Origin of the sequence: Pseudomonas sp. B1-22, assembly GCF_050474425.1 — a bacterium.
Taxonomy (GTDB): Bacteria; Pseudomonadota; Gammaproteobacteria; order Pseudomonadales; family Pseudomonadaceae; genus Pseudomonas.
In genome coordinates this window covers 398,208-454,335 of sequence record NZ_JBCHVH010000005.1, presented here as the reverse complement: position 1 = coordinate 454,335, position 56,128 = coordinate 398,208, and the positions used below count along the sequence as shown (strand labels likewise).

The 56,128-nt window shown below is 65.9% G+C and carries 50 protein-coding genes (2 of these 50 only partly in view); 20 read left to right on the top strand and 30 right to left on the bottom strand.

Translation table 11 applies throughout. The annotated features are described in order from the left end of the window. From dnaQ to nudC, 7 genes are all read left to right on the top strand, one after another. Positions 1-513, top strand: partial view of a DNA polymerase III subunit epsilon gene (gene dnaQ, locus ACQ5BL_RS20955; protein ID WP_207885684.1) — the 3' portion only. 225 nt of this gene lie to the left of the window's left edge; only the last 513 of its 738 coding nucleotides appear in the window; the start codon falls outside the window, past its left edge; it ends in the stop codon at positions 511-513. Positions 514-1,236: 723 nt separating this feature from the next. Next, positions 1,237-3,489 (top strand): arginine/lysine/ornithine decarboxylase, encoded by a 2,253-nt coding sequence (locus ACQ5BL_RS20950; protein ID WP_243806939.1) that lies wholly within the window; start codon positions 1,237-1,239, stop codon positions 3,487-3,489. Positions 3,490-3,589: 100 nt separating this feature from the next. Further along, entirely contained in the window at positions 3,590-5,776 is a 2,187-nt protein-coding gene (locus tag ACQ5BL_RS20945) for a putative bifunctional diguanylate cyclase/phosphodiesterase (protein WP_243806938.1), read from the top strand. A 217-nt stretch (positions 5,777-5,993) separates the two neighbouring features. After that, positions 5,994-7,337: an amino acid permease gene (locus tag ACQ5BL_RS20940; RefSeq protein ID WP_207885681.1), complete on the top strand. Its 1,344-nt coding sequence runs from the start codon at positions 5,994-5,996 to the stop codon at positions 7,335-7,337. Positions 7,338-7,572: 235 nt separating this feature from the next. Beyond that, positions 7,573-8,385, top strand: coding sequence for a crotonase/enoyl-CoA hydratase family protein (locus ACQ5BL_RS20935; RefSeq protein WP_207885680.1), 813 nt, complete (start codon positions 7,573-7,575; stop codon positions 8,383-8,385). A 42-nt stretch (positions 8,386-8,427) separates the two neighbouring features. Next, positions 8,428-10,101 carry a ferrous iron transporter B gene (locus ACQ5BL_RS20930; protein ID WP_243806937.1) on the top strand — a complete coding sequence of 558 codons (1,674 nt, stop codon included), beginning with the start codon at positions 8,428-8,430 and terminating at the stop codon, positions 10,099-10,101. Then, positions 10,101-10,937, top strand: coding sequence for an NAD(+) diphosphatase (gene nudC, locus ACQ5BL_RS20925; protein WP_207885678.1), 837 nt, complete (start codon positions 10,101-10,103; stop codon positions 10,935-10,937). The genes ACQ5BL_RS20930 and nudC overlap by 1 nt, the downstream gene beginning before the upstream one ends. 4 nt (positions 10,938-10,941) lie before the next feature. Here nudC and ACQ5BL_RS20920 read toward each other — a convergent pair whose 3' ends face one another. Next, the gene (locus tag ACQ5BL_RS20920) at positions 10,942-11,724 is read right to left on the bottom strand and encodes a TSUP family transporter (RefSeq protein WP_207885677.1); all 783 of its coding nucleotides are present in this window, start codon (positions 11,722-11,724) and stop codon (positions 10,942-10,944) included. A gap of 159 nt (positions 11,725-11,883) precedes the next feature. On the opposite strand from ACQ5BL_RS20920, the gene ACQ5BL_RS20915 reads away from it, so the two are divergent. Then, positions 11,884-12,528 (top strand): hypothetical protein, encoded by a 645-nt coding sequence (locus ACQ5BL_RS20915; RefSeq protein WP_243806936.1) that lies wholly within the window; start codon positions 11,884-11,886, stop codon positions 12,526-12,528. Between the two features lie 147 nt (positions 12,529-12,675). On the opposite strand, the gene ACQ5BL_RS20910 is transcribed toward ACQ5BL_RS20915, so the two are convergent. From ACQ5BL_RS20910 to ACQ5BL_RS20895, 4 genes are all read right to left on the bottom strand, one after another. Then, positions 12,676-13,443, bottom strand: coding sequence for an SDR family oxidoreductase (locus ACQ5BL_RS20910; protein ID WP_207885675.1), 768 nt, complete (start codon positions 13,441-13,443; stop codon positions 12,676-12,678). 27 nt (positions 13,444-13,470) lie between these two features. Then, positions 13,471-14,538 (bottom strand): phosphotransferase family protein, encoded by a 1,068-nt coding sequence (locus ACQ5BL_RS20905; RefSeq protein WP_243806935.1) that lies wholly within the window; start codon positions 14,536-14,538, stop codon positions 13,471-13,473. Between the two features lie 292 nt (positions 14,539-14,830). Next, positions 14,831-15,142 (bottom strand): SCP2 sterol-binding domain-containing protein, encoded by a 312-nt coding sequence (locus tag ACQ5BL_RS20900; RefSeq protein WP_207885673.1) that lies wholly within the window; start codon positions 15,140-15,142, stop codon positions 14,831-14,833. 59 nt (positions 15,143-15,201) lie between these two features. After that, a complete protein-coding gene (locus ACQ5BL_RS20895; RefSeq protein WP_207885672.1) occupies positions 15,202-15,912 on the bottom strand; it encodes a histidine phosphatase family protein in 711 nt (236 codons plus the stop codon). 211 nt (positions 15,913-16,123) lie between these two features. Between ACQ5BL_RS20895 and sohB the strand changes: the two genes are divergently transcribed. Both sohB and ACQ5BL_RS20885 read left to right on the top strand, forming a co-directional pair. Further along, complete coding sequence (gene sohB / locus ACQ5BL_RS20890) at positions 16,124-17,152, top strand: protease SohB (RefSeq protein ID WP_243806934.1); 1,029 nt, start codon at positions 16,124-16,126, stop codon at positions 17,150-17,152. A gap of 62 nt (positions 17,153-17,214) precedes the next feature. Next, on the top strand, positions 17,215-18,207 hold the full coding sequence (locus ACQ5BL_RS20885) for a YhdH/YhfP family quinone oxidoreductase (RefSeq protein ID WP_243806933.1): 993 nt from the start codon (positions 17,215-17,217) through the stop codon (positions 18,205-18,207). Between the two features lie 33 nt (positions 18,208-18,240). Here the strand turns inward: ACQ5BL_RS20885 and ACQ5BL_RS20880 are convergent, their stop codons facing one another. Together ACQ5BL_RS20880 and ACQ5BL_RS20875 are read right to left on the bottom strand one after the other, a co-directional pair. Further along, positions 18,241-19,095, bottom strand: coding sequence for an alpha/beta hydrolase family protein (locus tag ACQ5BL_RS20880; protein WP_243806932.1), 855 nt, complete (start codon positions 19,093-19,095; stop codon positions 18,241-18,243). 11 nt (positions 19,096-19,106) lie between these two features. Next, positions 19,107-19,544 (bottom strand): hotdog fold domain-containing protein, encoded by a 438-nt coding sequence (locus ACQ5BL_RS20875; protein ID WP_207885668.1) that lies wholly within the window; start codon positions 19,542-19,544, stop codon positions 19,107-19,109. A gap of 124 nt (positions 19,545-19,668) precedes the next feature. On the opposite strand from ACQ5BL_RS20875, the gene ACQ5BL_RS20870 reads away from it, so the two are divergent. Then, positions 19,669-20,247 carry a TetR/AcrR family transcriptional regulator gene (locus ACQ5BL_RS20870; protein WP_243806931.1) on the top strand — a complete coding sequence of 193 codons (579 nt, stop codon included), beginning with the start codon at positions 19,669-19,671 and terminating at the stop codon, positions 20,245-20,247. A 259-nt stretch (positions 20,248-20,506) separates the two neighbouring features. Here ACQ5BL_RS20870 and ACQ5BL_RS20865 read toward each other — a convergent pair whose 3' ends face one another. The 7 genes from ACQ5BL_RS20865 to metH all read right to left on the bottom strand — a co-directional run bounded on the left by ACQ5BL_RS20865 (position 20,507) and on the right by metH (position 29,966). Beyond that, a complete protein-coding gene (locus ACQ5BL_RS20865; protein ID WP_243806930.1) occupies positions 20,507-21,010 on the bottom strand; it encodes a DUF934 domain-containing protein in 504 nt (167 codons plus the stop codon). Next, positions 20,994-22,652, bottom strand: a complete 1,659-nt coding sequence (locus ACQ5BL_RS20860) for a nitrite/sulfite reductase (protein ID WP_243806929.1) — start codon at positions 22,650-22,652, stop codon at positions 20,994-20,996. Before ACQ5BL_RS20860 ends, ACQ5BL_RS20865 begins: the two co-directional genes overlap by 17 nt. Positions 22,653-22,901: 249 nt before the next feature. Next, entirely contained in the window at positions 22,902-23,396 is a 495-nt protein-coding gene (locus ACQ5BL_RS20855) for a PaaI family thioesterase (protein ID WP_243806928.1), read from the bottom strand. Between the two features lie 327 nt (positions 23,397-23,723). Next, on the bottom strand, positions 23,724-23,939 hold the full coding sequence (locus ACQ5BL_RS20850; protein ID WP_207885628.1) for a DUF2970 domain-containing protein: 216 nt from the start codon (positions 23,937-23,939) through the stop codon (positions 23,724-23,726). 92 nt (positions 23,940-24,031) lie between these two features. After that, on the bottom strand, positions 24,032-25,357 hold the full coding sequence (locus ACQ5BL_RS20845) for an MATE family efflux transporter (protein ID WP_243806927.1): 1,326 nt from the start codon (positions 25,355-25,357) through the stop codon (positions 24,032-24,034). 302 nt (positions 25,358-25,659) lie between these two features. Then, entirely contained in the window at positions 25,660-26,010 is a 351-nt protein-coding gene (locus tag ACQ5BL_RS20840) for a 50S ribosome-binding protein YggL (protein WP_207885626.1), read from the bottom strand. Between the two features lie 263 nt (positions 26,011-26,273). Further along, a complete protein-coding gene (gene metH / locus ACQ5BL_RS20835; protein ID WP_243806926.1) occupies positions 26,274-29,966 on the bottom strand; it encodes a methionine synthase in 3,693 nt (1,230 codons plus the stop codon). A gap of 172 nt (positions 29,967-30,138) precedes the next feature. On the opposite strand from metH, the gene ACQ5BL_RS20830 reads away from it, so the two are divergent. Together ACQ5BL_RS20830 and nfuA are read left to right on the top strand one after the other, a co-directional pair. Beyond that, positions 30,139-32,427, top strand: a complete 2,289-nt coding sequence (locus ACQ5BL_RS20830) for a fatty acid cis/trans isomerase (RefSeq protein ID WP_430293232.1) — start codon at positions 30,139-30,141, stop codon at positions 32,425-32,427. Between the two features lie 171 nt (positions 32,428-32,598). Then, positions 32,599-33,183 (top strand): Fe-S biogenesis protein NfuA, encoded by a 585-nt coding sequence (gene nfuA / locus ACQ5BL_RS20825; RefSeq protein ID WP_207885623.1) that lies wholly within the window; start codon positions 32,599-32,601, stop codon positions 33,181-33,183. A 181-nt stretch (positions 33,184-33,364) separates the two neighbouring features. Here the strand turns inward: nfuA and ACQ5BL_RS20820 are convergent, their stop codons facing one another. From ACQ5BL_RS20820 to ACQ5BL_RS20785, 8 genes are all read right to left on the bottom strand, one after another. Beyond that, positions 33,365-34,534 (bottom strand): MFS transporter, encoded by a 1,170-nt coding sequence (locus tag ACQ5BL_RS20820; RefSeq protein WP_243806924.1) that lies wholly within the window; start codon positions 34,532-34,534, stop codon positions 33,365-33,367. Between the two features lie 9 nt (positions 34,535-34,543). After that, positions 34,544-34,786 (bottom strand): DUF1272 domain-containing protein, encoded by a 243-nt coding sequence (locus ACQ5BL_RS20815; RefSeq protein ID WP_207885621.1) that lies wholly within the window; start codon positions 34,784-34,786, stop codon positions 34,544-34,546. A 25-nt stretch (positions 34,787-34,811) separates the two neighbouring features. After that, a complete protein-coding gene (locus ACQ5BL_RS20810) occupies positions 34,812-35,816 on the bottom strand; it encodes a GlxA family transcriptional regulator (RefSeq protein WP_243806923.1) in 1,005 nt (334 codons plus the stop codon). A gap of 92 nt (positions 35,817-35,908) precedes the next feature. Continuing rightward, on the bottom strand, positions 35,909-37,078 hold the full coding sequence (locus ACQ5BL_RS20805) for an MFS transporter (protein ID WP_243806922.1): 1,170 nt from the start codon (positions 37,076-37,078) through the stop codon (positions 35,909-35,911). Positions 37,079-37,203: 125 nt separating this feature from the next. Further along, positions 37,204-37,344: a hypothetical protein gene (locus ACQ5BL_RS20800; RefSeq protein ID WP_243806921.1), complete on the bottom strand. Its 141-nt coding sequence runs from the start codon at positions 37,342-37,344 to the stop codon at positions 37,204-37,206. Between the two features lie 514 nt (positions 37,345-37,858). Continuing rightward, positions 37,859-39,652: an N-acyl-D-amino-acid deacylase family protein gene (locus tag ACQ5BL_RS20795; RefSeq protein WP_243806920.1), complete on the bottom strand. Its 1,794-nt coding sequence runs from the start codon at positions 39,650-39,652 to the stop codon at positions 37,859-37,861. Beyond that, entirely contained in the window at positions 39,649-40,392 is a 744-nt protein-coding gene (locus ACQ5BL_RS20790; RefSeq protein ID WP_243806919.1) for a sulfite exporter TauE/SafE family protein, read from the bottom strand. Before ACQ5BL_RS20790 ends, ACQ5BL_RS20795 begins: the two co-directional genes overlap by 4 nt. Beyond that, positions 40,389-41,315, bottom strand: coding sequence for a bile acid:sodium symporter family protein (locus tag ACQ5BL_RS20785; RefSeq protein WP_430293231.1), 927 nt, complete (start codon positions 41,313-41,315; stop codon positions 40,389-40,391). Before ACQ5BL_RS20785 ends, ACQ5BL_RS20790 begins: the two co-directional genes overlap by 4 nt. 181 nt (positions 41,316-41,496) lie before the next feature. Between ACQ5BL_RS20785 and ACQ5BL_RS20780 the strand changes: the two genes are divergently transcribed. Then, a complete protein-coding gene (locus ACQ5BL_RS20780) occupies positions 41,497-42,450 on the top strand; it encodes an AraC family transcriptional regulator (protein WP_243806917.1) in 954 nt (317 codons plus the stop codon). Positions 42,451-42,461: 11 nt separating this feature from the next. Here the strand turns inward: ACQ5BL_RS20780 and ACQ5BL_RS20775 are convergent, their stop codons facing one another. Together ACQ5BL_RS20775 and mltA are read right to left on the bottom strand one after the other, a co-directional pair. Then, positions 42,462-42,701: a hypothetical protein gene (locus ACQ5BL_RS20775; RefSeq protein WP_243806916.1), complete on the bottom strand. Its 240-nt coding sequence runs from the start codon at positions 42,699-42,701 to the stop codon at positions 42,462-42,464. Positions 42,702-43,111: 410 nt separating this feature from the next. Continuing rightward, complete coding sequence (mltA, locus tag ACQ5BL_RS20770) at positions 43,112-44,263, bottom strand: murein transglycosylase A (RefSeq protein ID WP_243806915.1); 1,152 nt, start codon at positions 44,261-44,263, stop codon at positions 43,112-43,114. Positions 44,264-44,413: 150 nt separating this feature from the next. Between mltA and ACQ5BL_RS20765 the strand changes: the two genes are divergently transcribed. Next, positions 44,414-46,774, top strand: coding sequence for a DNA polymerase II (locus ACQ5BL_RS20765; RefSeq protein ID WP_243806914.1), 2,361 nt, complete (start codon positions 44,414-44,416; stop codon positions 46,772-46,774). Between the two features lie 108 nt (positions 46,775-46,882). Here ACQ5BL_RS20765 and ACQ5BL_RS20760 read toward each other — a convergent pair whose 3' ends face one another. Then, on the bottom strand, positions 46,883-47,320 hold the full coding sequence (locus tag ACQ5BL_RS20760; protein WP_243806913.1) for an Lrp/AsnC family transcriptional regulator: 438 nt from the start codon (positions 47,318-47,320) through the stop codon (positions 46,883-46,885). Positions 47,321-47,450: 130 nt separating this feature from the next. Here ACQ5BL_RS20760 and ACQ5BL_RS20755 point away from each other — a divergent pair, with 130 nt between their 5' ends. After that, positions 47,451-48,359, top strand: coding sequence for a DMT family transporter (locus ACQ5BL_RS20755; protein WP_243806912.1), 909 nt, complete (start codon positions 47,451-47,453; stop codon positions 48,357-48,359). Positions 48,360-48,442: 83 nt separating this feature from the next. Then, positions 48,443-49,588: a DUF1615 domain-containing protein gene (locus tag ACQ5BL_RS20750; RefSeq protein WP_430293230.1), complete on the top strand. Its 1,146-nt coding sequence runs from the start codon at positions 48,443-48,445 to the stop codon at positions 49,586-49,588. A 1-nt stretch (position 49,589) separates the two neighbouring features. Here the strand turns inward: ACQ5BL_RS20750 and ACQ5BL_RS20745 are convergent, their stop codons facing one another. Further along, entirely contained in the window at positions 49,590-49,913 is a 324-nt protein-coding gene (locus tag ACQ5BL_RS20745; protein ID WP_243806911.1) for a hypothetical protein, read from the bottom strand. A 222-nt stretch (positions 49,914-50,135) separates the two neighbouring features. Between ACQ5BL_RS20745 and ACQ5BL_RS20740 the strand changes: the two genes are divergently transcribed. The 3 genes from ACQ5BL_RS20740 to ACQ5BL_RS20730 all read left to right on the top strand — a co-directional run bounded on the left by ACQ5BL_RS20740 (position 50,136) and on the right by ACQ5BL_RS20730 (position 52,419). Further along, entirely contained in the window at positions 50,136-50,630 is a 495-nt protein-coding gene (locus tag ACQ5BL_RS20740; RefSeq protein ID WP_243806910.1) for a DUF1543 domain-containing protein, read from the top strand. A 100-nt stretch (positions 50,631-50,730) separates the two neighbouring features. Then, positions 50,731-51,144 (top strand): arsenate reductase ArsC, encoded by a 414-nt coding sequence (locus ACQ5BL_RS20735; RefSeq protein ID WP_243806909.1) that lies wholly within the window; start codon positions 50,731-50,733, stop codon positions 51,142-51,144. 279 nt (positions 51,145-51,423) lie between these two features. Then, entirely contained in the window at positions 51,424-52,419 is a 996-nt protein-coding gene (locus ACQ5BL_RS20730; RefSeq protein ID WP_243806908.1) for an LLM class flavin-dependent oxidoreductase, read from the top strand. A 240-nt stretch (positions 52,420-52,659) separates the two neighbouring features. Here ACQ5BL_RS20730 and ACQ5BL_RS20725 read toward each other — a convergent pair whose 3' ends face one another. From ACQ5BL_RS20725 to ACQ5BL_RS20710, 4 genes are all read right to left on the bottom strand, one after another. After that, positions 52,660-53,028, bottom strand: coding sequence for a YajD family HNH nuclease (locus ACQ5BL_RS20725; RefSeq protein WP_207885604.1), 369 nt, complete (start codon positions 53,026-53,028; stop codon positions 52,660-52,662). Between the two features lie 57 nt (positions 53,029-53,085). Then, complete coding sequence (locus ACQ5BL_RS20720) at positions 53,086-53,502, bottom strand: YbaN family protein (protein ID WP_243806907.1); 417 nt, start codon at positions 53,500-53,502, stop codon at positions 53,086-53,088. Then, complete coding sequence (locus ACQ5BL_RS20715; RefSeq protein WP_243806906.1) at positions 53,483-54,082, bottom strand: biliverdin-producing heme oxygenase; 600 nt, start codon at positions 54,080-54,082, stop codon at positions 53,483-53,485. Before ACQ5BL_RS20715 ends, ACQ5BL_RS20720 begins: the two co-directional genes overlap by 20 nt. Before the next feature lie 152 nt (positions 54,083-54,234). Further along, positions 54,235-56,128: the 3' portion of a TonB-dependent receptor gene (locus ACQ5BL_RS20710; protein ID WP_243806905.1), read on the bottom strand. It continues 716 nt past the right edge of the window; the window shows 1,894 of its 2,610 coding nt (coding positions 717-2,610); its start codon lies off the right edge, out of view; the stop codon is at positions 54,235-54,237.

Here is a 56,128-nt window from a genome sequence, read left to right as displayed (position 1 = left end):
GAGTTCTTCGAGTTCATCAACGGCGCACAGCTGATCATCCACAACGCGGCGTTCGACGTCGGCTTCATCAACAACGAGTTCGCCCTGATCGGGCAGACCGAGCGCGCCGAAGTCGCCGACTACTGCTCGATCCTCGATACCCTGCTGATGGCCCGTGAGCGCCATCCGGGCCAGCGCAACAACCTCGACGCCCTGTGCAAGCGCTACGGTGTCGACAACTCCGGCCGTGACCTGCACGGCGCACTGCTCGACGCCGAGATTCTCGCCGACGTCTACCTGGCGATGACCGGTGGCCAGACCAGCCTGTCGCTGGCGGGCAATGGTGCAGAGGGTGACGGCAGTGGGCGTGCCACGGCCACGGCAATCCGCCGTCTTGCCGCCGAGCGCGGGCTGACCCGTGTGATCCGCGCCACCGATGCGGAGATCGAAGCGCATATCGCGCGATTGGCGGTGATCGAGAAGTCTGCTGGCGGTCCGTCGCTCTGGGCGCAGATGGAAGCGCCGAAGGAGTGATCCTCAGCGCTGCATGAGAAAAAGGCCCCGAAGAGGGGCCTTTTTCGTTTCCGCGGACGGCTCCTGTAGGAGCGGGCTATGCCCGCGATCGCGCGCATGGCGCGCTCCTACAGGCCAACTCCGTCGTCTTGTCTTTCGTAGGAGCGGACCTTGTCCGCGAAATCTTGCGCGGATGAATCCGTTCCAACCGGGAGTTGCGGATGTCTTGTGCTCGCGTAGGAGCGGACTTCGTCCGCGATGCTTCTGGTTTAGGTGTTCTGCGTCGCTTCGGCGTACGCACGGACTTCTTGTTTCGCCCCCTCGGGCGACCTACTTTGCCAAACGACGCAAAGTAGGCAAAAGTCTCTGCCCCATCATCCGGCCCCGGCTTCGCCGGGGTTCCCTTGCTCCATCGAAGTTTCAGGGGCACGCGTCGACGGGCCATCCCTGGCCCGACGACGCTCTCGCGGCATCCATGCCGCTCAACCCCTGAAACTCCGATTCCACTCGGCCTCCTGAAGGGGCGCCCCGGAGCGTGCGGAGGTTTCTCTGGAAGTCTTCAATTTCCAGAGCCAGAGCCAGAGCCAGAGCCAGAGCCAGAGCGTAGCGCTCGGAATTAACGGGCTTTGCCTGTCACCCACGCGACGTTTTATTACAGCCGTCAGCCGACCGCATTCCCCTACATTTCGTGAGTCCATACTCTAGTAAGGGTCGACGCCAGCAGAGCGTTATCAGGGGTTCACAATGTACAAAGACTTAAAATTCCCCATCCTCATCGTTCACCGCGACATCAAGGCCGATACCGTGGCCGGCGACCGGGTCCGCGATATTGCCCGCGAACTGGAGCAGGACGGCTTCACCATCCTTTCCACCGCCAGCTCCGCCGAGGGGCGCATCGTTGCCTCCACCCACCACGGGCTGGCCTGCATCCTGGTCGCCGCCGAGGGGGCGGGGGAGAACCAGCGCTTGCTGCAGGACGTGGTGGAGTTGATCCGCATGGCGCGGGTGCGCGCGCCGCAGTTGCCGATCTTCGCCCTCGGCGAGCAGATGACCATCGAGAACGCGCCGGCCGAGTCCATGGCCGACCTGCACCAGTTGCGCGGCATCCTCTACCTCTTCGAAGACACCGTGCCCTTCCTCGCCCGCCAGGTCAGCCGCGCCGCGCGCAAGTACCTGGAGGGCCTGCTGCCGCCGTTCTTCCGCGCGCTGGTGGAACACACCGCGCAGTCCAACTATTCCTGGCATACGCCCGGCCACGGCGGCGGCGTGGCCTATCGCAAGAGTCCGGTGGGGCAGGCCTTCCACCAGTTCTTCGGGGAAAACACCCTGCGTTCGGACCTCTCGGTCTCGGTGCCGGAGCTCGGTTCACTGCTCGACCACACCGGCCCGCTGGCCGAGGCTGAAGCCCGCGCCGCGCGCAACTTCGGCGCCGACCACACCTTCTTCGTGATCAACGGCACCTCGACGGCGAACAAGATCGTCTGGCACTCCATGGTCTGCCGCGACGACCTGGTGCTGGTGGATCGCAACTGCCACAAGTCGATCCTCCACGCGATCATCATGACCGGCGCTATCCCGCTCTACCTGACGCCAGAGCGCAACGAGCTGGGCATCATCGGCCCGATCCCGCTCTCCGAGTTCAGCCGCGAGTCGATCGCCGCGAAGATCGCCGCCAGTCCGTTGGCCAAGGGGCGCGAACCGAAGGTCAGGCTGGCGGTGGTGACCAACTCCACCTACGACGGCCTCTGCTACAACGCCGAGATGATCAAGCAGGCGCTGGGGGACAGCGTCGAGGTGCTGCATTTCGACGAGGCCTGGTACGCCTATGCGGCCTTCCACGACTTCTACGATGGGCGCTACGGCATGGGGACGAGCCGCCAGGACAGTGGCCCGCTGGTGTTCACCACCCATTCCACCCACAAGATGCTCGCCGCCTTCAGCCAGGCCTCGATGATCCACGTGCAGGACGGCGGCGCGCGGCGCTTCGACCGTGCGCGTTTCAACGAAGCCTTCATGATGCACATCTCCACCTCGCCGCAGTACGGCATCATCGCCTCGCTCGACGTGGCCTCGGCGATGATGGAGGGCCCGGCGGGGAGTTCGCTGATCCAGGAAACCTTCGATGAGGCGCTGAGCTTCCGTCGCGCCCTGGCCAACGTTCAACAGAACCTCGCCAAGGACGACTGGTGGTTCTGCGTCTGGCAGCCGCCGGGCGTGGAAGGTACCGACGAGGTGAAAACCCCCGACTGGGTGCTGGAGCCCAATGCCGACTGGCATGGCTTCGGCGATGCGGTCGAGGACTATGTGCTGCTCGACCCGATCAAGGTCACCCTGGCTACGCCGGGCCTCACCGCCGGCGGGCGCCTGGATGCCCGGGGCATTCCCGCGGCGGTGGTCAGCCGCTTCCTCTGGGAACGCGGCCTGGTGGTGGAAAAGACCGGCCTGTATTCCTTCCTCGTGCTGTTCTCCATGGGCGTCACCAAGGGCAAGTGGAGCACCCTGGTCACCGAACTGCTGGAGTTCAAACGCAGCTACGACGCCAACGAGCCGCTGATGGATGCACTGCCCAGCGTTGCCCAGGCGGGCGGCGCGCGATATGCCGGCATGGGCCTGCGCGACCTGTGCGACGAGCTGCATGGCTGCTACCGCGATCACGCCACCGCCAAGGCGATGAAGCGCATGTATACCGTGCTGCCGGAGATCGCCATGCGCCCGGCCGATGCCTACGCGCAACTGGTGCGCGGCGAGGTGGAGGCGGTGCCCATCGATCAGCTGGAAGGGCGTATCGCGGCCGTGATGCTGGTGCCTTATCCGCCGGGCATCCCGCTGATCATGCCGGGCGAGCGCTTCACCGAGTCCACCCGCTCGATCCTCGACTACCTGGCCTTCGCCCGGAACTTCGAGCGCAATTTCCCGGGTTTCGACTCGGACGTGCACGGTCTGCAGATCCAGGAGGTCAATGGCGAGCGGCGCTATACGGTGGAGTGCTGCAAGTGACGGAAGGGCCCCGGGCACGCCGGGGCCGGTGTTTTCTCAAAGACCAACTACTCTTGTCGGGATAGGTACAGGGAGAAACGAGGAAAAGGGAGGTTTCCCCATGCGTTGCCCCTCGGCATTGCCGAACGAAAGCGAACGCCTGAGTGCGCTTTCCGACTATGGATTCGACGATGAAGCCCTGGTTCCCAGCCTGGACCCGGTGGTGCAGATCGCCGTGCGCATGTTCGGCATGCCGGTGGCGGCGGTGAACATGATCGGCAGCGACCATGTGTTCTTTGCCGCGGCCACGGGGGTTGGCGAGGTGGACATGGGCCGCGACGTGTCGTTCTGCGCCCATGCCATCACCCAGGACGAGGTGATGGTGGTGCCCGACGCCTGCCGCGACGAGCGCTTCCACGACAACCCACTGGTGACCCAGGCTTCCGGCATACGCTTCTACGCCGGGGTGCCCTTGCTCTCGGTGGAGGGCCATCCGCTGGGCGCCTTGTGCATCATCGACAGCCAGCCCCACGACGATTTCTCCGGCGAAGACCGCGAGCGCCTGCGGGAACTCGCCCGCATGGCTGCCGACCGCCTGGAACTGCGTCGCATCGAAGTGATGTCGGCGCGTACCCGGCCGCTGTTCGAGGAGTACGCCGGCAGCTCGCCCACGCCAGTGGTCTGGTTCGACTGCTGGGGTGAAATCGTGGCCTGGAACGAGGCGGCCGCCACTCTCTACGGCTATCCGCTGGAAGAGGGGGCCGGGCAGTCGTTCGAACTGCTGTTGCCGGACAAGGGACGCGCCGCGTTCCGCAGCCTGATCAACCGCGCCATCGACGCCACTTCGCTGGACGGCATGGAGGTGCCGGCGGAGATCACCGGTGTGCATCGGGACGGCACCGAACTGCCCCTGGGGCTCACGCTGTTCTGCTGGACGGAGAAGGGCAATCTCAGATTCGAGGCGGTGCTCAAGGATCTGACGGCTCTGCACCGCGAGGAGGAGGCGCTGCGCCAACTGGCCAGCGTCGACGTGCTCACCGGCCTGGCCAACCGCGGGCGCTTCTACCGGGTGACCGAGGAGCTTCTGGTGCGGTCGCACCCGGCTGCGGTGCTGATGATCGATCTGGACGGCTTCAAGGACGTCAACGACTCGCTGGGGCATGCAGTGGGCGACGGCATCCTGCGTGAGGTCGCCGCGCGCCTGGGGCGGCTGGCCAGCGCAGGCGCCACCGTGGCGCGCATTGGTGGCGACGAGTTCGCCATTCTCGAACCCAACCTGATATCCCCGGAGCAGGCCATGCGCCTGGCCAAGGCCGCCATCGCGCGCATCGCCGAACCCATCATCATCGATGCCCACGAAGTGCGGGTGGCCGCCAGTTGTGGCGTGGCGCTGGCGCCGTTGCACGCGCAGGAGGCACTGGAGCTGGTCGGCGACGCGGACCTGGCGTTGTTCAAGGCCAAGAGCAGTGGGCGTGCTGATGCCTTCATCTTTGTGCCGGCATTGAAGATGGAAGCGGCAGCGCGACACCTGTATGGCATGGAGCTGCACCGCGCGGTGGCCAATGGCGAATTTCTGCTGTTCTACCAGCCCCAGGTGAGCCTGCGCGATGGTTCCCTGCAAGGGGCGGAAGCCCTGATCCGCTGGCAACACCCGCAGCGTGGGCTGCTATCCCCGGCGGCGTTCCTGCCGTCGCTGGAGGGCGGCCCGCTGGCGGCAATCGTTGGCGCCTGGATTCTCGATGAGGCCTGTGCCCAGGTTGCCTACTGGCGGCGCAATGGTGCGCCACTGATGCGCATCGGGGTGAACCTGTTCGGCGCGCAGTTCCGCATGGGCAATCTGGTCGCCCAGGTGCTCGAGGCGCTGGAGCGTCACGGCCTGCCGGCCGAGGCCCTGGAGCTGGAGATCACCGAGAACATCGCGCTCGACCATGACGACGTGGTGCTCGAAACCCTGCGCACGCTGCGCAGTTACGGTGTGGGGCTGGCCTTCGACGACTTCGGCACCGGCTATGCGTCGCTGAGCCTGCTCAAGACCTACCCGCTGAGCCGGATCAAGATCGACCGTTCCTTCGTGATCGGCATGCTGGAGTCCCAGCAGGATCTCTCGGTGATCCGCGCCATCCTCGACATGGCCCGTGGCTTCGAGCTGGAGACCATTGCCGAAGGCATCGAAACCTCGGCCCAGCGTGATCGCCTGCGTGCCGAGCGCTGCGCGGAGGGGCAGGGCTACCTGTTCGCCAAGCCGATGCCGGCCAACCTGTTCGAGCAGGTCTTCGGGATCGGCGGTCGGCAAGCGAACCTGGCCTGAGCGACGCGAGGCGAATTTTCGTCCGGTGGATTGATCTCGCACGGGGAAATCGCTCGAAGCCTGCACATTCGCGGCGGAAACTGTTTCCTCCTTTGCCTTGAGCTGACTACCCTGTAGGGCAGATCGGGACGTGACGTCCAAATCCAGACGCCTTCGCCACGACTGGCTCGGCAGGATGGAACCTTCAGAACAGGGCCGCAGACTTTAAGGAGTGCAGATGGCGGGAGCGAACAAGGGCAGCATGGGATTCTGGAGCTGCACCGCGCTGGTGGTAGGCAACATGGTCGGCTCGGGGGTGTTCCTGCTGCCGTCGAGCCTGGCGGCTTATGGTGGACTCAGCCTGTTCGGCTGGCTGGTGTCGACCACGGGGGCGGTACTGCTGGCCTTCACCTTCGCCCGGCTGGCGCGGCTCAACCCTGGCGCTGGCGGGCCTTACGCCTATACCCGCGACGGCTTCGGCAGCTTTGCCGGCTACCTGTGCGCCTGGACCTACTGGAAAGCCGCCTGGATCGGCAACGCCGCCATCGCCGTGACCCTGGTGGGTTACCTTCGGGTGTTCATTCCGGCGCTGGCCGACCCGCTGCTGATGGTCGCCACCGCCATCGGCGCCATCTGGCTGTGCACCTTGATCAACCTGCGCGGGATCACCGCGTTCGCCCTGGTGCAGAATCTCCTCACCGCGCTCAAGCTGATTCCGCTGATCCTGGTGGGCATCCTCGGCTGGTTCCACTTCAACCCCGACTACCTGACCATCCCCGCGGCCAGCGAGCTGCCGAACATGGGCTACGCCCAGGCCATCGCCACCACGGCGGCGCTGACCCTCTGGTCCTTCATCGGCCTGGAATCGGCCACGGTGCCGGCGGATGACGTGCGCGACCCGAAGAAGACCATTCCCCGCGCCACGCTGTTCGGTACCCTGGCGGCCGCGGCGGTGTACATCCTGTCGATCACTGCCGTGCAGGGGCTGATGCCGCCGGAAGTGCTGGCCAAGTCCACCTCGCCGTTCGCCGACGCCGCGCGCATCCTGCTGGGCGACTGGGGCTACTACCTGGTGGCGGCGGGGGCGGTGATCGCCTGCCTCGGCGCACTCAACGGCTGGGTGCTGCTGCAGGGACAGATTCCGGTAGCGCCGGCCCGTGACGGGCTGTTCCCCGAGTCCCTCGGCAAGCTCAACAAGAACGGCGCCCCGGCCAACGGGCTGCTGGCCTCGGGCCTGCTGGTCACCGCGTTGGTGATGGTCGACGGCCATGGAGAGCTGGTGGAGGTGTTCAACGTCATCATCCTGCTCGGCACCATGACCGGCGTCGTACCCTATGCCTTCTGCACCGCGGCGCTGCTGCAGCTGTTGGCGGTGAAGCCGGACTCCTTCTCGCCGCGCTCGCGTCCGCAGGTGCTCGCAATCGGCTGCCTGGGCTTCCTCTACTCGCTGTGGGCGCTGTACGGCACCGGCGAGCAGGCGATCTTCTGGGGCTTCCTGGTGTTCATGGCTGGTATCCCGATGTACACCTGGCGGCAGTACCGCAACCGTGCCCAGGGGCTGCCGCTGGCGGCCGGCGACTGAAAAACGCTTTCGGCATGATCTCGTCAGATCAGGCACTTGATGGCGGATTTGCAAGCCAACTCTAGCCCGATGCCGTGGGCTGTGTCACAGACCACGGCATCGACTTTTGATCTTGCCTTGTTATAGTGACGCGATTTCCGACATCTGTTTCTGACGCCAAAAAAAGAACTGTATGCCGGCCCTTGCGGTGGTCAGCCGCACCCCGGCATGAAGCAGGCATTCCCGAGGACATTCCGTGACCGAGTACAAAGCATTCCGCGTCGAACTGGCGGACAAGATCGCCCATGTGCAAATCAACCGCCCGGAAAAACTCAATGCAATGAACGCCGACTTCTGGAAGGAAATCATCGAAATCTTCCAGTGGGCCGACGAAACGGATGAAGTCCGTGTGGTGGTCCTGAGCGGCGCCGGAAAGCACTTTTCCGCCGGTATCGACCTCGCCCTGCTGGCCCAGGCTGCCAGTCACCTGGGCAAGGACGTAGGTCGCAACGCCCGCGCCCTGCGCAAGGTCATCCTCGAACTGCAGGCCTCGTTCACCGCCGTGGACAAATGTAGCAAGCCGGTACTCGCCGCGATTCAGGGCTACTGCATCGGTGGCGCCATCGACCTGGTCTCGGCCTGCGACATGCGCTACTGCAGCAGCGATGCGCAGTTTTCCATCAAGGAAATCGACATGGGCATGGCTGCCGATGTCGGCACCCTGCAGCGCCTGCCGCGCCTGATCGGCGACGGCATCATGCGCGAGCTGGCCTACACCGGCCGCAACGCGGACGCCGAGGAAGCCCGGCAGATCGGCCTGGTCAATCGCGTCTACGCCGACCACTCCGCGCTGCTCGACGGAGTCATGGAGATCGCCCGGCAGATCGCTGCCAAATCGCCGATCGCCATCCGCGGCACCAAGGAAATGATCAGCTACGCCCGCGACCACCGTGTCGAGGATGGCCTGGAATACATCGCCACCTGGAACGCCGCCATGCTGCAGTCCGCGGACCTGCAGACCGCCATGATGGCGCACATGAGCAAGAAGAATCCCGAGTTCGCCGATTGATGCCCATTCATTCTTCTTGCGCGCAGGAGGCGCACTAGGCCGATGGTTACCGGAGCCACGTCCCTCAGTCTGGTTCGCGACGAATTGTTCGCCACGATGGAAGAGGCCGAACAGAACCTCGAGCACTTCATCGCCGAGCGTCAGAACGGCAACCTGCTGCAGCACTCGGTCGAGTGCCTGAGCCAGATTCGCGGCACTCTCAATCTGATCGAACTGGCCGGTGCCGAGCTGCTGGCCCAGGAAGCGCTGAACCTCGCCCATGACATTCCCGCCGGGGTCAGCGAGGATCGTGACGGCCAGTTGGCGGCGCTGGGTAATGCGCTCTACGTGCTGCGCCGCTACCTGGAAAACCTCGAGGCGCATCGCCAGGAAATCCCCGAGCTGCTGCTGCCGGCGATCAACGACGTGCGCCAGGCCGCCGGCCAGCCAACGTTGCCGGAGAGCTTCTTCTTCAGTGCGCGGCTGGACCTGCCGCGCCCGCTGCGCGCGGTGACCGTGCCGCAGGTGGAGGATCCGGAGCGCGAGGTTCGCCGGTTGCGGCAGATGTACCAGGTTGGCCTGCTCGGGCTGATTCGCGAACAGAATCTCTACCCCAGCCTGAAGCTGATGAGCCGCGCCCTGGCCAGGCTCGACCTGCTGCTGGGCAGTGCCTCGCGCACCCGCCTGTGCTGGGTCGGCGCCGGTGCGCTGGAGGCGCTGGTGGATGCCCAGATGCTGCCGCGCAAGACGCGCAAGCAGGTCTTCGCCCGCCTGGACCGCGAGCTCAAGCAACTGATCGGCAATCCGCAGTACGAAACGCCGCGCCAGATGCTCAAGGAGCTGCTCTATCTCACCGCCCTGGCCGATTCCCGCGGCCCGCGTGCCAGTGAGCTGCGCCAGGTGTTCGGCCTCGCGCCGCTGCCGTTCACCGATCATCTGCTGGAAGACGAATCGCAGCGCCTGTCCGGCCCAGGCCAGTCGGTGATGCGTTCGTTGTCGGTGGCGATCCGTGAGGAACTCACTGCGGTGAAGGACCAGCTCGATCTGATCGAGCGCGGCGTATCCCAGGCCGATGCGTTGGGCATCCTGCATGCCCAACTGGGCAAGCTGGCCAAGACCCTGGGCATGGTCGGCCTGAACTCGGCATCCATCGCCCTGCAGCACCAGCACTCGGTGGTGGCGGGGTGGGTGGCCAAGGGCGCAGCCGACGATGCGGGCGCCCTCAATGCACTGGCCGACGCCTTGCTCTACGTCGAGAGCATGGTGGGCAACCTGGAGCGCGGCGAGCGTCCGAGCACGCGTGCGGTGCCGCTGGGCGAGGAGGAATCCTTCGCTGTGCACCAGTTGGCCGAGGCGCGCATCGTGGTGATCGACGAGGCCCAGGCGGGCCTTGCGCTGGCCAAGCGGGCGATCACCGCGTACCTGGAATCCAACGGCGACAAGCTGCACCTGGCCAACGTGCCCCTCAGTCTGCAGGCGGTGCGCGGCGGTCTCTGGTTCCTCGGCCAGGAGCGCGCGGCATTGCTAGTCGGCGCCTGTGCCGATTACATTCAGGGACAGATGATCGAGACGACGCAGATGCCGTCCGAGCAGATGCTGGAAACCCTGGCCGATGCACTGACCGGCCTGGAGTATTACCTGGAGGGTGGAGCCATGATGCGGCCTGAAGGCCAACCCGACGTGCTGGACGTCGCCAGCGAGAGCGTCAAGGCGCTCGGTCTGACGGTGGCCGCCTGATGCGTACCGGACGTTGGGAATCCTCGATGTTCGAGGTGGCTGCCAACGGTGGCTGGGCGGTTGCCCACTGCCAGCAGCAGTTCCTCGGCGACAGCAACGGCGTACTGTTCCCCCGTGACTGGCTCAAGCGCCAGGACCTGGCGGTACTCTCCGAGCATGCCATCGGCCACTTCGACGGCGAGCCGGTGTACCTGCTGGAAATCGACCGCCCGGACCCGCTGGAAGGGGCGAGCTGGATTGGTTTGCGCCAGTTCATGCTGGAAGGCGAGGAAGACATCTTCGCCATGCTCGGCTTCGCCAGCCAGATCGGTATCTGGTGGCGGCAGAACCGCTTCTGCGGCAGCTGTGGCCAATCCAACCTGCGCATGCCCCGGGACCGTGCCATGCAGTGCGAGGCGTGTGGCATCCAGCGTTATCCGCTGCTGTCGCCGAGCATGATCGTGCTGGTGACCCGAGGCGATGAACTGCTGCTGGCGCGTTCGCCGCGCTTCGTCCCCGGCGTGTACAGCACGCTGGCCGGCTTCGTCGAGCCGGGCGAGTCGGTGGAGCATTGCGTGGCCCGCGAGGTGCGCGAAGAGGTCGGGGTGGAGATCACCAATATCCGCTATATCGGCAGCCAGCCCTGGCCGTTCCCGCATTCGCTGATGTTCGGCTACCACGCCGAATACGCCAGCGGCGAGATCGTCATGCAGCCGGACGAGATCGAGGACGCCCGCTGGTTCCATATCGACGACTTGCCGCGTCTGCCGGCCGGGCGTTCCATCGCCCGCTACCTGATCGAGCTGTACCTGGCGCGCCGCGCAGGCCGGCCCGACCCCATTCTGTCCGGCGCCTGAGGTTTCAGGCGCCCGCGCTGAACCAGTGCTGCCACGCCAGGCGCACGGTCAGCGCCAGTACCACCAGGATGAACACCGGGCGGATGAACTTAGCGCCGCCGCCGATGGCGGTGCGCGCGCCGAAGTAGGCGCCGATCATCAGGGCGCTGCCCATGCACAGGCCCATCACCCAGATCACCTGGCCGGAGGCGACGAACACCGCCAGGGCGAGGATATTGCTGACGAAGTTCATGCTGCGCGCCACACCGCTGGCGCGCACCAGGTCCAGTGGGTACATCAGCAGGGTGCTGACGGTCCAGAAGGCGCCGGTGCCGGGGCCGGCCACGCCGTCGTAGAAGCCCAGGCCCAGGCCCTGTGGCCATTGGCGGCCCTGGGCGATCTTCGGATCGGCGTCCAGCGGGGCTTCCGGCGTCTTGCCGAACAGCAGGTACAGCCCGCAGCCGAACACCACCACCGGCAGCATTCGGTTCAGCCATTCAGCTGGCATCAGGTGCGCGGCCCACGCGCCCAGTGCGGCGCCAATGGCGGTGCCGATGATGCCGTTGCGCCATTGGCGCGGGTGGAACAGCTTGCGCCGGTAGAAGGTGTAGCTGGCGACGGCGGCGCCGAAGGTCGAGCTCAGTTTGTTGGTGCCCAGCGCGAGGTGCGGCGGCACGCCGGCGGTGAGCAGGGCGGGGATCGTTAGCAGTCCGCCGCCGCCGGCGATGGCGTCGATGAAACCGGCAAGGAAGGCGACGCCGGCGAGGATGACGAGGGTGGTGGGGTCGACAACGAGTTCGAAGGGCATGGGATCGGCCTTGATCGGGGGCCCGTCGTCCCGCTCCTTTGTAAGGAATGGGGACGGCAGGGAAACGTTAACGGGCCCGAAAGCTGCGACGGTCTGGCTGGCCGCGCAGGTACGCGGTGCGCATAATGCCGGCAATTCCACGTGTAAGGAAATCATTCGATGCAGTACGACGGTCTGGCCTGGGTCATTGCCTTCGTCGCGTTGCTGGCCCTGCTGGTGGCGGCCCGCATTCTGTTCGACCGTCACTGGTTTCTCGGCTGGCTGCGGGGCATGGCGGGCCTGGCATTCATCGCCCTCGCCGCGCTGGTGGGGCTGGTGGCCTGGGATCTGCGCAGCTACGACCCATTGCCGCAGGAACGTCCGCTGGCCACGCTCAGTTTCAAGCAGTCGAGTCCGCAGCGCTTCGAGGTGACGCTGCTGGAAGGGGATCAGGAGCGCCGCGTGGAGCTGGCTGGCGATCTCTGGCAGTTGGATGCTCGGGTACTGGAGTGGCGGGGCCTGGCACGGCTGATCGGCCTGGCGCCGGGATATCGCCTGGAGGACCTCAGCGGACGCTTCCTGGCAGTCGAGCAGCAGGCGCAGGGGCGCAAGGTATCGCTGATTGCGGACGCGTTCGGTATCGATCTATGGCGCTGGTTGCGCGACGGCCAGCACGACCTGCTGACCTTCGTCCCGAAGGCCGGGCGGGTGAACTATCTGCCGATGGCCGACCAGGCGGTGTTCGCCGTGCGCTACGGGCCGGGCGGTCTGACGGCGGAGCCGATGAATGCTGCGGCGATCCAGGCCCTGAAAACCTGGCAGTGATCCGCGTGCTTGCGTAGGAGCGGACTCTGTCCGTGATTGGCATCCGCCGTGAAGAAATCGCGGATAAATCCGCTCCTACGAAAAGCCCATGTTCCGCCCATGAAAAAGGGAGCCAACCGGCTCCCTTTTTCAATTCGGCGATCAGCCTCAGGCGAGGAAACCGCCGTCCACGTTCAGCGTCACGCCGGTGGTGTAGCTGGAGGCATCGCTGGCGAGGTACAGCACGGCGCCGGCCATTTCGCTCGGGTCGGCCACGCGCTTGAGCGGGATGCGCTGCAGCGCGACATTGCGGATGGCGTCGTTGCTCACCAGCGCCGAGGCGAACTTGGTGTCGGTCAGGCCCGGCAGCAGCGCGTTGCAGCGGATACCGAACTGCGCGCACTCCTTGGCGAAGACCTTGGTCATGCTGATCACCGCGGCCTTGGTCACCGAGTAGATGCCCTGGAACTCGCCCGGGGTGACGCCGTTGACCGAGGCGACGTTGATGATGCTGCCGCCGCCGTTGGCCTTCATCAGCTTGCCGCCTTCGATGGACATGAAGTAGTAGCCGCGGATGTTCACGTCGACGGTCTTCTGGAAGGCCGACAGGTCGGTGTCCAGCACGTTGCAGAACTGCGGGTTGGTGGCGGCGTTGTTGACCAGGATGTCCAGGCGCCCGAACTGCTCGCGAATCTGTGCGAAGACGCTCTGGATCTGCTCCATCTCGCCGATGTGGCAGGCAATCGCGGTGGCCTTGCCGCCGGCGGCGATGATCTCGTCGGCCACGGCCTGGCAGCCGTCGATCTTGCGGCTGGAAACGATCACGTGGGCGCCCTGTTGGGCCAGCAGCTTGGCGATGGCCTCGCCGATGCCGCGGCTGGCGCCGGAAACGAAGGCGATCTTGCCGTCGAGGTCGAACAGTTGGGTCTTGGACATGGGGGTCTCCTTATTATTGAGCACGCCTTACAGGCGGGACTTGCCGATGACCTGCAGGCTCACCTGTTCCAGCAGCTTGTTGGCGTGGATGAAGGTGGCGAAGCGCTTGTCCTGGGTCTGGCCGTGGAAGAAGCGGTAGTAGATCTGCTGCATGATGCCGGCCAGGCGGAACAGGCCGTAGGTGTAGTAGTAATCGAGGTTGTCGATCTGGATGCCGGCGCGCTCGGCGTAGTAGTCGGCGAACTGCTGGCGGGTCAGCATGCCCGGCTCGTGGCTGGGCTGGCGGCGCAGCATCTGCATCGGCTGGGGATCGTCGGCCTGGATCCAGTAGGCGAGGGTGTTGCCCAGATCCATCAGCGGATCGCCCAGGGTGGTCATCTCCCAGTCGAGCACGCCAATGATCTGCATCGGGTTGTTCGGGTCGAGGATGACGTTGTCGAAGCGGTAGTCGTTATGGACGATACCCGGCTTGTGGTGGTCGGCCGGCATTTTCTCGCGCAGCCACACCTTCACCTGTTCCCAGGCCGGCGCGTCGGGGGTCAGGGACTTCTCGTAGCGGTCGATCCAGCCGCCGATCTGACGCTGCACGTAGCCTTCGGGCTTGCCCAGGTCGCCCAGGCCGCAGGCGTTGTAGTCGACGTTGTGCAGGTCGACGAACTTGTCGATAAAGCTCTTGCACAGCGCGGTAGTCTTGTCGGCGTCGAGGTTCAGCTCCTTGGGCAGTTCGCTGCGCAGGATGATGCCGTTGACCCGCTCCATGACGTAGAACTCGGCGCCGATCACCGACTCGTCGGTGCAGTAGGTGTATGCCTTGGGGCAGTAGGGGAAGCCGTCGTTGAGCTGGTTCAGGATGCGGTACTCGCGGCCCATGTCGTGGGCCGACTTGGCCTTCTTGCCGAAGGGCGGACGGCGCAGCACCAGCTCACGGTTATCGTACTGGATCAGGTAGGTCAGGTTCGACGCGCCGCCGGGGAACTGGCTGATGCGCGGCGTACCCTGCAGGCCCGGGATATGGTCCTTGAGGTAGCCGTCGATCACGGCGGCATCGAGTTCTTCGCCTTCGCGGGAGCGGATGGTCTGGTCAGTCAACGACATGCTGGTCCCTTCTTCTACTGGTCTTCCCCACGGGGCCCAAGGCACCGCGCGAGGTGGCGCGCAGGTCGGCGTCCGGCTCTGGCTGGATCAGACAGAGCAATGATGGCGCCGGGTGATCATTGGCTAATCTAATGTCGGCCCCTGTCCCTAACAAGCGTTCGAAGCCGTTATTGGCGCCCGTGTTGAGCCCCGATCAGGCTGCCTGATTCGCGGGCTACACATGGGCGCGGGCATAAAAAAACCGGAGTCATGGACTCCGGTTTTTCGTGCTGCTCGGGCAGGTCGCCTCGGATCAGACCGGGAACAGTTCGCCCAGCTTCATCGCCAGCATCATGTCGCCTTCGGCGCGCAGCTTGCCGGCCATGAAGGCTTGCATGCCGTCGGTTTCGCCGCTGGTGATGCCCTTGAGGGTATCGCTGTCCATGATCAGGGTGACGTTGGGGGACTCGGCGTCGCCCTGGACGACTTCGCAGGTACCGTCCTTGACCACCAGATAGTGGTTGTCACCGTCTTCGATGTTGAACTGGAACACCAGGTCCAGGCCGGCGGCCGCGCTGGCGTTGAACTTGCTCTTCATGGTGGAAACGATGTCAGCAACGCTCATGGTTCTATTCCTTTTCTAGGTTTTCTCGCGCGACGGTCGAGGTCGCAATGGGCCGGTACTCAGCGATAGGTGATGAGTTCCGGCGCCTTCAACAATTCCAGATGCACGTGACTGTTGAAGGAAGCCAGGGCCACTTCGCTGCCGCGGAACTTCAGGCGGTTGAGCGAAGTGTTGACGATCTGCCAGTTGAGTTCGAAGGCATTCAGCGCCGGGATGCCGGTGACCAACTGCAGCATCGCAGTAATGGTACCGCCGGAGGTGAACACGCCGATGCTGTCCTTGCCGCTCGCCTGTTCCAGCAGGCGCTTGAGGCCGCCGTGGACGGTATCGAGGAATTCGGCCCAGCTTACCAGCCCATCCTTGGCGTGTTCGCCGGAGACCCAGCGGGCGATCACGGTGGAGAACAGGCGCTGGAACTCGGCGCGGTGGTCGGCGGCGTTGCGCATGATGTGCAGCGCCTGCGGTTCGATTTCCAGCAGGTCCGGCAGGTGCGCGCGGATCACCGCATCGGCTTCGAATTCGTTGAAAGCGGAGTCGATTTCCAGCGCCGGGGTGGCGATGCCGGCGTCGCTCAGCCGACCCATCACCGCTTCGGCGGTATGGCGCTGGCGGCGGAGGTCGCCACTGACGCAGCGGTCGAAGCGCAGCCCCAGGTTCGCCAGGTGTTCGCCGAGGACTTCTGCCTGGCGCACGCCGGTGGGCGAGAGCACATCGTAGTCGTCGGCGCCGAACGAAGCCTGGCCATGTCGAATCAGGTAGATGCTTCCCACGCGCAGTATCTCGGCAGGGCTGAAAGTTCCGGCGAGGTTATGAGGATCACCTGGGGCTGTCAACGAAAAAACATACGCTTGTTTGAATGCCATTCGCTGGACTGATACAGCGGTTTGCCAGCGCTGGTGGCGGGCCTGCGGCGTGGGTATGCTTGCGGGATTCGCTGCGCTCGCCTGGCGGGCTCGACCAGAATCGTAAAAGGGGATGTGAGTGGAGTTTCTAGCGGATTACGCGGGTTTCCTGGCCAAGACCTTCACCGTGGTGGTGGCCATCGTCATCGTCCTGGTGGTGATCGCCGCGCTGCGCGGTCGTGGCCGTCGCGGCGGCAGCGGACACCTGGAGGTGCACAAGCTCAACGATTTCTACAAGGAGCTGCGCGAGCGCCTGCAGCACAGCGTGCTGGAGAAGGCCAAGTTGAAGGCCCTGCGCAAGTCCGAGGCGAAGTCGGCCAAGGACGCGAAAAAGAAGAGGGGCGGCGAGAAGAATCGCGTCTACGTGCTCGACTTCGATGGCGACATCAAGGCCTCGGCCACCGAGCAACTGCGCCATGAGGTGACCGCGCTGCTGACCCTCGCCACCCCGCGTGACGAAGTGGTGCTGCGCCTGGAAAGCGGCGGCGGCATGGTCCATGGCTATGGCCTGGCCGCTTCCCAGCTGGCGCGCATCCGTCAGGCCGGCGTACCGCTGACCGTTTGCGTCGACAAGGTCGCGGCCAGCGGCGGCTACATGATGGCCTGCATCGGCGAACGCATCCTTTCCGCACCCTTCGCCATCCTCGGCTCCATTGGCGTGGTGGCGCAGCTGCCCAACGTGCACCGTCTGCTGAAGAAGCACGATGTCGATTTCGAGGTGCTCACCGCCGGCGAGTACAAGCGCACCCTGACGGTATTCGGCGAGAACACCGACAAGGGCCGCGAGAAATTCCAGGAAGACCTGGAAACCACCCATGAGCTGTTCAAGCGTTTCGTCGTCCACTATCGCCCGCAGCTGGCCATCGACGAAATCGCCACCGGCGAGGTCTGGTTGGGCCAGGCGGCGCTGGGCAAGAAGCTGGTGGACGAGCTCAAGACCAGTGACGAATACCTGGCCGAACGCGCCCGCGAGGCGGATGTCTACCAGCTCAGTTACGTACAGAAGAAGTCCATCCAGGAACGCTTCGGCGTGGGCGTCAGCGGCGTGATCGACCGCGTGCTGGTGACCTGGTGGGACCGCCTGGGGCGCAGCCGTTTCTGGCAATGAATGATTGTCGTCGGGCGCCGGGATCGCGCCCGTTTTAGCGAATTCGAAAGAGGAGGGTCGAGATGAGTGCATTCAAGGCGTTGTGGGTCACCGAGTCGGCGCACGGCGTGTACGACCTGCAGGTGACCGAGCGGCAGGTTGCCGATCTGCCGGCAGGCGAAGTGCTGGTGCGGGTGAAGTATTCCTCGTTGAACTACAAGGATGCGCTGTCCGCCAGCGGCAACCGTGGCGTCACCCGCAAGTACCCGCACACCCCCGGCATCGATGCCGCCGGTGTGGTGGAAGAGTCCTCTGTGGGCGAATTCGCCGTCGGCGACGAAGTCATCGTCACCGGCTACGACCTGGGCATGAACACGCCGGGCGGCTTCGGCCAGTACATCCGCGTACCTGCGGCCTGGCTGATCAAGCGCCCGCAGGGCCTGACGCTGCGTGAAGCCATGATCCTCGGTACCGCCGGCCTCACCGCTGCGCTGTGCGTCGACAAGCTCGAGCGTGCCGGTGTGACGCCGTCCTCTGGCCCCATCCTGGTCACCGGCGCCACCGGCGGCGTGGGTAGCATCGCGGTGATGCTGCTGGCGAAGCTGGGCTACACCGTGGCGGCTGCCACCGGCAAGCTGGAACAGGCCGAACTGCTCAACCGTCTCGGCGCGCGGCAGATCCTCGACCGCGCCACCGTTTCCGACGGCGTCGACAAGCCGCTGCTGCGCGAGCAGTGGGCCGGCGCGGTGGACACCGTGGGCGGCGACATCCTGTTCAACGTGGTCAAGTCGCTGCAGTACGGCGGCAGCGTCGCCTGCTGCGGCCTGACCGCCGGCGCCGCCTTCAAGGCCACCGTGCTGCCCTTCATCCTGCGCGGCGTGAACCTGCTGGGCGTGGACTCGGTGGAGCTGCCGCTGGTGGTCAAGGCATCCATGTGGGACAAGCTGTCCCTGCAGTGGAAGCTCGACAACCTCGAAGCGGCCGTCCGCGAAGTCACCCTCGACGATCTTCCGGCTGCCATTCACCAGATCCTCGCCGGCAAGCTGGTTGGCCGGGTGCTGGTGAATCTCGGCTGATCCCTCGATTGATTCGGGGGCCGGGCCTGGGTGTCAGCCCAGGTCCGGCAGCAGGTAGTCCTCCCACAGCGAGTCGGCGAACTGGCGGCGAAAGAAGCCGAAGTGGCCGATGCGCTTCACGCCGATGTCTTCCGGCGCGATTCGTTTCACCGTCTTCGGCGCGCCACGGTAGAAGCCGTGCAGCGACTCGGTGTTGCGCCCGGACATCATCTCGTCGTCGGTGAAGGAGATGGAGGTGATCGGCGTGCGCACCGATGAATAGGCCTCGCGCACCGCGCCGCCTTCCGCGCCCACGGCGTATTCCGGGTCCAGGCACCAGCGCCGCCATTGCTCGATCACCCCACGCGGCAGGTCGCCGACCACGCCCAGGCGTTTGCCTGGGAAATAGCCCAGCAGCGGTGTGAGGGTCGGCGCCAGGCAATACCAGAGCAGCCAGGCCTTGTGCCGCAGACCCTTGGTGTTCTCGCGCCAATAGCCGCTGCCGGTGGCGATGGTGAAGGCGCGCTGGATGCGCTCGTTGCCGCGCACGAAGGGCAGGATCTGCCCGCCGAGGCTGTGGCCGATCCAGTACACGGGCAGGTCGCCGGCAGCTTCCACCACGGCATCGAGCATCGCGCTGCAGTCGTGGTTGCCCCAGGCCAGCACATCCACCTCCAGATCCCGCAGGTGGCCGCTGCGGGACTGGCCCATGCCGACGTAGTCGAAGGTCACGGTGAGATAGCCGCGCTCGGCCAGCCAGTAGGCAAAGGCGCTGTAGAAGCGCTGTTCGACACCCATGGCGGGGACGATCAGCACCGCTCCACGCGCATTGCCGGGCGGGTAGTGCCAGTGGCTGGAGAGGCTGTGGCCGTTGCCATTGTCCAGCGAGCGGGGGAGCGGGGTGATCATGGCGGGGTTCCTCAGGCCTGGCTGACGTACATGGTGATATCGGCGCGGAACACCTTCTTGTCGCCAACGTAGGCGAGCACCGGGACGACGACGTCGCCTTGCTGGCTCCAGTCGATCGCGCGGCCATCGGCCACGGCGCGGACATCACCGTCGGCCTTGGCCAGGTATTCCACCGTCATGCCACGGGGAATCCAGCGGCGGCCCTCGGGGATCGACACGTCGGTCATGGTCCCGGCGGCCAGTTCGGCCGCGTTGCACAGGGCGATGGCGTGCACGGTGCCGATGTGGTTGAGCACTTCGCGGCGTTTGGGGAAGGTGACTTCCGCATAGCCCGGGCGCAGTTCGACGAACTGCGGGGCGATGCTGGCGAAGTAGGGGGCGACCTGGCCGATCATGGCGCTGAACTGCGCGGGGCCGGCCTGCTGGTACATTTGCATCATCTGACTCATGGCAACTCCGAGGAAAAGCGGATTGAAGATGGATGCGCGCCCAGGCAGTATACGAAGACTAGAAATTAATTCTAGAAAAATATTCTAGAATTCTGTTCGAGCGGTTTTTCTCCACAGGAACCCCATGGCCCGACCTTCCCGCAAAGACGACATCCTCCAGGCCGCGCTGGCCTGTTTCAGCGAATCCGGCGTGGACGCCACCACCATCGAGATGATCCGTGACCGCTCCGGTGCCAGCATCGGCAGCCTCTACCACCATTACGGCAACAAGGAGCGCATCATCGGCGCGCTGTACCTGACCGGCATCGGCCAGTACGCGGCTTTGCTCGACGCGGGGCTGGAAGAGGCAAAGAGTGCGGAGGACATCGTGAAGCTGTTCGTCACGTCCTACATCGACTGGGTGTCGGCCAACCCTGAGTGGGCGCGCTTCATCCTGCACAGCCGTGGGCGCGTGGAAGCGGGGGAGGTGGGCGAGGAGCTGCGCGAGGCCAACCGCCAGCACGGTCGACGTATCGCCGAACTGCTGGCCGAGCACCGCAAGGCCGGGGCGTTCAAGGCGTTGTCGGCGGAGTTGTTCAACTCCGTGGTGATCGGCCCGACCCACGACTATGCGCGCAACTGGCTGGCCGGGCGCACGCGGGTGGACCTGATCGAGTGCCGCGAGCAGCTGGCGCAGATCGCCTGGGAGAGCGTACGGGCCTGACAGCTTTCGTAGGAGCGGACCTTGTCCGCGAAATCCCGACCTTGCTGAAGAGCTTCGCGGAGAAGCTCCGCTCCTACGAGAGCAGTTCGTGCCCGCGGCGAGGTGGCATGCGGGGCACCCTGTATGAGCGAGCTTGCTCGCGAACGGATTTCCCGGCGGCGCTGAAGCTGGTCGGGTTCGCGAGCAAGCTCGCTCCTACGATGATCAAAAGCAGAAATGAAAAAGCCCCGCAGTGCGGGGCTTTTTCCTATCGACCGGATCAGGCCAGCTGACGGCGACGGAACAGCGGTTGCGGCTGGGTCACCGAGGTCTGGTAGACCTCGGAGAAGTCGTCCAGGCTCGCCAGCGCGTCGTGCGGGTCGCGGTCGGCGCGGATGGCGTAGGCGTCGAAACCGCAGCTCTGCATGAAGAACAGCTGGTCGCGCAGCACGTCGCCGATGGCGCGCACTTCGCCCTTGTAGCCGAAGCGCTCGCGCAGCAGGCGTGCGGTACTGAAGCCGCGGCCGTCGGTGAAGGCGGGGAAGTTCACGGCGATGACCTTGAACTTGTCCAGGTCTTCGGCGATGGCTTCCGGCTCTTCGTCCGCGTCCAGCCACACGCCCAGGCCGCCGTCGCGGCCGCGCAGGGCCGGGCCGTGTTCCAGCCACAGGTTCAGCGGGATGATCACGTCGTCGCAGTTGGGCACGGTCTCGAGGGTCGCGTCCTTGGGCAGCAGGTGCCAGCGGTCGTCGACGACCTCGCGGTTCTTAATGATTCGCTGCATATACGCGCTCCTTGAAGGGATCGATGCCGATGCGACGGTAGGTATCGAGGAAACGTTCCTCTTCGGTGCGCTGTTCCACGTAGACGTTGATGATCTTCTCGATCACGTCGGCCATCTGCTCCTGGGCGAAGGACGGGCCGAGGATCTGCGCGAGGCTCGCCTCCCGGCTGGCGCTGCCGCCGAGGGAGACCTGGTAGAACTCCTCGCCCTTCTTGTCCACGCCGAGGATGCCGATGTGGCCCACGTGGTGGTGACCGCAGGCGTTCATGCAGCCGGAGATGTTCAGGTCGATCTCGCCGATGTCGAACAGATAGTCCAGGTCATCGAAGCGACGCTGGATGGCTTCGGCCACCGGGATCGACTTGGCGTTGGCCAGGGAGCAGAAATCACCGCCCGGGCAGCAGATGAGGTCGGTCAGCAGGCCCACGTTGGGGGTGGCGAAACCGTTCTCACGCAGTTCGCCCCAGAGGGTGAACAGCTGCGCCTGCTCGACGTCGGCGAGGATGATGTTCTGATTATGGCTGTTGCGCACTTCGCCGAAGCTGTAGCGGTCGGCGAGGTCGGCGACCACGTCCAGCTGCTTGTCGGTGATGTCGCCAGGCGCCACGCCGGTGGGCTTGAGCGACAGGGTCACGGCGACGTAGCCGGGCTTCTTGTGGGCGAAGGTGTTGCGGCTGCGCCAGCGGGCAAAGCCGGGGTGTTCGGCGTCCAGCTGGGCGAGGGCGGCGTCCTGGTCTTCCAGGGCCTTGTAGGCCGGATCGACGAAGTGGGCGGCCACGCGCTGCAGTTCGGCCTCGGTCAGGGTGCTCGGCCCGTCCTTCAGGTTCGCCCATTCGGCGTCGACCTTCTGGGCAAAGACTTCCGGGGTCAGCGCCTTGACCAGGATCTTGATGCGCGCCTTGTACTTGTTGTCCCGACGGCCATAGCGGTTGTACACGCGCAGGATGGCGTCCAGGTAGGACAGCAGGTGCTGCCAGGGCAGGAATTCATTGATGAAGCTGCCGACGATCGGGGTACGGCCCAGGCCGCCGCCGACGGAGACACGGAAGCCCAGCTCACCGGCTTCGTTCTTCACCGCTTCCAGGCCGATGTCGTGCACCTCGATGGCGGCACGGTCGCTCACGGCGCCGTTGACGGCGATCTTGAACTTGCGCGGCAGGTGGGCGAACTCGGGGTGGAAGGTCGACCACTGGCGGATGATCTCGCACCAGGGGCGCGGGTCCACGAGTTCGTCGCGGGCAACGCCGGCGAACTGGTCGGTGGTGGTGTTGCGGATGCAGTTGCCGCTGGTCTGGATCGCGTGCATCTGCACGGTGGCCAGTTCGGCGAGGATTTCCGGCACGTCTTCCAGTTCCGGCCAGTTGTACTGGACGTTCTGGCGGGTGCTGATGTGCGCGTAGCCCTTGTCGTAGTCGCGGGCGATCTGTGCCAGCTTGCGGACCTGCTTCGAGGACAGCAGGCCGTACGGCACAGCCACTCGCAGCATGGGCGCGTAGCGCTGGATGTACAGGCCATTCTGCAGACGCAGCGGGCGGAATTCCTCGCCGGTCAGTTCGCCTGCCAGGTAGCGGCGGGTCTGATCGCGGAACTGCTTGACGCGATCTTCTACGATCCTTTGATCGTATTCGTCATATACGTACATGAATCTTCCTGCTGTCAGGCTATAGCGCTCAGGCGTACTGCGTATCCCAGCGCGCACGGCAACGCGCTCCACGCGGAGTGGGCGCACGATACCAGTTCGGGAATATGCGCAAAAGTGATGTTTGAGTATATGGCGAGAACTTTTGGATCTATGCCGCGCCAGGTCTGAAACTCAGGCGGGCCGGTGCCTCGGAATGGGGCGAAACTCGCGCGAGGCGCCGGTGCGTTTCACCGGCGCGGGAGACGCGAATCAGGCCTCGCGGCCATGGGCGGCGTCACGCAGTTGTGCGGTGTCGACGCGGACGAATATCGAGTCGCCGATGCAGGTCAGCACATCGCCGGCGTAAACCTCGCAGATGACCCGGCTCTTGCGTCCGACCTCACCCTCGACGTGGGCCTTCAAGTTCAGCGGCACGCCCATGGGCGTCGGCTTGATGTACTTGATGCCCAGGTTGCCGGTCACGCAGTCGATACGCGGCAGGCTACCCGGCTCGCGGCCTTCGGCGCGGTAGTGGTAGGCCATCGCGGTCCAGTTCGAGTGGCAATCCACCAGCATGGCGATCAGGCCGCCATACACCAGCTCCGGCCAGCCGCAGTACTTGGCCTCGGGCAGGTGCTCGGCGACGACGTGGACGCCGTCCTCGTGCCAGTGGCTCTTGATGTGCAGTCCGTGCGGGTTGCTGCCGCCGCAGCCATAGCAGACGCCTTCCGGCGCGACCGTGTCTTGCAGTGAATCCAGGTGCATAGCCTTTCCTGATTGCGTTTCGCTTGTTCTTGTCGAAGGCGCAGCCTAACGGCTTTGGCGGTATCGCGGAAAGAGGAGGTTCCTTGAGGGGCGGGCGGAGCTGGTCTTAACTCTCGGGTGTGGTCCTTCAGCCAATAACGAGAACATGGGGGAAGCATGAGCGAAGAATCGTCCAGCAAGACCAGCGACAGCGTCGTCGATGCGCGTGCCGCGTTCATCTTGATCCTGCTGGTGGTTGCCACCGCGGTGTACTGGGTCAGCCATCAGTGACAGCGATGCCGGCGGGTCGCTCTGCGGCCCGCTTGGCGCCTAGCCTCTCCAACCTGCCTAGACCCCGGCGAAGTGCAGCACCACCTGCACCAGCGCATAGAGCAGCAGCACGAAGACCAGCGTGAAGACGATGCCCATGGCGATGAAATGGCTGGGTTTGCCCTGGGTGAAATCGCGCGCGCGATTCTTCCCGCTCTGCACGCCGAAGGCGGCGGCCAGCACGCTGTGCAGCATCTGCCAGAAGCTTGGCGGTTTGTTCTGTTGATCATCCATCCTTCGCACCTCCTAATCTAAGAGCCTAGCTCCTGGAAACCTGGCCCCTGGAAACCCGGTTCCTGGAAACCCGGCTCCTTGAAACATAGCCGCTAGAGTTCGATCTGCGTCCACTCGCGCCTTTGCCACATCATCGCGAAGATCACCGAAGCGAGCCCGCGCTGGAGAATCTGCATGCTCCAGATCGCCAGCAGGCCACCGCCCATGACCGGGCCCACCAGATAGGCCAGCGGCAGGAAGAACAGCCACTGGTTGCCCAGGCTGACCGCCATTACCGTGCGGGTGGCTCCGGCGCCGAGCAGGGCCTGGGTGAGCACCAGTGCGGTAGCGTCGATAACCATGCCCAGCCCGGTAATCGTCAGTGGGAGGCGGCCCAGTTCGATCAGCGCCGGGTCGTTGACGAACAGCCGCAGGATGGTCTCGGGGAATAGCCAGAAGGGTGACCCCAGCAGAGCCAAACCGCAGGCGGCCACCTTCACCACGTCCCAGCCCCAGCGGTGCGCGCTGTCGAAGTCGCGCTCGCCCATGCTCTGGCTGACCAGGGTGGTGGCGGCCATGCCCAGCCCGATGCCGGGCAGGATCAGGAACAGCGCCAGGTTGATCAGCACGTGGGCCACCGCCAGCTCGCGGGTGCCGACCTGGGCGATGATCCAGAACAGCAGGGTGATGCCGGCGGCGAAGAAGAACTGCTGCAGCGAATTGGGCAACGACAGGCGCAGCATCACGCGGATGTCGCGTTCGCTCGGCAGACGAGGGCGGAAGCCCTGGGCGCGGGCATCGCGCCAGGTGATCCAGGCGTAGATCAGCGAGCCCAGGTAGAGCGCCAGGGTGGTGCCCAGCCCGCTGCCCACCGCGCCCATGCGCGGCAGGCCGAACAGGCCGTGAATCAGGCTGTAGCTGATCGCCGCGTTGGCCAGGTGCATCACCACCAGCGTGCGCATGTACATGCCCGAGCGGCGTGTGCCGTTCCAGTAACCGCGGAACGAGAAGTTCAGCCCCACCGCCAGCACCGACAGCGCGCGCCATTCGAAGTACGGGGTACCGACCGCCAGTACATCGGGATCGATGGACAGGGCGCGGACGATGGGTTCGGCGAACAGCAGGCAGATCAGGGTGATCGGCAGTGACAGGCCCAGCGCCACCAGTAGGCCGCAGTTGAGCGGTGCGGCCTGTTCTTCCAGGCGGCCTTCGCCCCGACGGCGCGCCACCAGCGCCTGCACGCCGGCGCCCAGGCCCATCACCAGGGAGATAGCGACGAAGTTGGCGTAGCTGCCGATGCCCACGCCGGCCAGGGACTTCTCGCCCAGATGACCGACCATCGCGGCATCCACCAGGTTGAGCAGGCTCTGGCTGAGCATTCCGCCGATGATCGGCAGGCCCAGACTGAGAATGTTCTGGAGGCGCTGGCGCTCTAGCATGGCGTCCTTGGAGGCAGTGAGCTTCCGGCCTGTTTTGGGAGACGGGCGCACCCGTGCCGGTCGGGTTCGTTGAGGGAAAGCCTAGCGTAACCCTCATGCTCCTGCCCGTACCGGAGGCGCTTTGTGGTCCGTGGAGTTGCTGGCGAGGAGAACTGCTTGAATGGGTGGCTGCTGTGGAGCGGCCATGTTTCAGCCGGCAATCGTTCTGCTGGAGATGGCCTGCTTGCGCCGCTCAGGTATTGCGGTGGACGTGCGAAGGGCGCTTCCGGCGATGCATGGGCAATCGCCGGAAGCGATGGTGCTTACTCGAACAGGCCGTGCCAGCAGTCGCTCAGCTCGCCCAATTCGAAGGACTTGCACCAGGACTGCTTTTCCAGCCACAGACGGGTGGTTTCGCGGTCGGCGTCGGTCAGGCTGCCGACGGCGTTCAGGCACAGGTAGCCAGTGAACTCGCCCTCTTCGGTGGCGCCACCGACGAAGACCCAGCCTTCGGATTCGACGAAGGCGATCCACTGATCGAGAACGTCATCCAGGTCGCCGCTGTAGTTCACTTCCAGGCTGAAGCCGAACTCCTGGAACTCGCCCAGGCGCAGCTTCTTCAGCAGGCGGCGCTTGCGCGGTTTGGCCATCTGTTCGGGGGTGAGGTATTTCATGGGTTTTTCTCTCTGTGCAGCGAAAGGAGACGGGCCGCCGGCATGGATGCCTCGTGCGCGCCAGTTAGGATGAACATCCTGTGAACCGGCGGATTATCCAGCATTTGCCCGTTCAGTGCAGCGTGGCCTTGCGGGGGCGTGCTGCAGGAAAGTCCATCATGCCCGAGCGATAGCGCGGTGACCGAACGAAAAACGCGAGGCCGATCGCTCGGCCTCGCGTTTTTATTGCCACGGGCTTGCCGGCAATCCGGCAGCGGCCCTGATCAGTTGTCGTACCCCAGGTTCGGCGACAGCCAGCGTTCGCTGGTGCTGATTTCCTGGTCCTTGCGTGCGCTGTAGCGTTCGACCTGGTCCTTGTCGACCTTGCCCACGGCGAAGTACTGCGCCTGCGGGTGGGCGAAGTACCAGCCGCTGACGGCGGCGGCGGGGAACATGGCGTAATGCTCGGTGAGGGTCACGCCGGAGACGCCCTTCGGGTCAAGCAGCTTGAACAGCGTGCCTTTCTCGGTGTGATCCGGGCAGGCCGGGTAGCCAGGGGCCGGGCGGATGCCGACGTATTGCTCCTTGATCAGCGCCTCATTGCTGAGGTGCTCGTCCGGCTGATAGCCCCAGTATTCCTTGCGCACGCGCTCGTGCAGCCACTCGGCGCAGGCTTCGGCAAGGCGGTCGGCGAGGGCTTTGACCATGATCGCGCTGTAGTCGTCGCCCTTGGCCTCGTAGGCCTTGGCCACTTCCTCGGCGCCGATGCCGGCGGTGGTGATGAAGCCGCCGACATAGTCCTTCACGCCGCTCTCCTTGGGCGCGACGAAGTCGGCCAGGCTGAAGTTCGGCTTGCCGTCGGGCTTGATGGTCTGCTGGCGCAGGTGGTGCAGGGTGGCCAGCTTGTGGCCGTCGTCGCCGTAGACTTCCAGATCGTCGTGCTGTACCTGGTTGGCCGGCCAGAAGCCGAAGACGGCCTTGGCGCGAATGAGCTTCTCGTCGATCAGCTTCTTCAGCATCGCCTGGGCGTCGTTGAACAGGCTGGTGGCCGCTTCGCCCACGACTTCGTCGGTGAGGATGCGCGGGTACTTGCCGGCCAGGTCCCAGGAGATGAAGAAGGGCGTCCAGTCGATGTACGTGGCCAGCACGTTGAGGTCGATGTCATCCAGCACTTTCACGCCGGTGAAGCTCGGCACCGGCGGCTGGTAGCCGGCCCAGTCGAACTGCGGCTTGGCGGCGATGGCCTGCTCGTAGCTCAGGCGCTCGGTGCGCGCGCTGCGGTTGGCGGTGCGCTCGCGCACTTCCGCGTATTCCTCGCGCAGCTTGCGGGCGTACTCGGGTTTCATCTCCTTGGACAGCAGGGTAGTGGCCACGCCCACCGCGCGGGAGGCGTCGGTGACGTAGACCACCGCATCGTTGCTGTACTGCGGGTCGATCTTCACCGCGGTGTGCGCCTTGGAAGTGGTGGCGCCACCGATCATCAGCGGCAGCTGGAAGCCCTGGCGCTGCATTTCCTTGGCGACGTGGACCATCTCGTCCAGCGACGGGGTGATCAGGCCGGACAGGCCGATGATGTCGCACTTCTGCTCGCGGGCGGTCTGCAGGATCTTTTCCGCCGGGACCATCACGCCCAGGTCGACGATGTCGTAGCCGTTGCAGCCCAGCACCACGCCGACGATGTTCTTGCCGATGTCGTGCACGTCGCCTTTTACCGTGGCCATGAGGATCTTGCCCTTGGCCTCGGGCTTGTCGCCTTTCTCCGCTTCGATGAAGGGGATCAGGTGGGCCACGGCCTGCTTCATCACGCGGGCGGATTTCACCACCTGCGGGAGGAACATCTTGCCGGCGCCGAACAGGTCGCCGACCACGTTCATGCCGGACATCAGCGGGCCTTCGATGACCTCGATGGGGCGCGCGCACTTCTGCCGGCACTCCTCGGTGTCCTCGACAATCCAGGTGGTGATGCCCTTGACCAGCGCGTGTTCCAGGCGCTTCTCGACGCTATGGCTGCGCCATTCCTCGTCTTCCACTTCCTTGGTGGCGCCGCCGCCCTTGTAGTTGTCGGCGATGGCCAGCAGCGCCTCGGTGGCGTCCGGGCTGCGGTTGAGCACCACGTCCTCGACCTTGTCGCGCAGTTCCTGCGGGATCTCGTCGTAGATCTCCAGCTGGCCGGCGTTGACGATGCCCATCGTCAGGCCATTCTGGATGGCGTAGTAGAGGAACACCGAGTGGATCGCCTCGCGCACCGGGTTGTTGCCGCGGAACGAGAACGACACGTTGGACACCCCGCCCGAGCTCAGCGCGTAGGGCAGGTTGTCGCGGATGTAGGCGCAGGCGTTGATGAAGTCGACCGCGTAGTTGTTGTGCTCCTCAATGCCGGTGGCGACCGCGAAGATGTTCGGGTCGAAGATGATGTCTTCCGGCGGGAAGCCCACTTCGTTGACCAGGATGTCGTAGGAGCGCTGGCAGATTTCTTCCTTGCGCGCCTGGGTGTCGGCCTGGCCGGCTTCGTCGAAGGCCATCACCACCACGGCGGCGCCGTAGCGCTTGCACAGGCGGGCGTGGTGCTTGAACTGCTCGACGCCTTCCTTCATGGAAATGGAGTTGACGATGCCCTTGCCCTGGATGCATTTCAGGCCCGCTTCGATCACTTCCCACTTGGAGGAGTCGATCATGATCGGCACGCGGGAGATGTCCGGCTCGGAGGCGATCAGGTTGAGGAAGGTGACCATGGCCGCCTTCGAATCCAGCATGCCCTCGTCCATGTTGATGTCGATCACCTGGGCGCCGGCTTCCACCTGCTGCTGCGCCACTTCCAGTGCTTCGGCGTAGTTTTCCTCGCGAATGAGCCGCGCGAACTTGGCCGAGCCGGTGATGTTGGTGCGCTCGCCGACGTTCACGAACAGCGAGTTGCGGTCGATGGTGAACGGCTCGAGGCCCGACAGGCGGCAGGCGCGGGGAATCTCGGGAATCGCGCGCGGGGCGTACTTGGCCACGGCCTTGGCGATGGCCTCGATGTGCGGCGGAGTGGTGCCGCAGCAGCCGCCGATGATGTTGAGGAAACCGGATGCGGCGAATTCCTCGACCACCTCGGCCATCTGCGCCGGGCTCTCGTCGTACTCGCCGAAGGCGTTGGGCAGGCCGGCGTTGGGGTGCGCGGAGACGTGGGTCCCGGCCTTGGTCGCCAGTTCTTCCAGGTAGGGGCGCAGCTCTTTCGCGCCGAGGGCGCAGTTCAGGCCGACGGAGATCGGGTTGGCGTGGCGCACCGAGTTCCAGAAGGCTTCGGTGGTCTGGCCCGAGAGGGTACGGCCGGAGGCGTCGGTGATGGTGCCGGAGATCATGATCGGCAGCTCGACGCCCAGCTCTTCATAGACGCCCTGCACGGCGAAGATCGCGGCCTTGGCGTTGAGGGTGTCGAAGATGGTCTCGATCAGGATCAGGTCCGCGCCACCCTCGATCAGGCCACGGGTGGCTTCGCTGTAATTCTCTACCAGTTCGTCGAAGGTGACGTTGCGGAAGCCGGGGTCGTTGACGTCCGGGGAGATCGAGCAGGTGCGGCTGGTCGGGCCGAGCACGCCGGCGACGAAGCGCGGCTTGGCCGGGTTCTCGGCGGTCTTGGCGTCGGCGACCTGGCGGGCCAGGCGCGCGCCCTCGACGTTCATCTCGTAGGCCAGCTCTTCCATGCCGTAGTCGGCCTGGGACACGCGGGTGGCGTTGAAGGTGTTGGTCTCGAGGATGTCCGCGCCGGCGTCCAGGTAGGCCTTCTCGATGGCCTGGATGACGTCCGGGCGGCTGAGCAGCAGCAGGTCGTTGTTGCCCTTCACGTCGCTCGGCCAGTCGGCGAAGCGCGCGCCGCGGTAGTCCTCTTCCTGCAGCTTGTAGCTCTGGATCATGGTGCCCATGCCGCCGTCGAGGATCAGGATGCGCTCCTTGAGGGCTTGCTGGAGGGCTTGCAGGCGAGCGGCGCGGTCGGACATCGGAGGTACCTAGAAGGGGGCGTGACAATGGGTCACTGATGATAACAAAGCTGTAGAAAATTTGAGCTTGCGGAGATTTGCATGAAAATCTCTCATGTTCTGCCGTTGGATAGGCAGCGCGGCGGCGGCGTTCCCGCTAGAATCCGCCCATTCCGAAGGTCTGGAGCCTTACATGTCCCTGCGAGCACGCTTCACGTTGTTCATCGCATCCCTGATGCTTTCAGCGTTTTCCCAGGCCGCGGGCCTGTCCTACACCAAGGACATCCAGCCGATCTTCACCGAGAAGTGCGTGGCCTGCCACGCCTGCTACGACTCGCCGTGCCAGCTCAACCTGACCGCTGCCGAAGGCGCGCAGCGCGGGGCCAACAAGCTGCCGGTGTACGACGGTGCGCGGACCAGGGCGGCGGACACCACCCGCTTGTTCCTCGACGCCCACGGTGCGGATGCCTGGCGGCGCAAGGACTTCTGGTCGGTGCTCGATGGCCGGGGCAGCCAGGCCGCGCTGATGGCGCGGATGATCGACCTGGGCCATCAGCATCCATTGGCGCCCAACGAGAAGATTCCGGACGGTCTGGACCTGTCGATCAGCCGCACCAACCAGTGCCCGACGCCCGACAGCATCGACGACTTCGTGCAGAAGAACCCGCGCAGCGGCATGCCCTTCGCCGTCACCGGCCTGACCGACAAGCAGCTCGCCACCCTCAAGACCTGGCTGGCCCAGGGCGCGCCGGTGGACCAGCAGGACTGGCAGCCGAGCGCCGCCGAGACGGGGCAGATCGCCGATTGGGAAAGCTTCCTGAACCAGCCCGGCGCACGCCAGAGCCTGGTTTCGCGCTGGCTCTACGAGCACCTGTTCCTGGCGCACCTGTATTTCACCGAGAACAGCCAGGACGGGCACTTCTTCCAGCTGGTGCGCTCGCGCACGCCCAGCGGCCAGCCGATCGACCCGATCGCTACCCGCCGGCCGAACGACGATCCGGGCAACAACTTCTACTACCGCCTGTGGCCGGTCCAGGGCGTGATCGTGCACAAGACGCACATCACCTATCCGCTCAACCCGGCCAAGCTGGCGCGTACCCAGGAGCTGTTCTACGGCACCGACTGGAGCACCGACATGGTGCCCGGCTACGGCCTGCAGCACCGCGCCAATCCGTTCGAAACCTTCGCCGCGATCCCGGCGCAGGCGCGCTACCAGTTCATGCTGGACAACGCCGAATACTTCGTCCGTACCTTCATCCGTGGGCCGGTGTGCCGCGGGCAGATCGCCACCGACGTGATCCGCGACAACTTCTGGGCGCTGTTCCAGGACCCGCAGCACGACCTCTATGTCACCGATCCGGACTTCCGCGCCCAGGCCTCGCCGCTGCTGGCGCTGCCGGGGCAGATCGACGACATGGGCACCATGCTGTCGCAGTGGCGCGCCTACCGCGACAAGCGCAACGCCTACGAGGAGCTGCGCCAGGACGTCTACGACGACGCGCCGGTGCCGACCTGGGCCGACGTCTGGGCCGGCAATGACAACGCCGTGCTGAGCATTTTCCGCCAGTACGACAGCGCCTCGGTGCGCAAGGGGTTGATCGGCGGCGTTCCGCAGACCATCTGGCTGCTGGACTACCCGCTGTTCGAGCGCACCTACTACGGTCTGGTGGTGAACTTCGATGTCTATGGCAACGTCGCCCACCAGGCGCAGACGCGGCTGTACTTCGACTTGATCCGCAATGGCGCCGAGCAGAACTTCCTCCGCCTGATGCCGGTCGCCGCACGCAAGCCGCTGCTGGATGACTGGTACCAGAACAGCGGCAGGCTGAAGATGTGGGCCGACTACTACACCAGCGACAGCACCCAGCCGACCGGGCTGTTCCTGCCGGAGAAGGGCGCCAAGAATGTCTTTGCCCAGCAACTGCTCAAGCGCTACGTGGCGCTCAACGCACGGCCCGACCCGATCAATATGTGCGAGAGCGGCTCCTGCTACCGCAACAATGTCGCCGCGCCGCTGCAGGACGCCGAGCAGATGTTCAGCCGCCTGGTCAGCCGTCCGGCGGCGGGGCTCCCGGTGATCGGCTACTTCCCCGAGGCGACCATGCTGCGGGTGGAGTTGCCTGACGGCCAGCGTGAGATCTACACCGTGCTGCGCAACCGCGCGCACAGCAACGTCGCCTTCATCGCGGGCGAGTCGCTGCGCTACCAGCCGGGGCTGGACACTCTGACCATCTACCCTGGCGTGCTCTCCAGCTACCCGAACTTCATGTTCGACCTGAAGGCGGGCGACGTGGGCGATTTCGTCAGTGCGCTGGAGCAGGTCAGGGACCAGGCCGGCTTCGACAACGTCGTGGACCGTTGGGGCATCCGCCGCAGCCATCCGCAGTTCTGGTTCTACTTCCATGACCTGGACGCCTACATTCGCGAGACCGAGCCGGTGGAGGCGGGCATTCTCGACATGAACCGCTACGAGAACCTCTGACTGGGTGATTCCCCTGTAGGAGCGCCCCATGGGCGCGATCGCGGGCATGGCCCGCTCCTACAGGGTGTAACGCGATATCCCCCAGCTGCGAAATATTCCTACTAATTCAGTAGGGCTTTCTACCTCACCCCCGAATGGCGTAAACTGGCGCCACGTTTGCGAGGAGTTGCCATGAGCGCTATTACCATCACCGAAGCCGCACAGGATTACCTGGCCGAACTGCTGTCCAAGCAGGACACCCCCGGCATCGGCATTCGCATCTTCATCACCCAGCCGGGAACCACCTACGCCGAGACCTGCATCGCCTACTGCAAGCCGGGCGAGCAGAAGCCGGAAGACACCCCGGTCGGCCTGAAGGATTTCACCGCCTATATCGACGCCATCAGCGAGCCCTTCCTGGAAGACGCCATCGTCGATTACGCCACTGACCGCATGGGCGGCCAGCTGACCATCAAGGCGCCCAACGCCAAGGTGCCGATGGTCAACGAAGACAGCCCGCTCACCGAGCGCATCAACTATTATCTGCAGACCGAGATCAACCCGGGTCTGGCCAGCCACGGCGGCCAGGTAAGCCTGGTGGACGTGGTCGAGGACAACATCGCCGTGCTGCGTTTCGGCGGCGGTTGCCAGGGCTGCGGCGCGGTCGAGATGACCCTCAAGGACGGCGTCGAGAAGACCCTGATCGAGCGCATCCCGGAGCTCAAGGGCGTGCGTGACGTCACCGACCACAGCAACCGCGAGAACGCCTACTACTGAGTGGGTGATCGAGCAGCGAAAAGGCGACCTTCGGGTCGCCTTTTTCGTTTGGGTATCTCGATTTTGCGGCAACCGGCCTGGCGGCCGGATCGCGGGCATGGCCCGCTCCTACAGGGGGGCATGAAGCTGCCGCTGTTGTAGGAGCGGGCCATGCCCGCGAACGGCGCCCTCAAGGGCGCGCTCACCGGTTGACCGCCAGCTCCTTGCGCCCCGACCAGATCATCACCACCGCCACCAGCAACACCGGCCACACCAGCAGGTTCACCGCGCTCCAGCCGATGCTGGTGATCAGCGCGCCGGAGCTGAAGGACATCAGCGCCGCCAGGCTGCCGTTGCCCAGCTCCATCAGCCCCTGCGCGTGCCCGCGCTCCTGCGCCGCATGACCGAAGGCAAGCAGCGTGGTGCCGGCCACCAGCATCAGGTTCCAGCCCACGCCCAGCAGCAGCGAGCTGACCAGGAACTGTGCCACCGACTGCCCGCTCAGCGCCACCGCCGCGCTGACCGCCAGCAGCGCCATGCCGACCCAGGCCACGCGCCGCCCGCCGAGGCGGTCCACCAGCGGCCCGGCGACGAAGGCGGGGAGGAACATGCCCAGCACATGCCACTGGATCACGCTCACCGAGCGCTCCAGCGGCAGTCCGCAGAAGCTCATGGCCAGCGGCGTAGCATTCATGATCAGGATCATCAGCCCGTGGCCGGCGGCGGTGCAGGCCATGGCCGCGCGGATCGCCGGGCGCGACAGTAATTCCCGCATGACTTTCCAGCCACCGGTGGAGGGCGCTGGCGCCGTGCCGTCCGGCAGGCGGCTGAGCACCGCGATGGCGACCAGCGCGAGCGCGGCAATCGCCAGATAGGAACCCACGAAGGGCGCGGACAGGGCATTGCGCGACCAGAGCGCCAGGGTTGGTGCGAGCAGCGCGGCCAGCACGCCACCGCCGATCACGTAGGCCGTGGCGCGGCCCTTGTGCGCCTCGTCCACCGCTTCCAGCGCGGCGAAGCGGTAATACATCGCCGATGCCTGATAGGCGCCGATGGGCAGCGCGCCGAGGCAGAACAGCAGGAAGTCCGCCAACCACACACCCAGCGCGCACAGCAGCCCGCCGAGCACGCCGCAGGCGGCGCCCAGCAGCAGTCCGCGTCGGCGTCCGTGGCGCTGCATGAACAGTGACAGCGGCTGCACCGCCAGCAGGTTGCCCAGCACCAGGATCGCCAGCGGCAGCGTGGCCAGGCTATTCAGCGGCGTGAGCTGGGCGCCCACCAGCGAGGTGAGGGTGATGCCGATCAGCGAGCAGGACCAGTACAGCGCCTGGCTGGTGAACAGCAGGCGGATCGCCGGGATGCGCAGCAGCATGACCCGTCCTCAGCCCTGGCAGCCGGCCGGTTTGAGCACGCGCTGGGTCGAAGCCGGATTGGCCGCCAGCTTCTCCGCCGGGCGACGTGGGCGCGGCACCAGTTCGCCGCCGCAGTTCGGGCAGCGGCCGTGCAGCACCTGCTCGGCGCAATCGGTGCAGAAGGTGCATTCGAAGGTGCAGATGCATGCATCCGGGCTGTCGCCTGGCAGGTCGCGGTCACAGCATTCGCAGTTGGGGCGCAGTTCGAGCATGGCAAGGTCCTTTCGATTGTCGTTGTCAGTGCAACTGGCCGAAGCGTTCGGCGTATTCTTGCGGGCTGATCGCCAGGTGCTTGTGGAAGGTGCGCCGCAGGTTTTCCGGGTGGCCGAAGCCGCACAGGCGCGACACCGTGCTGATCGACGCCTGGGCGTCCTGCAGCAGCGCGCGGGCCGCTTCCAGGCGCACCCGTTCAACGTAGCGGCCGGGTCCCATGCCCAATTCGTTGATGAACACCCGCGACAGCGTGCGCGGACTCATGCAGGCCTGCTCGGCCAGGGCTTCCAGAGACAGATCGCTGCCCAGGTTGGCGGGGATCCACTCCAGCAACGCCGCCAGGCGCGGCGTGCGGCTTGGCTCCGGGGTCAGCCAGTGGCTGAACTGCGCCTGTCCGCCTGGGCGCTTGAGAAACATCACCAGCCGCCGCGCCACCGCCAGCGCCAGGGCGCGGCCGAGATCGGCTTCCACCAGCGCCAGGGCGAGATCGATGCCGGCGGTGACGCCGGCCGAGGTGAACACGTGATCGTCGCCATCGCGGCGTAGCGGATCGTAGGTATGCAGCCGGTCACCCTGGACCAGCACTTCGGGATAGCCCGCGCACAGCTCATCGACGTCCGCCCAATGCGTGGTGGCCGGGCGGCCGTTCAGCACGCCGGCGACGGCGAGGATAAGCGCTCCGGAACAGACCGAGCCGAGTCGACGTACCTTGGGCTCGGCGCCGGCCAGCCAGCGCAGCAGGTCGGTGTTCCGGCACTGGTTTTCCACGCCGAGGCCGCCGGGCACCAGCAAGGTATCCAGGGTCGCGGCATCGACTTCCCGCCACGAAGCATCGGCACAGATGCGCAGGCCCGCCGAGGTCGCCACCGGCCCGACCTGTTCGCCTAGCACCAGCAGCTCGTAGATCGGTGGAAGCCCCTGGCGCTGTCGCTCGACGTTGGCGGAGGCGAACACCTGCAGCGGCCCGGTGATGTCCAGGCTCATGACCTCGGGGTAGATCAGGCAGGCGATCTGGCGCAGCGATTCCATGGCGGGCCTCGTTCAAGTGATGGAGCGAGTGTGGCGGCGATCGGTCTTGGCGGCAATGTCAGTCATCCCACGAATCTTGCCATTTGCCACGCTCAGGCGTGTCGGACCGCCTTACGCCGCAGCGAACCCGCCGCCGTCGCCACGAACAGTCCCGCTGCCAGCGCCAGAGCCACCGGCACACCCTGTGGACCGAGGTCCATCAGGCTGCCGCTGAGCAGCGGACCGAGCAGGCTGCCGACGCCCCAGAGCATCCCGGCTGCGGCGTTGGCAGTGACCAGGTCGCGACCACGGAAGCGCTGGCCGATCAGCACCAGGGCCAGGGTGTAGACACCACCGGCCACCGCACCCAGCAGCATCAGCGCCGGCCACAGCAGCGAGGGCCGGGTGATCAGCCAGGGCAGGGCGAGCCCGATCGCGGTAGCCGCCACGCCACAGGCAAGATGCAGCGTCGGGCGGTCGAGGCGGTCGGAGAGCCAGCCCAGCGGCAGTTGGCAGATCATGTCGCCGAGCAGGATCACCGTGGCCATGAAGGCGGCGATGCCCACTGCGTAGCCGTGGCTGGAGGCGTAGACCGGGAAGAGCGACAGCACCACGCTGTCGAAGAAGGAGAAGAACAGCACGCCCATGCACAGGGCCGGCGCCACCCGCAGGAAGCCGGCCAGGGAGAAGCTGCGTGGCTCTTCGACGTGCTCGTGGACGCCTTCCTCGGGCATGGCGCAGGCCACGGTGGCCAGGGCGATGAGGTGCCCGGCGCTGACCAGCAGCACCACCCAGGGCGTCTGCGCGTCGAGCAGCGCCACCAGGGTCGGGCCGAGTAGCTGGAAAGCGGTGAAGCTGGTGGCATAGAGGGCGACGATGGTGCCGCGATTGTCCTCTCCGCACAGTTCGTTGACCCATGCTTCGCCGAGGATGATGGCAATACCCATGCCGACACCCAGGGCCAGGCGCGCGGCGGCCAGCACCCCGAGGGAATCGCCGCTGAACTCGATGGCGGCAGTGCTCGCGGCACAGAGCAGGAAGCACAGCAAGTACAGGCGACGCCGGCTCATCCGTTGGCAGGCGCGGTCGACCAGGGTGGCGGCGAGGATCATGCCGGCTGCCGGCACCGCCGAGAGAATGCCGATCTGCAGCGCGCTGGCGCCGTTGTCGAGCAGGCGCAGGGCCACCAGCGGCAGGGTTGCGCCCAGGCTCAGGCCGACGATGGACACGGCGAACAGCAGCACGGCCAGCAGCGGCTTGTTGAGGGTGAGTGAATTGTTCATGGAAACCTTCTCCGGCCCCGGCGTTGCAGCGGCGGGGCTGACACATGCGAACGAGCCCGCCGACGGCTGCCGGTGAGCGAAATCGAAATGCGGAAATGCCTGCGCGAAAGCGCGCGGCGTCCGGCTCAGCAGCCGGCGGGAGGGGAGAAGGTGTAGGCGAACAGCACACTGCGGCGACGGCGCAGCACAGTATCGATCTTGCGCACGCGCGGAGGCTCTCGCAGCAGGGCGAGGGACGGATCGGCGAAGCGCTGGAACGGGGTCATGGTGCGGGTGCAGCAGGCAGAAACAAGAGCGCGCACTCTAGTGAGTGCGCGTGAAAGCGTCAATCTTGGTGGGTTGGACGGTCGCGAAGGACGCACGCCGTGTCTGTCGGCGCAGGCGATGTTGTAGGAGCGGGCCATGCCCGCGATCGCGCGCATGGCGCGCTCCTACAGGTCAGCTCCGGCGCTTCGGCTCCCGTAGGAGCGGAGCTTCTCCGCGATCAGCCGTCAAGGCCGGCGCCGGGGGCGCTGTACACCGGCATCTTTCTGGTGGGATCGAAATACGCCGCGATGGATTCGCGGACAAGGTCCGCTCCTACGAGATCAAGAACCCCTCACCCTAACCCTCTCCCGCAAGCGGGAGAGGGGACCGTCCGGTGCAAGATGAAACCATGACGTCATCCGCACGATCTGCCCCCTCTCCCTTTGGGAGAGGGCTGGGGTGAGGGGGGGCGTGTCGGCACAGACTGTCCAGAAGAAGACAGTTGCTCCTACGGACATTCATCAGCGCGCGTGGTCATCGGCTGTAGGCTGGCGCTCCGGCCGAAACCTCCTGCGGCCGACTGAGCACATCCCGCCCCGGCAGGAAGCGCCCGAAGCCGCGCTCCTTGCCCAATGCCTCCGGGAACCCGCTGCCACGCCGATACGCCACGCGCCCGTTGATCAGCGTGGCTTCCACCGCATCGTCATTGCGCTTCACCAGTCGCGTCAGGCCGATCCCTTCCATGGGGGCCTCACTGACCTCGTCCAGTTCCTCGGTCAGTCCGGCAGGATTCACCACCACCAGGTCGGCACGGTCGCCCACGCGGATATACCCGGCATCGATCCCGGCGAAATCCGCCAGCTCGCCGGTCAGCCGATGCACTGCGCGGCCGGTGTCCATGAACGCCTCGCCGGCCAGTTCCGCATCCCGCACGTACTTGAGGAAGCGCAGCGGGAAGTTGTACTGCGCATGGGACGCCAGGTGCGCGCCGGAGTCGGCGAAGCCCGGCTGGGTCCAGGGGCTGGCCAGCAGCTTGCGCATGATCTGCGGGCGGTGGTTGCCGTAGCAGGTGGTCCACTTCAGCGCGTTGCGGTATTGGCCGGCCAGTTCGAAGAAGGCGTCCACCGCATCCATGCCGCGCTCGCTGCCGATGTCCTCGAAGTTGCGCCCCACCAGCGACGTGTCCGGGCACTCGCGCACCCAGCAATCAGACAGGTTGCGGTGCCACAGGCCGAGGCTGAGGGTGGCCTTGATGTCCTTCTTGAAGCGCTCGCGGAAGGCCGGGTCCTGGATGCGCGTGTAGAGCTCGTCCGGGTCCTTGATGTCGCGCAGCACTTCGCCGGCGCCGAACTCCTCGAAGCCGTTCATGTTCAGCCCCTCGATGCGCACCACGAAGGGCGCGGGCAGGGTCTGCCAGCGGTAGCGGCCGCGCAGCAGGCGGTTGGCGACCCAGCCGGAGGCGCGGGTGATGCGGTGCATGAAGGGTTGGGATTTCAGGTCCAGCGCGGTGAGCATCGAGCACTTGAGCGGGCGGCGGAACCAGCCGTGGGCCTGGTAGAGGAAGGCGAACACGTTGATCTTGGTGACCGCATTCGGCGCGCCTTGCATCAGCGCGTTGCGCCGGCGCAGCACGGCGAACAGGCGGGAGAATTCCTTCCAGCTGGCGAAAGTGGAGGGCAGCGGGCTGGACCAGGCGCGGTCGCCGTCCATCTTGTCCAGGCGCGTGGTCATCACCGAGAGACCGAAGCAGCCGGCGTCCAGCGCCTGTTCCAGCAATTCCTCCATGCGTTGCAGCTCGGCCTCGGTGGGCTTGGCGCCACCGATGGCGCGCTCCAGGCCCATCACTGCCACGCGCAGCTCGGAGTGGCCGAGGAAGGAGCAGAGGTTCGGCCCCAGCGGCTGCTGGTCGTAGAAGGCGCGGTAGCCCCTGGCGTCCTTCCAGGTGCGCTTGTCGCGCAGGATCGGCAGGACCTGCTCGCGGGGTACGGCTTCGACGCGGGTGAACAGGTCGGAGCAGTCCTCCGCCTCGCCCAGCACCATGCTGATCGAGCAGGAGCCGACGGATACGGTGGTAATGCCATGGCGCACCGACTCCTTCAGCGCCGGCGCGGCGATGGCTTCGGCGTCGTAGTGCGAGTGGATCTCCAGGAAGCCGGGAGTGACCCACTTGCCGCTGGCGTCTATCACTTCCGAACAGCCGCTTTCGTCCAGCGGGCTGACGCTCAGGGTGTCGATGCGGCCGTCCTTGATGCCGACGTGGCGCAGGCTGCCGGGGGCATCGCTGCCGTCGAAGTACAGGCCGTTCTTGATGATGATGTCGTAGCTCACAGGAGGCTCCAGGGCGACAGCAGCAGGGTGCCGCTGACCAGCAGCAGGCAGTGGATGGCGAGTCGGAAATGGCGTTCGTCGAAGCGCTGGTGCAGGCGCTCGCCCAGCCACACGCCGAGCAGCAGCAAGGGCGCATAGGCGAGTACCTGGGGCAGCGCCGGGCGCAGGCGGCCGTCGAGGAGGAAGGCGAGGGTCAGCAGGCCGTTCAGGGTGAACCAGACGCACACCAGGGTGGCGCGCAGTCGTGCCTTATCCAGCGGGCGGGTGGCCAGGGCGTAGACCAACAGCGGCCCGCCCGAGGCAAAAAGGCCATGGCAGATGCCGGCGGCGCCGGTGGCCAGGCGCACGACCCAGTTCGGCGTTCTACCGCGTTCCGGGGCGCTGGCGCGCAGGCGCCACAGCTCGCGGCCGGCGAACCAGAGGATCAGTACGCCCAGGCCGCGCTTGAGCGGCAGCGGGTCCAGGTGCGGCAGCAGCAGGTAACCGATGCCCATGCCGATCAGCATGCCCGGCAGCACAGTGCGCAACAGCAGCGCGCTGTCGATCAATCGCCAGTGGCGACCGACCAGGTAGCCGGTCATGGCGATATTCAGCGGCACCAGGATCGGCAGCAGCGTCTCGATGGGCATCAGCAGCGCGCCGAGGGACAGGGCGATCACCACGCTGCCGAAGCCGGTGATGGCTTCCAGCGTGTAGGCCAGCAGGATGAAACCGCCCAGGGCGATGGCGGGGGCGTTCATCGATTGCCCTCGGTGGCGGCAGGGAAGGTGGCGTCACGCGGCACCCGGCGCGCCCACCATTGCGCCAGCACGAGCCCGGAGAACAGCTGCCAGCAGCCCCAGAAAGCGGCGATCAGCAGCATGCCGCCGGCCTGCGGGAAGAAGGTGAGGATCAGCGCCATCCCCAGCGCCGAGTTGTGGATGCCGCTTTCCAGAGTCACGGCGCGCACGTCGGCGTCCGGCAGCTTCCACAGCCGCGCGCAGGTGTAGCCGAGCAGCAGCGCCATGCCGTTGAGCAGCAGCACCAGCCAGAAGAACAGGTGGAAATACGCCATGAACTGCTGGAAGTTCTTGGCGAAGGCCATGCCGACGAAGCCGAGCATCACCAGCAGCGACAACTGCCGCAGCGGCTTCTCCAGGCGCCGCGCCAGTTGCGGCTTTTGCCGGCCCAGGGCCATGCCGGCGAGCATCGGCAGGATCAGCACCAGCAACACCACGCCGACCAGTTCCAGCGGGTCGATGTGGATTTGCGTGAGGCGGTCGCGGGTCGCCGGGTTGAGCCCCGCATAGAGGGCGAAGTTCAGCGGCGTGAAGATGCCCGCGCTCAGCCCCGACACGGCGGTGACGCTGGCCGACACCGCGACGTTGCCGCGCGCCATCCAGGTCATGATGTTGGAGAAGGTGCCGCTGGGGCAGGTGGCGACCAGGATCATCCCCAGCGCCAGCTCCGGGTCGATGGGCAGAACGACGGTCAGCAGACAGGTGGCGGCGGGCAGCAGCAGGAACTGCACCAGCATGCCGATCGCTGGCGCCTTCGGCTGGCGCAGGATGCGGGTGAAGTCGTCGCGGCGCAGCTCCAGCGACACGCCGAACATCATCAGGGCAATGATGGCGTTCAGCGCGATCATCGAAGCGCCGGAGAACTCGAGATTGACGCTAGGCATTGCCGGTCTCCTGTCGGGCAGGAGTGGGCGAAGAAGCGGCCGACGCTCGGGGCGCGGCTTCGTTGAGGGTGTGCATGCAAGGCGACTCTTGTTTGTATTTATCGTTGTAATTGGCAAGCATAGGGAGCCGTCCCCCTTTGGTAACGGCTCAATCGAGACTTCGCGCGGTTAATTCGGGACCATGCCCCACAGCCCATCGATCACCGTCCACTATGCCCAGGGCATCCTCCAGGCCGCGCAGCGCCTGGGCTTGCCGGTGCCCACCGACCTGCCTGTGGAGGCGCGCATCCCGCTGGCCGTGCAGGATCGCATCTGGGAGAGCCTGTGCGCCGCCTCCGACGACCCGCTGGTGGGGCTGCGCCTGGGCAGTGCCCTGCAGGTCGGCCACCTGGACATGGTCGGCGCGCTGCTGATGAGCTGCGAGCATTTCGGCGAGGCGCTGGAGGCCTTGCTGGAGTACTACCCGATCATCGCCGAGGGCAGCGAGTTCCAGCTCGAACGCGATGCCGGGCGGGTACGCCTGGTCTACCGGCCCAGCTATACGGTGCGGCGCGAGGAACGGGTGGAGGCGGCGCTGGCCAGCCTGGTGCACCTGACACGCTGGATCACCGGCGAGCGAGTGACGCCTGCGTACCTCACCCTGAGTCACCCGGCGCGTGCCGAGCCTGCGCGCTACGACCAGATTCTGGGTTGCCCCATCGGCTTCGCTGACGCGGAGAACGCCCTGTGCTTTGCCCTGGCGGACCTCGATGTGCCTTTGATCCAGGCCAACGCTGTGATGCGCGAACACCTGCGCGCGCTGGCCGACGCACAGCTCCAGCGCCTGGGCGCGCAGAGCCTGGCGGCCCAGGTGCAGCAACTGCTACGCCAGCAGCCGCGCTGGGGCAAGGAGCGGGTCGCCGAGCAACTGGCCCTCAGCGGCCGCCATCTCAACCGCAAGCTGGCCGACGAAGGCACCAGCTTCAAGCTGCTGCGCGAGCAGGTGCTGCATGGCATGGCCGAGCAGTTATTGCGCGAGTCGCCGCGGCTGGCGGAGGTCGCGGAGAAGCTCGGCTTCTCCGACGAGAGCGCCTTCGCCAAGGCGTTCCGCCGCTGGAGTGGGATGACGCCAGGACAGTTCCGCCAGGCCAACTGAACCCTCGCCATTTATTGCCGGAGAGGTTTCACTACCGCCAGGGCTTGGGTTCCTGGCAGGTCGAGCCGCTGGGGAATGCTGCGCGGGTGTTCCATGGCGCCGGTTCCGGGCAGCCAGGTCCCGAAAAACTGCTTGCCGCCGATCAGCAGAAGCAGCAGGGCAATGGCGCCGATCCAGCAGAGCACATCGTAGTTGAGCGGCCAGCCACGATGCTGCCGTTGGGAGCGGAGAGGGGATTGCTTGTGCTTCATGAGGATCACCGCGAACAGGTTGGTGGGGCGGACCCAGCGTGCCGGCCAGTAACCGGGGGCTGGGGTCGCGGACCATTGTCCGAGTCGCGGTGATGCCTGGGATTCAGGGAGCTCTGTAGGACGAGTAAGAATTTCCCCTGGCTTCGGAAGCTGAACTTCCTACGGTGGTGTGCTCGGAGGTGCCCCGTGGCGCTGGCTGATCGCGGACGGAGTCAGATCAAGAGCCCCTCACCCTAACCCTCTCCCGCAAGCGGGAGAGGGGACTGATCGATGCCGGCTGAAACTACGGTATCAGCCGGCACGGACGGCTCCCTCTCCCTTTGGGAGAGGGCTGGGGTGAGGGGAAAGCCCGGACACAGGCTGTCCGGATGAAGGCAGTTGCCCCTTCGAAAGGTGCAGCGGTGATGGGATCAGGCGCCCGGCAGCGCCGCGCCCTTGGGCCAGAGCAGCCACAGCTGGCCTTCCTGCTTCATGTGCCCGGCCAGGTCGCCGGCGGCATCGCCGGTGCCCCAGAACAGGTCCGCGCGGACTTCGCCGACGATGGCGCCGCCGGTGTCCTGCGCTGCCACCGGGCGTACCACCGGCGCGCCATCGGGGCGGGTGGTGGACAGCCACATCAGGCTGCCCAGCGGGATCACCTTGCGGTCGATGGCCACGCTGTAGCCGGGTGTCAGCGGCACGTTCAGCGAGCCGCGCGGGCCTTCGTTGCTGTCCGGGCGCTGGCTGAAGAACACGTAGCTGGGGTTACTCGCCAGCAGCTCGTCGACCCGCTGCGGGTGGGCGCGGGCCCAGTCGCGGATGCGCGGCATGCTCACTTCGTCCTTGCTCAGCTCGCCCTGTTCCACCAGCCAGCGGCCCACCGGCTTGTAGGGGCGGCCGTTCTGTTCGGCGTAGCCCAGGCGCAGCTGGCGCCCGGAATCCAGCTGCACGCGGCCGGAGCCCTGGATCTGCAGGAACTGCAGGTCCATCGGGTCGCCCAGCCAGGCCAGAACTGGCGCATCGACGCCGTCGCGGCGGATGCCGGCGGCGTCGGCGTAGGGCTTGAGGGTATTGCCGTCGAGCTTTCCGCGCAGGCGCTTGCCCTTGAGTTCGGGGTAGACGCTGTCCAGTGCCACCACCACCAGGTCGGACGGCGTGCCGTACACCGGCACGCCGTGCTGCGCGCTGCGCTCCAGGCTGCCGCGGTAGACCGGCTCGTAGTAGCCGGTAATCAGGCCGGTTTCGCTGCCTTCTCCCGAACGCAGCTGGTAGGGCTGCAGATGGTCCTGCATGAACTGGCGGATCGCCGCCGGCGAGGCGGGTACGCCCAGCGCCTGGGTACAGGTGGCGGCCCAGATTTCATCCTTCTTCAGGCGCACCGCGCAGGCCGAGCGCCAGGCATTGAAGCCCTGCACGACGTCGCTATCGGTGGTTTTCGGCAGATCCGACCAGTCGGCCTTGGAGTAGGTCGGTGCCTTGGCTTCTTCGGGCTTTTTGCCGAACAGGCCGCAGCCCGAAAGCAGGGTGGCGATGCAGAGGGAGGCGAGGAGAGGGCGGGTCCAGTGGCGGGGCGAAACGGTCACGGGCAAATCCTGGCAGGCAAACGAAAGCCCGCTAGCTTGGGCAGACGCGGGGCGTGCGTCAAACGCATCGGTCGGATTTACACGCCTTGCAACGAATCCGCGGGCGGACCGGTAGAATGGGGCGTGATTCGACAGACGGATGGTTAGAGCGTGGAGGCAAGGCAGGGTTTCGTCCTGACCCGACATTGGCGGGATACGCCCGAAGGCACCGAGGTGGGCTTCTGGCTCGCCACCGACGAGGGCCCCCGGCACGTGCTGCTGCCACCGCAGACCTCGGTGGCCTTCGTGCCGGCCGAACAGCGCGCCCGCGCCGAGAAGCTGCTGGCCGGCGAGCGCGGCGCCGAGCTGCGCCCGCTGGGCCTGCGCGACTTCCAGCAGCGCCCGGTGCTGGGCCTCTATTGCCAGCAGCATCGCCAGCTGATGAACCTGGAGAAGAAGCTGCGCGAGGCCGGCGTCGAGGTGTTCGAGGCCGACATCCGCCCGCCCGAGCGCTACCTGATGGAGCGCTTCATCACCGCGCCCGTGACCTTCAGCGGCAAGGAGGGCGCTACCGGCAGCATCGTCGAGGCGCAACTGCGCCCAACGCCGGACTATCGGCCGACGCTGAAACTGGTCTCCCTGGACATCGAAACCAATATCCGTGGCGATCTCTATTCCATCGCCCTGGAAGGCTGCGGCCAGCGCCAGGTGTACATGCTCGGCCCGGCCAATGGCGTCGATGGCGAGCGTGATTTCGAGCTGGAGTATTGCGACAGCCGCGCGGAGCTGCTGGAGCGCCTGAACCAGTGGCTGGCCGAGCACGACCCCGACGCCATCATCGGCTGGAACCTGGTGCAGTTCGACCTGCGCGTCCTGCAGGAGCACGCCAAGCGCCTGGAGATTCCGCTGCGCCTGGGCCGTGGCGGCGACGAGATGGGCTGGCGGCAGCATGCCTCAAGCAATCACTACTTCGCCGCGGCGGCCGGTCGACTGATCATCGACGGCATCGAAGCGCTGCGCTCGGCGTTCTGGAGCTTCCCCTCGTTCAGCCTGGAAAGCGTCGCGCAGAACCTGCTGGGCGAGGGCAAGTCCATCGACAACCCCTACGACCGCATGGCCGAGATCGACCGCCGCTTCGCCGAGGACAAGCCGGCGCTGGCGAAATACAACCTCAAGGACTGCGAGCTGGTCACGCGCATCTTCGAGAAGACCCGCATCCTCGACTTCCTGCTCGAACGCGCCAGCGTCACGGGGTTGCCGGCAGACCGCAGCGGCGGCTCGGTGGCGGCCTTCACCCATCTGTACCTGCCGCCGATGCACCGCCTGGGCTACGTCGCGCCGAACCTCGGCGGCAAGGCGCCGGAAGCCAGCCCCGGCGGCTTCGTCATGGATTCCCGGCCGGGACTCTACGAGTCGGTGCTGGTGCTGGACTACAAGAGCCTGTATCCGTCGATCATTCGCACCTTCCTGATCGACCCGGTGGGGCTGGTGGAAGGCTTGAGCGACCCGTCGGACGAGGCCTCGATCCCCGGCTTCCGGGGCGGTCGTTTCTCCCGCACCCAGCACTGCCTGCCGGCCATCGTCGAACGCGTCTGGCAGGGCCGCGACGCCGCCAAGCGCGACGGCAATGCGCCGCTGTCCCAGGCGCTGAAGATCATCATGAACGCCTTCTACGGCGTACTCGGCTCCAGCGGCTGCCGCTTCTTCGACCCGCGCCTGGCCTCGTCCATCACCATGCGTGGCCACGAGATCATGCGCCGTACCCGCGAGCTGATCGAAGGGCAGGGCCATCGGGTGATATACGGCGACACCGACTCCACCTTCGTCTGGCTCGGCCGCGCCCACGACGAGGAAGAAGCCGCCGGGATCGGCCGCGCGCTGGTGCGCCACGTCAACCAATGGTGGGGCGAGCACCTGCGCGAGGAATACGGTCTGGAGAGCGCGCTGGATATCCAGTTCGAACGGCATTTCCGGCGCTTCCTGATGCCGACCATCCGTGGCGCGGAAGAGGGCAGCAAGAAGCGCTACGCCGGTTTGGTGCGGCGCGCCGATGGCAGCGACGAGATGGTCTTCAAGGGGCTGGAAACGGTACGCACGGACTGGTCGCCGCTGGCCCAGCAGTTCCAGCAGGAGCTTTACCTGCGCATCTTCCAGCGCCAGCCGTACCGTGATTTCGTCCGCGACTACGTGAACCGCACGCTGGCAGGCGAGCAGGATGAACTGCTGATCTTCCGCAAGCGCCTGCGCCGGCAACTGGGTGACTACGAGCGCAACGTCCCGCCCCATGTGCGCGCGGCGCGGATCGCCGATGAGTACAACGAACGCCTGGGACGACCCCGGCAGTACCAGCGCGGCGGCTGGATCAGCTACGTGATCACGGTCAACGGCCCGGAGCCGCTGGAGACGCGGCATTCGCCCATCGACTACGACCATTACGTCAGCCGGCAATTGCAGCCGATTGCCGATGCCATCCTGCCGTTCGTGGAGGATGATTTCGCGGCGCTGATCGATCGGCAGATGGGGTTGTTCTGAGGTGCGACCTGCATTTTTCGCGGGCATGGCCCGCTCCTACAGTGAACCTGTGCGTAGGACCAACCCGTAGGAGCGGGCCATGCCCGCGATGTTCTTCGTGGCGACGCCTCACGCCATCGGCGGCAACCGCCGCTTCACCGGGGTCTTCTTCACGATGGCCGTATTGGTCTCGGCAAATCCGTTCAGGTGATCGAGCAACTCATCCAGCTCCTCCATCGACCGCACGCACATCCGCGCATAGAAGCAATCCTCGCCGGTGACCTTGTCGCACTCGGTGAACTCGGGAATCGCCATGATCTGCTTCTCCACCTCCTGCAAGCGCCCCGGCAGCGGGCGCACACGGACGATGGCCTGCAACTGGTAGCCGAAGGCGCGCGGGTCGACGTTCACCGTGTAGCCGGTGATCACCTGGCGTTCCTCCAGCTTGCGCAGGCGCTCGGCGACGCTGGGGGCGCTCAGGCCGCTGACCTGGGCCAGGGCCTTGAGGGAGAGGCGGGAGTCTTCCATCAGCGCGGCGATCAGCAACTGGTCGATTTCGTCGGTCATATCGGTCTCGAAAGGTAATTGGCGAGAATTGCCTTGATAGTAAAGGTGAACCTAGGGTTTTGCCTCCGTCAGGCGATGGAGTGCGCTGAATCACCTGTTCATACTGGTCGCCAACGAAAGGAGGTGAACCATGAACGACGGGATCAAACGCGGCACCCTGGAAATGGTCAGCGCCATGCTGATCTGCGGGACCATCGGCTGGCTGGTGCTGCTGTCCGGGCAACCGGTCCTGGATGTGGTGTTCTGGCGCTGCGTGTTCGGCGCTGCAACCCTACTGCTGATCTGCGGCCTGATGGGCCTCCTGCGTCCCGGCATCCTCACCCGCGCCACCTTTGGCCTGGCGCTGCTCAGCGGCGTGGCCATCGTTGGCAACTGGGTGCTGTTGTTCGGCTCCTATTCGCGGGCGTCCATCGCCATCGGCACGGCGGTGTACAACGTGCAGCCGTTCCTGCTGGTACTGCTCGGCGCGCTGTTCCTTGGCGAGCGCCTGAGTGCGCAGAAGATGGCCTGGCTCGGGGTGTCCTTCCTCGGCATGCTGGCCATCGTTAGCGCGCATTCTGATGTAGGGCGGGGCGACACAGGGCAGGTGGGCAACGACTACCTCGGCGGCATTGCCCTGGCCCTGGGCGCCGCGGCGCTGTATGCGGTGGCGGCGTTGATCATCAAGCGCCTGAGCGGCGTGCCGCCGCATCTGATCGCGTTGATCCAGGCGGTGACCGGCGTGCTGTTGCTGGCGCCCTGGGCCAACCTCTCGCCCCTGCCGCAGGCGACCACCGCCTGGGCGAGCCTGGCGACCCTGGGCATCGTGCACACCGGCATCATGTACGTGCTGCTCTATGGCGCCATCCAGAAGCTGCCGACGACGCTGACCGGCGCGCTGTCGTTCATCTATCCCATTGCGGCGATCTTCGTCGACTGGTTCGCCTTCGATCACCGTTTGACGCCGCTGCAATGGCTCGGCGTAATCGCCATCCTGCTCGCTGCCGCCGGCATGCAGCGTGGCTGGAGCTTCAATCTGCGGCGGCTGGCCTGGCGCTGAAATCCCGGCTTGGCTGACAATGCCGGGGAACCTGTGCCGTCCCGCACAGGTCCTGAAGGCGGTCTCCAAGCAAGGAACGGACTATGAATGCGGCTGCCCCGACGGCAGATTTCCCCGGCCTGGACAGGCCTCTCCCTCGAATCGGTAATCTCCGCCTGCTGGGCCTCGCGGCGCTGCTCGTGCTGGCCGGTTGCGGCACGCGGCCGAGCGCGCCGGAAGCGACCCCGGAGGACGTGCGCGCCAAGGTGGTGAAGCTGATGCCGGCCAGCGTCGCCGACCGCCCCGGCTGGGCGCGGGACATCCAGGTGGCCTTCAGCGCCCAGCGCATTGCGCCGAGCACCGAGAACCTCTGCTCGGTGCTCGCGGTGACCGAGCAGGAGTCCAACTACACCGCCGACCCCGCCGTGCCCGGCCTGGGCAAGATCGCCCGTGGCGAGATCGACCGGCGCGCCGGCAAGCTGCACGTACCGGGCATCCTGATCGACGCCGCGTTGAGCCTGAAGTCGCCGAACGGGCGCAGCTACAGCCAGCGCCTGGCGGCAGTGCGGACGGAGAGGGAGCTGAGCGCGATCTTCGATGATTTCATCGGCAGCGTGCCGCTGGGGCAGCAACTGTTCGGCCGCTTCAACCCGGTACACACCGGCGGGCCGATGCAGGTCAGCATCGCCTTCGCCCAGGCTCACGCCGAGAATTACCCTTACCCGGTGGACGGCACCATTCGCCGAGAAGTGTTCAGCCGGCGCGGCGGCATGTACTTCGGCATCGCCCACCTGCTGGGCTACCCGGCGGACTACAAGCAGCCGTTGTACCGTTTCGCCGACTTCAACGCCGGTTGGTACGCCAGCCGCAACGCGGCATTCCAGCGCGCGGTGAGCGAGGCCAGCGGCATTACCCTGGCGCTGGACGGTGACCTGATCCTGCCGGGCAGCTATGACGCCGGCAGCACGGAAAAGGCCGTGCGCACCCTGGCGCCGCGCCTGGGGATGAGCGAGCGGGAGATCCGCCGCGATCTGGAGAAGGGCGATACACCGGAGTTCGCCAAGTCAGCGCTCTATGCCAAGGTCTTCGCCCTCGGCGAACGCGCCGCCGGCAAGCCGTTGCCGCGGGCGATCCTGCCGGGCATCACGCTGCACAGCCCGAAGATCACCCGCCAACTGACCACCGCCTGGTTCGCCCAGCGCGTGGACGAGCGCTACCAGCGCTGCCTGGCGAGGGCGCCGAAGCGTTGAATCAATCGCCTTCGGCGGCTTCGCAGACGCCGTTGGCGCCTTTGGGGTCGGTATAGGAGACCGTGGCGGTGCCGTCGTCATTGAGGCTGATGGAGACGGTCACGCCTTCGCCCTTGGCCTCGATGTACTTGTCGTTGCTCTGCTTGATCTTGGCTTCCTTGCCGTTGATGTAGACCGGCCCGCCCTCGTCGGTGTGGACCTGGATGTCGTTCGGGCAGTCGTAGTTGAGCATGGGGATGGCGGCGTTGGAGGCAGCGGCAGCGGGCTGCATCAGGCCGAGCGAGGCGGGGATCAGCAGCGCAGCGGCGATCTGTAGCGATTTCATGGCGTCTCCCAGGCGAATGTGGTCACGGCGCCGGGCCGTGCGGACATTCTCAGCTTAGTGCAGCCTCGGCCCGACGCTACAACGGTAAGGGCGCAGCCGTGGCGCCGGGAGATTCAAAATATATAAAGCTATATAGCGGTTAAGGCATTTATTTCATAGGATGCCCCCTTCATCAGGAAGCGGTCGTTGTAGAGCGGCCTCAGCTTCAAAGGAGCGAGTGCGATGCTGTTGGTGGTCATGCTGGGCGGGCGTCATCCGCGCGCGAAGATCGAGGTGCACGACGTGGTGTTCGCCGTGGCGGACAGCCTGGAAGCCAGCTACCCGCAGTTGCGCGACGCCTGGTTCGGCAGTCCGCGGGGCCTGCACATCGACTCCTGGCTGGAGGTCGACGGCATCGACGGCTATCGCGTCGTCTTCAGTGACCAGCAGCCGGCACCGGGCGAGCCGCGGCTGTTCTTCATCAACCTGGGCGGCTACGAGCCCGGCCAGTTCGGCGAGGCCCACCATTACCTGCTGGTGGTCGCCCGCGATGCGGCGCAGGCCAAGGCGCTGGGCAAGCACCGCCTGCCGCGCGGCTGGGACAAACCGCATACCGATGCGCTGCTGGACGTGGACGATTGCCTGCCCATCGACCGGGCTGGCGGCCGTTACGTCCACCTGCTGGCCGGCGAGCACCGCGGAATCGTGCAGCGCAGCGACTACATCGTACTGTGTTGATTCGTGCCGTCGCGGCTGCGCCTTCATCGTTTTGACACGGCTCTGTCATAAAGCCTGGCGTATAAGGGGGCCGAACCCGAATACCGAGTCCGAGGTAGTGATGACCGAGAAACGCCGAGTCCTGTTCGTCTGCATCGGCAACGATGCCCGCTCGCCGATGGCCGAAGCGCTTCTGCGACATTCCGCTGCCGAGCACTTCGAAGCCTTCAGCGCCGGCATCCATCCCCGTGCCATCGATCCGCGTGCCCGCGAGGTGCTGGAGCATGCCGGGATTTCCACCGAGGGACTGCGCAGCAAGTCCATCGACGAATTCAGCGGCCAGCACTTCGATTACCTGATCGACCTGTGCGACAAGTCCAGCCGTGAGGGCGAAGAGCTGCCCAGCTCCAGCGAAGTGATCGTGTGGAACTTCGCCGACCCGACCACCAGCGAGCAGCACGATCCGTTCCGCCACACGCTGCAGGAGCTGAGTGATCGCCTGAAGCTGTTCGAGATGGTGAAGAGTCGCCCCTGAGGTCGCCGCCACACAGCAAAAAGCCCGCTGATCGCGGGCTTTCTGTTTGATGGGCGCTGGTCCTTCAGCTGCAGGCATTCTCACGTCGGCACATGACAGCCCGGTGACGCTTGCATGAAGGGATGATGGCGCGACGCCATTTCTGTATCACTGGCCTTCATGAGCACTATCGATCCCGACGAGTGGTCAGCGGGAGAGGTGGCCGATAGAGTCACGCTCAAAGCCATGTCCGTGACGCCACGCTTGCGCGGCGTCTGCGCGACCCGAATTGGAGTGCCTATGAAGTCCCTGTCCGATATCGCTTTCTCCATGCTCGACCTGGTGCCCGTGCGTGACCAGGGCACCGCCGCCGAGGCGTTGCACAACGCCGTCGAGGTTGCCCGGCATGTCGAGCGCCTGGGCTTTGCCCGCTACTGGCTGGCGGAGCACCACAACATGGACGGCATCGCCAGCTCGGCCACTGCCGTGCTGATCGGCCATATTGCGGGCAAGACCGAGCGCATCCGCGTCGGCTCCGGCGGGGTGATGCTGCCCAACCATCCGCCGCTGGTGGTGGCGGAGAACTTCGGCACCCTGGAAACCCTCTATCCGGGCCGCATCGACCTCGGCCTGGGCCGTGCGCCGGGCGCCGACCAGGCGACCATGCGCGCGCTGCGTCGCGACCGCCTGGGCGATGGCGCCGATTTCCCCGAGCAGGTCGCCGAACTGGAAATGCTCCTCGGCCCGCGCCGTTCCCAGCAGTCGTTGCTGGCGATTCCGGGTGAGGGCACCAACGTACCGATCTGGTTGCTCGGCTCCAGCCTGTTCAGCGCCCACCTGGCGGCGCAAAAGGGGCTGCCCTATGCCTTCGCCTCGCACTTCGCGCCGCGCTACCTGCACGATGCGTTGCGCATCTACCGTGAGAACTTCCAGCCCTCGGCGGTGCTCGACAAGCCCTATGCCATGATCGGCGTGCCGCTGATTGCAGCGCCGACGGATGAGGAAGCCGAATACCTGGCGACCACTGCCTTCCAGCGCGTGCTGGCGCTGATTCGTGGCGACAGCCTGAAGCAGAAGCCGCCGGTGAAGAGCATGGCCGGCCTGTGGCTGCCCCATGAGCAGGATGCGGTGGGCAACTTCTTCGGCCTGGCGGTGATCGGCGGCCCGGAGAAAGTGCGCAGCCGCCTGGAAATCCTGCTGGAGCAGACCGGGGTGGACGAGATCATCTTCACCAGCGACATCTATGACCACGAGCTGCGGCTGCGCTCGCTGGAGATCGTCGCCGGGCTGCGCTGATCGGGGCTCTTTGTCTCTTTGTAGGAGCGAGCTTGCTCGCGAACCCGCTTCACATAGGTACAACCTGGTGCTGTGCGTTCGCGAGCAAGCTCGCTCCTACAGACAAACCGACCTCCAGGATGAGGGGGTACCTGTAGGAGCGGACCTTGTCCGCGAAGTCCCGACCAGGCACGCCGGATATCCCGGCAGAAAGCGAGCCTCATCGCGGATAAATCCGCTCCTACGGGGATGGCGCTGGCATCACGCCTGCCCGTCTTCCTTCTTCTTCAGCAGATCGGCCAGCCCGGCCAACCCCTTGTGGGTGACCTTCGGGCCCTTGGCGCCGGCGTCGTTGCTGTTCTGGTAGTGCAGGTCCACCTGCCGCTGGTGCTCGTTGTCGTGGCAGTAGAGGCACAGCAGCTCCCAGTTGGAGCCATCCTCGGGATTGTTGTCGTGGTTGTGGTCGCGGTGGTGGACGGTCAGTTCGCGCAGGCGCACGCCGCTGAATTCGCGGCCGCAGCGGCCGCAGATCCAGGGGTACATCTTCAGGGCCTTTTCGCGGTAGCTGCTCTCGCGGCGGCGTTGTGCTTCGGCGAGGACGGCGTCGACTTTGCTGGTGGGTTGGCTCATGGTTCTGGCTGGTAGTGTGGATCGGACTTCCAGCATAGGCCCGCGCCACCGCGCTGACTACGGCCCGGGCATGTCCGGCCGCGACCAGATCCACAGATTGCCAACCGCCATGCCGAGAATCACCGCATACAGCCACAGACCGTGGGGCAGGGTGACCAGCATCATCGCCAGGGCCGCGAGCATCGCCACGCTGGCGCCGATCTTGGCGCGGCGGGCCACCGCGCGGCCGTTGCGCCAGTTGTGCAGGATCGGGCCGAACAGCCGGTGGTTCTCCAACCAGGCAGCCAGGCGCGGCGAGCTTTTCGCCGCGGCCCAGGCGGCGAGCAGGACGAACTCGGTAGTCGGCAACCCCGGCACCACAAGCCCGACCACGCCCACGCCCAGGCTGGTGTAAGCGAGCAGCGCAAAAGCGATGCGCGCCAGACGCGAGCGGGCGGGGCCGCGCGGGGCGGCGTCAGACGGTTGCGGGAGCACGGTCGTAGCTGTGCTGCAGCAGGTGGGCGAAGCGCTCGAAGGCGGCGATGGCGCCGGCTTCGGCGTCACGTTCTTCGGCCTCGCTGAGTTGCAGGGCATCCAGGGCGCGGGTGAAGCGCTTCCAGCCTTCGGCGCGGCCGCCTTCCGGCTCGCCCAGGTGGCGGGCGCCGCTGTTCTCGTCCAGGCCCAGTGCGGCCACGCGTTTGATCAGGAAGGCCGCGCCGAGCTTGGAGCCTTCGGATACGAACAGCCAGCCCAGGGCGTGGGCGCGGCTCGGGTTCGCCAGGGCGCCGGCCACTGGGGCGGGCACCTCGGTGTCCAGGTCGGCCAGGTCCAGGCGCGCCTGTTCGGCGCGGCAGCGTTGCGGCAGGTCGGGGAAGAGCTTGCCGAGTTCCGCATCCTGGTAGAGCGCCTGCAGCTCGGACTGGAACAGGTACTGGGCAACCACGAAGCGGGCGAAGTTCTCGCGGCTGTAGAAGGGGTCGCGGGCCTTCACAGCGTGGTCGAGACGCCCGTGCGGGGCGTGGGTCAGCGCGTTCAGGCGCTGCGAGCGCAGGGTGGGGAGTTCCACGGTGGTCATATCGGGTTCCTTGAACGTGTGAATCGTTGCTGACGAGACGAGAGAGGCCTCGGAACAGCGTAAAGAGTGTCGGGGTGGGCTCGGTGCTCCTTGTAGGAGCGCGCCATGCGCGCGATCGCGGGCATGGCCCGCTCCTACAGGATTGGGTGGGATCAGATATCCCACACCAGGTTGACGGCGAAGTTGCGCCCCGGCTGGGTCAGGCGGTCGAGGTTGGCCGGGGCCAGCACCGAAGCCTCGCCGACACCGTCGTAGCCGCGCACGTCATCCCACAGCCAGTACTTCTTGTCGGTGAGGTTGTAGAGGCCGGCGTTGACGGTCAGGTCGTCGGTCAGCTTGTAGTAGCCGGTCAGGTCGAGGATGCCGAAGCCCGGGGTCTTGAACTGGCTGCTGGTGCCATCGGGGGCGTTGAAGTTGCTGTCGTCGACGCGGTCCTTGCGCTTGACCAGGGTCCAGTCGAGCAGGGCGCCGTAGCGGCCGGCCTGCTCGTCGTAGCCCAGGCCGAACACGCCGGTGAGCGGGTTGACGCTGTTGATCGGCTCGCCGGTGTCCTTGTTCTCGCCGTAGGCATAGGCCACCGCGCCCTTGGTGTAGAGACCCTGCGGCGCGCCGAAGGCGCCCAGTTCCAGTCGACCCTTGAGCTCGACGCCCTTGATGACGGCCTTGTCGATGTTGTTGCTCTGGAAGGTCGGCTCGCTGTAGCCGGGGGTGATGGCGTCCTCGTTGATGAAGTCGCGGTACTGGTTGTAGAACACCGCGACGTCGAAGGAGCCTTCCTCGAAGTTGCCGCGCAGGCCGGTCTCGTAGCTCTGGCTGCGTTCCGGATCAAGGTCCGGGTTCGGCTCGACGCGGTAGCCGGCGCCGGGGTTTTCGAAGCGGCCGTAGAGTGCCTTCGCGGTCGGCGTACGGAAGCCCTGGGCGTACTGGCCGAACCACAGGTAGTTGTCGTTGAAGGCGTAGGTCACGCCGAGCTTGGGCGAGAGCTGGTGCCAGTTCTTGTCTTCGCTGCTGACGTCGCCTTCGCCGCTCTGGTCGACGGAATTGAGGAATTCGTCGGTGATGTGCGGCTTCAGGCGGGTGTAGTCGTAGCGCAGGCCGGGCAGGAAGGTCCAGGCGTTCCAGCGGATCTGGTCCTGGGCGAACAGGGCGTAGGTGTCGATGGTCGGATCGGGGAAGTCGCTGGTGCGCTCCAGGCTGTCATCGGGCACCGAACTGGGCGCGCCCGGGGCCGTGCAGCCTCGGCCGGCGGCGAGGCAGGTAGCGTCGCCCTCGCGGTAGCCGGTGACCTTCTGCCGCTTCAGGGTGGTGCCGTAGGTCAGCAGGTGGTCGGTTTCGCCGACGAGGAAGGCCTTGTCCAGCTGCAGGTCGAACACCCACTGGCGATCCTTGTACAGGGTGTCGCGGGTACGCAGCACCTGGCGGGTGATGGGGTAGTAGAACTCGTCGGTGCTCTGGTCGGTCTTGGCGGTCTGGTAGTTGAAAGTCCAGCGGGCGTGGTCGGCCATCGCACTGTCGAGCAGCAGATCGTGCTCCAGGCCGAAGCGCTCGCGGGTGATGGTGTCGTTGCCGGTGCGCCACTGGTACATGCCGCCGGGCAGTACCCGATCCGGGAGGATCGGCTTGCCGCCGGAGTACGGGCCGCCGTAGGCGCTCTTCTGGTCGGTGTCGCGGTCGTCCTTGTACTTCTCGTAGACCAGGCCGAAGCGCTCGCCCTCGGCATACTTCCAGCCCAGCTTGGCCAGCACGTTGGTGGTGCGTGCGTCTTCGGGGTTGGCTTCGGTGCGGGACAGGCCGGTGCCACCGGTGCTGCCGTAGGATTCGGTCTCGTGGCCGTTGCGCTGGCTCAGGTGCAGCAGGCCGTCGAAGGCGTCGGTGCGGCCGGCGACGGTGCCGGAGGTCAGCCAGCTGTCATCGGCGGAGCTGTAGCCGGTCTTCAGGCGTGCGCCGGTGTCCTGGCCGTCCTTGATGATGTCGTCGGCATCCAGGGTGAAATAGCTCACCGCGCCGCCAATGGCATTGCTGCCATAGAGGGCCGAGGCGGGGCCG

Coding starts and splice junctions, on each gene's coding strand:
- ACQ5BL_RS20755 (WP_243806912.1), top strand. CDS start 47,451: ATGAACGACGGGATCAAACGCGGCACCCTGGAAATGGTCAGCGCCATG.
- ACQ5BL_RS20810 (WP_243806923.1), bottom strand. CDS start 35,816: ATGGAATCGCTGCGCCAGATCGCCTGCCTGATCTACCCCGAGGTCATG.
- ACQ5BL_RS20855 (WP_243806928.1), bottom strand. CDS start 23,396: ATGCACCTGGATTCACTGCAAGACACGGTCGCGCCGGAAGGCGTCTGC.
- ACQ5BL_RS20715 (WP_243806906.1), bottom strand. CDS start 54,082: ATGACCACCGTGGAACTCCCCACCCTGCGCTCGCAGCGCCTGAACGCG.
- ACQ5BL_RS20800 (WP_243806921.1), bottom strand. CDS start 37,344: ATGACCCCGTTCCAGCGCTTCGCCGATCCGTCCCTCGCCCTGCTGCGA.
- ACQ5BL_RS20880 (WP_243806932.1), bottom strand. CDS start 19,095: ATGATCACCCCGCTCCCCCGCTCGCTGGACAATGGCAACGGCCACAGC.
- ACQ5BL_RS20740 (WP_243806910.1), top strand. CDS start 50,136: ATGCTGTTGGTGGTCATGCTGGGCGGGCGTCATCCGCGCGCGAAGATC.
- ACQ5BL_RS20950 (WP_243806939.1), top strand. CDS start 1,237: ATGTACAAAGACTTAAAATTCCCCATCCTCATCGTTCACCGCGACATC.
- ACQ5BL_RS20735 (WP_243806909.1), top strand. CDS start 50,731: ATGACCGAGAAACGCCGAGTCCTGTTCGTCTGCATCGGCAACGATGCC.
- ACQ5BL_RS20750 (WP_430293230.1), top strand. CDS start 48,443: ATGAATGCGGCTGCCCCGACGGCAGATTTCCCCGGCCTGGACAGGCCT.
- ACQ5BL_RS20870 (WP_243806931.1), top strand. CDS start 19,669: ATGGCCCGACCTTCCCGCAAAGACGACATCCTCCAGGCCGCGCTGGCC.
- ACQ5BL_RS20915 (WP_243806936.1), top strand. CDS start 11,884: ATGCAGTACGACGGTCTGGCCTGGGTCATTGCCTTCGTCGCGTTGCTG.
- ACQ5BL_RS20850 (WP_207885628.1), bottom strand. CDS start 23,939: ATGGATGATCAACAGAACAAACCGCCAAGCTTCTGGCAGATGCTGCAC.
- ACQ5BL_RS20885 (WP_243806933.1), top strand. CDS start 17,215: ATGAGTGCATTCAAGGCGTTGTGGGTCACCGAGTCGGCGCACGGCGTG.
- ACQ5BL_RS20940 (WP_207885681.1), top strand. CDS start 5,994: ATGGCGGGAGCGAACAAGGGCAGCATGGGATTCTGGAGCTGCACCGCG.
- ACQ5BL_RS20865 (WP_243806930.1), bottom strand. CDS start 21,010: ATGCAGCGAATCATTAAGAACCGCGAGGTCGTCGACGACCGCTGGCAC.
- ACQ5BL_RS20840 (WP_207885626.1), bottom strand. CDS start 26,010: ATGAAATACCTCACCCCCGAACAGATGGCCAAACCGCGCAAGCGCCGC.
- ACQ5BL_RS20785 (WP_430293231.1), bottom strand. CDS start 41,315: ATGCCTAGCGTCAATCTCGAGTTCTCCGGCGCTTCGATGATCGCGCTG.
- ACQ5BL_RS20805 (WP_243806922.1), bottom strand. CDS start 37,078: ATGAACAATTCACTCACCCTCAACAAGCCGCTGCTGGCCGTGCTGCTG.
- ACQ5BL_RS20910 (WP_207885675.1), bottom strand. CDS start 13,443: ATGTCCAAGACCCAACTGTTCGACCTCGACGGCAAGATCGCCTTCGTT.
- nudC (WP_207885678.1), top strand. CDS start 10,101: ATGCGTACCGGACGTTGGGAATCCTCGATGTTCGAGGTGGCTGCCAAC.
- ACQ5BL_RS20845 (WP_243806927.1), bottom strand. CDS start 25,357: ATGCTAGAGCGCCAGCGCCTCCAGAACATTCTCAGTCTGGGCCTGCCG.
- ACQ5BL_RS20860 (WP_243806929.1), bottom strand. CDS start 22,652: ATGTACGTATATGACGAATACGATCAAAGGATCGTAGAAGATCGCGTC.
- ACQ5BL_RS20815 (WP_207885621.1), bottom strand. CDS start 34,786: ATGCTCGAACTGCGCCCCAACTGCGAATGCTGTGACCGCGACCTGCCA.
- ACQ5BL_RS20830 (WP_430293232.1), top strand. CDS start 30,139: ATGTCCCTGCGAGCACGCTTCACGTTGTTCATCGCATCCCTGATGCTT.
- ACQ5BL_RS20875 (WP_207885668.1), bottom strand. CDS start 19,544: ATGAGTCAGATGATGCAAATGTACCAGCAGGCCGGCCCCGCGCAGTTC.
- ACQ5BL_RS20920 (WP_207885677.1), bottom strand. CDS start 11,724: ATGCCCTTCGAACTCGTTGTCGACCCCACCACCCTCGTCATCCTCGCC.
- ACQ5BL_RS20820 (WP_243806924.1), bottom strand. CDS start 34,534: ATGCTGCTGCGCATCCCGGCGATCCGCCTGCTGTTCACCAGCCAGGCG.
- ACQ5BL_RS20900 (WP_207885673.1), bottom strand. CDS start 15,142: ATGAGCGTTGCTGACATCGTTTCCACCATGAAGAGCAAGTTCAACGCC.
- ACQ5BL_RS20790 (WP_243806919.1), bottom strand. CDS start 40,392: ATGAACGCCCCCGCCATCGCCCTGGGCGGTTTCATCCTGCTGGCCTAC.
- ACQ5BL_RS20745 (WP_243806911.1), bottom strand. CDS start 49,913: ATGAAATCGCTACAGATCGCCGCTGCGCTGCTGATCCCCGCCTCGCTC.
- ACQ5BL_RS20725 (WP_207885604.1), bottom strand. CDS start 53,028: ATGAGCCAACCCACCAGCAAAGTCGACGCCGTCCTCGCCGAAGCACAA.
- metH (WP_243806926.1), bottom strand. CDS start 29,966: ATGTCCGACCGCGCCGCTCGCCTGCAAGCCCTCCAGCAAGCCCTCAAG.
- ACQ5BL_RS20945 (WP_243806938.1), top strand. CDS start 3,590: ATGCGTTGCCCCTCGGCATTGCCGAACGAAAGCGAACGCCTGAGTGCG.
- ACQ5BL_RS20930 (WP_243806937.1), top strand. CDS start 8,428: ATGGTTACCGGAGCCACGTCCCTCAGTCTGGTTCGCGACGAATTGTTC.
- ACQ5BL_RS20760 (WP_243806913.1), bottom strand. CDS start 47,320: ATGACCGACGAAATCGACCAGTTGCTGATCGCCGCGCTGATGGAAGAC.
- ACQ5BL_RS20780 (WP_243806917.1), top strand. CDS start 41,497: ATGCCCCACAGCCCATCGATCACCGTCCACTATGCCCAGGGCATCCTC.
- ACQ5BL_RS20775 (WP_243806916.1), bottom strand. CDS start 42,701: ATGAAGCACAAGCAATCCCCTCTCCGCTCCCAACGGCAGCATCGTGGC.
- ACQ5BL_RS20730 (WP_243806908.1), top strand. CDS start 51,424: ATGAAGTCCCTGTCCGATATCGCTTTCTCCATGCTCGACCTGGTGCCC.
- nfuA (WP_207885623.1), top strand. CDS start 32,599: ATGAGCGCTATTACCATCACCGAAGCCGCACAGGATTACCTGGCCGAA.
- ACQ5BL_RS20905 (WP_243806935.1), bottom strand. CDS start 14,538: ATGTCGTTGACTGACCAGACCATCCGCTCCCGCGAAGGCGAAGAACTC.